Genomic DNA, 56478 nt, shown 5'->3' on the forward strand with positions numbered 1-56478 from the left:
GGCAATGCCGGAAAGCACGGCGACCATGGCCGCCAGCTACACCACGCGGTGGGACACGATCGCCGCGGCATGCGCTCGTTTCCGCCGCGTCTGCCCGACCAGCCGATTTTCCATCCCGTGCTGTTGGAAGACTATGCGGTCAGGATCGCTCGCGACTGCCGTAGTCGAAAGGCGGGACGACGGAGAAAGGCTGCGACGTCGGGGAACACTCCTGCGCCATCACGCCCGACGGCATCCGCCGAGGCATGGATCCCGGATACGTCGTCCTTCGCTTCGCTCGGACGTCGTTCCGGGATTGTGAAAGTGGGAGGCACCGCTGCTTCTTGGCGGCGAGGGACTGCGGCCAGCCCGCGGTGCGGTCCCTCAGAACCGGAACACGCCATATCCCGGTTCGCCCAGCGGGGCGTTCAGCGAGGCGGAAATCGCGATGCCCAGCGCGTTGCGCGTGTCGACGGGGTCGATGATGCCGTCGTCCCAGAGCTCCGAGGTGGAGTGATAGGCCGACAGCTGCTCCTGATAGGCAGCGCGGGTCTCCTCCCACAACTGGCGCACCACGGCCTCGTCGACGTCTCCGCCGTTTCTCTTCATCTGGTTGATCTTCACCTCCGCCAGCGTGTTGGCCGCCTGGTCGCCGCCCATGACGCCGATCTGGTGGTTGGGCCAGGTGAACAGGAAGCGCCCGTCGAAGGCCCGGCCACACATGCCGTAATTGCCGGCGCCGAAGGAGCCGTTGCACATGACGGTGAACTTGGGAACGTGGCTGCAGCTCTGGGCCATGATCATCTTGGCGCCGTCCTTGGTGATGCCGCGCCGCTCGTACTCCTTGCCGATCATGTAGCCGGTGATGTTCTGCAGGAAGACCAGCGGCGTGTTGTTCTGGTTGCAAAGCTCGATGAAATGGCCGCCCTTCAGCGAACTGTCGTTGAACAGCACGCCGTTGTTGGCGAGGATACCGACCTTGTAGCCCCAGATGTTGGCATAGCCGCAGATCAGCGTCGTGCCGTAGTTCGGCTGGTATTCGTGGAACCGGCTGCCGTCGACCATGCGGGCGATGATCTCGCGCATGTCGAACTGCTTCTTGATGTCGTCGGGAACGATGCCGTAGATCTCCTCGGGGTCGTAGGCCGGATCTTCCGGCGCTTCCCGCTGGCAGTCCCACTTCTTCGCCCGATCCCACTGCGCCACGATTTCGCGGCCGATGTGGATCGCCTCCTCCTCGGTGGCGGCCGGGTAGTCGCAGGTGCCCGACACGCTGGTGTGCATGTCGGCGCCGCCGAGATCCTCGACCGACACCTCTTCGCCGGTCGCCGCCTTGACGAGGGGCGGACCGCCGAGGAACACCGCACCGGTGCCCTGGACGATCACGCTGTAGTCGGACAGGCCGGGAATGTAGGCGCCGCCGGCCGTGCAGTGGCCGAACACCAGTGCCAGTTGCTTGACGCCCATCTTCGACAGGATCGACTGATTGCGGAAGATGCGCCCCGCCATGTACTTGTCGGGAAAGACCTCCGACTGGAGCTGCAGGAAGCCGCCGGCTGAATCGCACAGATGGATGACCGGCAGCCGGTTCTCCATGGCGATGTCGAGCGCCCGAACGATCTTCTTGGCGGTCAGCGGATACCAGGCGCCGCCCTTGACGGTCGGATCGTCGGCGCGGATGACGACCTCGCGACCCGACACGATGCCGATGCCGACGATGGAACTGGCCGAGGGAGAATCGCCGCCATAGGCCATGTTGGCTGCGAGCGAAGACAGTTCCAGGAACGGCGTTCCGGGGTCGAGCAGCTTCTCGATGCGCTCGCGCGGCCGCATCTTGCCCTGACTGGCCAACCGGTCGAGATCGCGCGTCGGGCGCTGGTGGCGCGCCGCCTCCTGCCGGGCGCGAAAGGCGGCGACGATGCCGCGGTTGTGGGTGTCGAAGCGGCGGAACTCCGCCGACGACGTCGAGATCATGGACTGGATCTTGCGCATGCGGGTCAGCCTTCGTCGACCTGTGGCTCGAGCGTCGCGATGACCTCGTCCTTCTCGAATGTCTCGCCCGCGGACCGGTGAACGGCCGCGACGATGCCGTCGCGGGGCGAGGGCAGGGCGGTCTGGAGCTTCATGCTCTCGATGGTCACCAGAACCTCGCCACGCGCCACACGGTCGCCGGCATTCCGGTGGACCGAGATGACGGCGCCCGGCATCGGCGCCTTCACGACGTCCAGGCTGGCGCCGCCCGCGCCGCTTCGGGAAAACGGATCGACGACGCCGACGTCGAAGGTGCGGCCGGCAAGCCGCAGCATCTGGCGATCGGCTACGCTGGCGCGGGCGAAGGTCACGGCATGTCCGCCGATTGCCATTGTCGTGCTTCCCCGACCAGCGGCGGGCAGTTCGGTCAGCTCGTGGTCCACGCCGTCGATACGCAGCGTCAGGTGCGGACGCCGGCGGGTGATCGAGACCTCGTGGACCTTTCCGTCGAGCGCGAGCTTGAGGCTCATCGTCAGTTCCTCCAGCCGCCGATGGCGGCATGCGGCTCGGGCGTGCCCAGCGCCAGTTCGCGAAAGTCGCGCAAGCCCAGCGCCGCGGCGGCCAGCACCTGCGCCAGGACCTGCTCCGGCACCGGGGGCGGCGCGAGCGCCTCGCGGTGCTCGGTGACGAAACCGGTGTGCAGGTGACCGTCGCGGAACGCGGCGTTGTCGAGGACGCGGGCCAGATAGTCGATGTTGGTCGTGACGCCGAGCAGCGCCAATCCCTCCAGGGCCGCGATGGCGCGATCGATCGCTTCGGCGCGATCGCCCCCGTGGGCGACCAGCTTGGCCAGCATCGGATCGAAGTCGGCGGTGATCTTCTGGCCGGGGTCGAGAGCGTTCTCGAACCGCAGCCAGGGCTCTTCCGGTACCCCGAGATAGGCGAGCACGCCGGTCTCGGGCAGGAAGTCGCGCTCCGGGTCTTCCGCGCAGATGCGGCATTCCATGGCATGGCCGGACAGGGTGACGTCGGCCTGCGCCGCCGGGAGACCCTTGCCGGCCGCGATCTCGATCTGGGCGCGCACGAGGTCGATGCCGGTGACCATCTCGGTGACCGGATGCTCCACCTGCAGGCGCGTGTTCATCTCCAGGAAGAAGAAGCGGCCGTCGGCGCCAAGGATGTATTCGACCGTTCCTGCGTTCTTGTAGCGGGCGGCGGCGGCCAACAGCACGGCCGAGCCGCAGATGGCGTCGCGCAGCGCCGGATCGAGACGGGCCGCCGGCGCCTCCTCGATGATCTTCTGGAAGCGACGCTGCACGGAGCATTCGCGCTCGAACAGATGGATCGCGCCGCCTTCGCCGTCGCCCAGAACCTGCACCTCGATGTGGCGCGGGCGCTCGACATAGGTCTCGGCATACACACGACCGTCGCCGAAGTAGCGCTGCGCTTCGCCCGCGGCGATGCGGGCTGCTTCGCGCAGTTCCTCGGCGGAGCGGACGATCGACATGCCCTTGCCGCCGCCGCCGGCCGCCGCCTTGATGAGCAGCGGAAAGCCGATCGTTTCGGCGCGGGCGATGAAGTCGTCGAGATCGCCGGTCGGCATGACGGACGGCGCCACGGGCACGCCCTGCGCCTCCGCGAAGGCGCGGGCGGAGATCTTGTCGCCCATCAGCGCGATGGTGTCGGGTGAGGGGCCGATGAAGGCGAGGCCGGCCTTCTCGACAGCCGCCGCGAAGCGGGCGTTCTCCGACAGGAAGCCGTAGCCGGGATGGATGGCGTCGGCGCCGGTGGCGAGGGCCGCCGCCACGATCGCCTCGATGTCGAGATGCGCTGCGACGGGTGTTTCGCCCGCGATTTCGACCGCTTCACCTGCCATCCGCACGTGCCTGGCGCGGGTCTCGAGCCGGTGATGGATCGCCACCGAAGCGATGCCGAGTTCATCGAGCGTGCGGATGACGCGGCAGGCGATTTCGCCGCGATTGGCGATCAGGATCTTGCCGAACAAGGGGGCAGTCATGCGGTCTCGTCCTTGTTCCAGTCTTCGAGAGGGCCGCCCGCGTCCAGCCAGTGGGCCGGGACCTGCACGGGGAAATCCATCATGATCTGCGCCAGTGCCTTGCCTTGCGGATCGTGCCGCAGAGAGGCGATGCCGCCGCCGCCAAGGCCCTGGTGCAGCAGGAAGTTGAAGCCTTCGAGCCCGGGCCATTCGAAGCGCTCGACCTCGCCCCTGACGAAATGCGCGAAGTAGCGCGCGACGGCCTGCGGGGTTGTCGCACGGCGGATCCAGGGCAGGTATTGCGGCTTGCGCGCCAGGATGCCGATGTTGCCGATGTCGCCCTTGTCGCCGCTGCGGCCATGCGCGATCGCGATGAGCGGCACGGTCGCGAGCGGGTCGTGGGGCGGCGCAACTGAACCCCCACCCTCTATCCCTCCCCACAAGGGGGAGGGGGGCGCCGACGCTTGAGCTTCATCTTCCGTCGAGGTGAAGAGCCGCGACGTCTCAGAACCCCCCTCCCCCTTGTGGGGAGGGGTACGGGGCGGGGGTGTCGCCACGCCGACTTCGATCGTCCGCCCGTCAACCTCCACCTCCGCGGGAATTTCGATCTTGGGTGCCAGGAAGGAGAAGAGCCTGATCACCGGCTGCGGCTCCGGGCGGCCTCCCGCGAAGCCGGTGAGACCTTGCGCCATCGACGTCGCGGCGGGGAAGATCTCGCGGCCGAAGACCTGCAGCGCGTCCTTCGAGGCATGCCGGACGGCGATCTTCAACACCACTTCGCGCGTGTCGCCCGCCCTGGCATTCTCGCCGTAATTGGTCTCGCTGCCGAGGACTTCGATCGATCGATCACTGTAGCCCTCGAAACCGGCAGCCTTCATCAGGCGCTCGGAGCGGGCAAGGATCGCCTCGGCCGTCGCCCTGGCCTTTGCCGCCGCCTCGCGTCCGGCGATCATCATGGTGACGGCGGCGCGGTAGCCGTCGGGATAGGTCAGGCTCACCTTGTAGCTGTCGGTCGGCGCCGCGCCGCGGGCGCCGGTGACCTTCACACGGTCGGACCCGACCTGTTCGAGCCTGACCGCGCTCCAGTCGGCCGTGACGTCGGGCAGGACGTAGCGCGTCGGGTCGCCGACCTCGTAGACGATCTGTTCGGCGACGGTCTTGGTGGAAACGAGCCCGCCGGTTCCTGCGGGCTTGGTGACGACGAAGCTGCCGTCGGCGCTGCATTCGGCGATGGGAAAGCCCATGTCGTCCCAGCCGGAAACCTCGCGCCAATCGGTGAAGATGCCACCGGTGACCTGGGTGCCGCATTCCAGCACATGGCCGCAGAGGCTGCCGGCCGACAGGAGGTCATGCTGGCTTGGTCCCCAGCCGAACTCGTGGATCAACGGGCCGAGCACGACGGCTGAATCCACCACGCGACCCGTGATCACGACGTCCGCGCCGGCGTCGAGCGCTGCGGCGATCGGGAAGGCGCCGAGATAGGCGTTCACGCTGGCGACGTTCGCCGGCATTGCTGCGCCGGAAAACATTTCCCGCACGTCCTGCTCGCGGTAGCGTTCGACCTGTCCGGACAGGTCGTCGCCGCGCACGACCGCGACCTTCAGGTCGACGCCGACGTCGCGGAAGACAGCCAGCAGGGCGTCGCGGCAGGCGTCGGGGTTGACGCCGCCGGCATTGGTGACGACGCGGATGCGTTTGTCGGCGATCTCGCGCGCCAGCGGTTTCATCACCATGGTGACGAAGTCGGTGGCGTAGCCCAGATCGGCGCGCTTGGCCTTCATCCGCGCCAGGATCGACATGGTGATCTCGGCCAGGTAATCCATCACTAGATAGTCGATGCCGCCGGCGCGCACGAGTTGGGCTGGTCCCTCCGGCGTGTCGCCCCAGAAACCGGCGCCGCAGCCGATCCGGACTGTCCTGGTCATGCCCGCTACTCCCCAGACCAGTTCGGCTTGCGCTTTTCGTTGAAGGCCGCAAATCCTTCGCGCGCGTCCTGCGTGCGCGCCATGTTGGCCAGCATGAACTGGGCGTATTCCAGCGCCGCGTCCGTCGACATCTCGCGGATCTTGGAGAGCGCCTGCTTGCCAAGCCTGATTCCGGTCGGCGACTTGTCGGTGATGCGCCCGAGCAGCCACTCGAGCTTGGTGTCGAGTTCACCGGCCGGAACGGCGTAGTTGACGATCCGCTCGCCTTCAGCCTCGCGTGCCAGCATCGGCTCGCCCGAAAGGCAAAGTTCCATCATCCGCCTGTAGCTGATGACGCGCAGCAGGAAGGGAAGGATCATCATCGGGAAGATGCCGACCTTGACCTCCGAGACGCCCAACAGGGCGTCCTCGCGGGCGACGACCAGGTCGCAGGCGCAGACGAGGCCCAATCCGCCGGCGAGCGCGTGGCCGTTCACGCGTGCAACCAGCGGCAGGCGACAGGAATCCATTCGGCGCAGCAGGCGCGCGACGTAGTGGCGAGGGTCGGCGACGTCGATGGTGAACGGGGTTCCGTCCGCCTGGAGTTGCAGATCACCGCCCGCGCAGAAGGCCTTGTCGCCCGCTCCCGTCAGAACGATGGCGCGGACGGTCCGATCGGCTTCTGCCTCGTCGAGGCCCGAATGGATCAGTTCCGCGACCCTTTCGTTGAGGGCGTTGCGACGTTCCTCACGGCTGATGGTGATCCACTGCACCGGGCCACGGCGTTCGATCGTCACGGGTTGCGTCACTTTTCCCCCCTGTTTCGCACTCGGGTGTGAGCCTAAATGATTTCAATTCATCAGCGTTGTCAACCGACCCGAAAGGCTCGGCCGGCAGGGCGCTTCCTATACCGAACCGATCTGTGTATCTGCCGGGAACACTTGACAATCGAGTGCCGATCAGATGATGAAATCACTTCATTAGCGGCCGTAGCGGTCTGCCGAGGTGGTCGAGGGAGGACATGTTGGACATTGCAGGATCGAACGAGAAGCACGCCGTCTTCGATCTCGATGCGGAACAACAGATGGTCCTCGACAATGCGGATCGCTTCGCCCGCAACGAACTCTATCCGCTCGCGCCGCGCATGGACAACGAGGAATGGTGGCCGCAGGACGCCTTCCCCTTGATCGGTGACAACGGGCTGTTCGGCATCACCATTCCGGAGGAGTATGGCGGCACCGGGCTCGATCTTTTCGCGGCGGGGCTCGTGTTGCAGGGTTTCGCGCGCTGGAATCACGCCATGGCGCTGGCCTGGGTGGCACATGACAATCTCTGCGCGAACAACATCTACCGAAACGGCAACGAGGACCAGCGGCGGCGCTACCTTCCCGACCTGTGCTCCGGTCGCAAGATCGGCGCGCTCGGCCTGACCGAGCCTGGCGCGGGGTCCGACGCGCTGGGGTCGATGCGCACGACGGCGCGCCGCGACGGCGACCACTATGTCCTCAACGGCTCGAAGATCTACATCACCAACGGTCCCGTCGCGGACGTCCTTCTGGTCTATGCCAAGACGGATCGTGAGAAGGGCGCACACGGCATCTCGGCCTTCATCGTCGAGAAGGACATGCCCGGCTTCAAGGTGGCGCAGAAGCTCAACAAGATGGGCTATCGCGGCAGCCAGACCGGCGAGCTCCTGTTCGAGGAGTGCCGCGTGCCGGCCGAGAACCTCGTCGGCGGCGAAAACCGCGGCGTCTCGGTCGTCATGAGCGGCCTCGACCTCGAGCGTGCGATGATTTCGCCGATCTGCCTCGGCGTCGCCGAGCGCGCGCTCGAGCTTTCGATCGATTATGCCAGGACCCGCCAGCAGTTCGGCAAGCCGATCGGCTCGTTCCAGATGGTGCAGTCGATGATCGCCGACATGTATGTGCAGGTGGAGACGATCCGCACCTTCACCTATCGTGTGCTGGCTGCGGCGGCGCCGCTGGAGATCGGCGGCGGCGGGCGCGGCGACATCCACATGCTGACGGCGGCCTCGGTGATGTACGCCGCCGAGGCATCGCACAAGGTTCTCGATCTCGCCGTGCAGGTTCACGGCGGAACGGGCTACATCTGGGAATCGGAGATCAACCGGCTCTTCCGCTCGACCAAGCTGCTCGAGATCGGCGCCGGCACCACGGAAGTGCGAAAGATGATCATCGCCGGCGAACTGCTCAAGGGCATGGGCAAATGACGGGCGCGGAGAGCTTCGGCCTCACCGACGCCGATCTCGCCGTCAAGCCGACCGTCTATGCGCCGGGCATGTTCGACGGCAAGGTGGCGCTGGTCTCGGGCGGGGCCGGCGGGATCGGGCGGGCGACAGCCTGGCTCCTCGCGCGGCTTGGCGCCCATGTGATCATCAGCGGTCGCAGCGAAGCCAAGATCGCCGGCCTCATCGGCGCGATGCGAGAGACGGGCCTCGCTTGCTCTGGCCATGCCGTCGACATTCGCGAACCGGAGGGCGTCGCGGCTTTCTTCGACCGGATCTGGGACGAGCACGGACAGCTCGACCTTCTGGTCAACAGCGCCGGCGGCCAGTTTCCCCAGGCCGCCATCGATTTCAGCGTGAAGGGCTGGAACGCCGTCATCAACACCAATCTCAACGGCACCTGGTTCATGATGCAGGCTGCGGCGCGCAAGTGGCGCGACGCGGGCCAGCCGGGTAGCATCGTCAACGTCGTCGTCGTCACCACGCACGGCCTGCACGGCGTTGCGCACACGGTCGCCGCGCGGGCGGGGGTGATCGGCCTGTCGCGTTCGGTTGCGGTGGAATGGGCGCCGCTCGGCATCCGCGTCAACTGCGTCGCGCCGGGCGCCATCGAGACGGACGGCTGGAAGGTCTACACGCCGCAGGTCCGCGCCGCCTATCCGATGACCAACCCGATGATGCGGGCGGGCGACGCCTGGGACATCGCGGAAGCCAGCGTCTATCTCGGCGGTCCGGCGGGCAAGTTCATCACCGGCGAGCTCCTGACCGTCGACGGCGGTGGGCAATTGTGGGGTGAGACCTGGACGACCGGCAAGCCGGACTATTTCAAGGGCGCCGATTCCAGGGGCGCCGATCGGCCCGACGGAGACTAGCTGCTATGATCGAGCTTCGACCCGGCACGACCGTGACCACCCCCGGCCGGACCATGGGGGAGGGCGACATCTCGCTGTTTGCCGGGTTGGTCGGCGACTTCACGCCGATCCACGTCGACGAGGAGTTCGCCAGCGCCTCGCCGCACGGCGCCCGCATCGCGCATGGCCCGCTGACGCTGGCGACCGCGATCGGCATGGCGACGCAGACCGGGATGTTCGGCCCGCGGGTGATCGGCCTCGTCAACCTCAACTGGGACTTCATGGGCGTGGTGCGGATCGGCGACACGATCCGCTCGACGGTCACGGTGGAGACGCTGCGCCCGACCTCGAAGCCCGGCCGCAGCCTCGGCACGTTCCGCTTCGAGGTGTTCAACCAGGACAAGGCGGTGGTGCAGCGCGGCACGATGACGGTGGTGCTGCGCGATGACGAGGCCGCCGAAGTCCTGTCCTGACCAGGGTCCCCTGTCCGGCCCTCGACTTCACCCCGGCGTCAGCCGCGCCTCCATCTCGTGGCGCAGGATCTTGCCGGTCGTGCTGCGCGGGAACGCCTCGAACGGGATGAAATGCACCGCCTTGGGGCGCTTGTAGCCGGCAAGGCCGGCGCGGCAGAGCGCCTCGACATCCTGGGCCGTGAGGGTCTCGTCGTTGCGCGCGATGAAGGCGACCGGCACTTCGCCCCAGCGGTCGTCGCGCTGGCGGACCACGATGGCGTCCCGAACGCGCGGATCCGACAGCAGCACGCGCTCGACCTCGGCCGGATAGATGTTCTCGCCACCGGACTTGATCATGTACTTGGCGCGGTCGACGAAATCGTAGGTACCGTCGGGGTTGCGGCGGAAGAGGTCTCCCATGCGGAACCAGCCGCCCTCGAAGTCGCGCGCATTGGTCTCGTCGGCGTTCCAGTAGCCGCTGAACACGGTCGGCCCGCGCACGGCCGCCTCGCCCGGCTCGCCTTCGGGCACCTCGTTGCCGTCGACGTCGAGGAGGCGCAGGTCGCACATCGCGCTCTTGCGCTTGGAAAGGCCGTCGGGAACCGCCCCCGGCGCGATCAGGCACGACGAGGCGGGCGGCAGCCCGGTCTCGGTCGATCCGAAGCTGTTGAGATAGGGCGCGTTCGTCAGCCGCGAGAGCGCGGCGATCAGGTGCTTTGGCACGAGATCGGCCATGGCGCCCACCGCGCGGATGCTCTTTGGCCGCCTGCTCGTGCGCTGGAGCAGGTCGACGACGGGTTCGATCGAGCCCGGCATCAGCAGCATCCAGCCCAGTTCGTGCCGTTCCATCGCGTCGACGATCGCCTCGGCGTCGAAGCCATCGACGATGATCGCCGTCGCGCCCGACATCAGCGCACCCAGCACCTGGTCGGTCGAGCCCATGTGGAACATCGGTGCCCAGGCAATGAAGCCGTCGCTCTCGCGCGCATGCATGTCGATGCGCAGGACCGCGTTGCGCGCGATCTCGGCGCGGTGGCTGATCAGCGCGCCCTTCGGCATGCCGGTCGTGCCGCTGGTGTAGAGGATGACGAGGCCGTCCTCCGGGTCGACGTGCGGAAGCTGTTCGAGGGGCTGCGCCGCCTGGACAAGCGCCTCGTAGTCGTGCTCCAGGACGAGGCGCGTCCGCGTCCCCATGTCGAGCGCTGCGAGCGTTGTCGCAAAGCGCTCCGACACGACGAGCAGCGACGGGTCGACCAGGTCGATGCAGTGCTGCAGCTCGGCCGGCGCCAGGCGCCAGTTCTGGCAGGCGACGATCGCGCCCAGCGCCGCGCACGCAAGCTCGATCTCGGCATATTCCTGTCGGTTCTCCGACAGCAGCGCCAGCCGGTCTCCCCGGCGCAGGCCGAGCCCATGCAGGGCGCCCGCGAGCGCCAGCACGCGCTGGTCCAGCTCGCGATAGGTGATCTTGCTCTGCTTCGTCTCCAGCGCGACGGCATCGGGGTCGCGCCGCACGCAGGCGCTGAAAAGCCCGTGGACGGTCAGGCGGCCGGCGGCTGCGACGTCGAGGCGCCACGCGGCGGCGTCGATGTCCATGTTGCGCGGTGGCGTCGTCGTAGATGACTGCATCAGCATTCCTCCCTGCCGAATCGTCGCCGGTGTGGACCGTTGCAGGCTATGGCGCTGCGGAGCCGGTCATCGTCTCCAGCCTTGCGACCGCCCGCTCCAGCCGCTCCGCCAGATCAGGCGTGGCGGGCTGTTGGGGCTTGCGTCGCTCGAGCCCGCTGAGCACCAGGTCCACGATCATGTCGGCCGTCGCATCGGGGTCGAAGTCGCCTTCGCCACGCAGATAGGCCCAGGTTCGATGCTCGGTGCAGCCGTAGATCATGTCGCGGACCAGCCGCAGCGGAACGTCTTCGCGCAGCTCGCCGGCCTCGATGCCTTCCTTGATGATGTCGAGCGTCCGGCGCGTATACTCGCGGTTCAGTTCATGCACCGCCGTGTGGCTGTAGTCTCCTCCGGTGCGCAGGTGCTGGAACATCAGGTTGCACAGCGCTGGCTCCTCGTGGATCGTCGAGAGGTGGCGCCAGATCATGAAGCGCAGCCGGTTGCGCGTTCCGCGGATGCCGGCGAGTTGCAGGTCGTAATCGGCCAGCATGCCCTCGTACCAGTCCTCGATCACCTTCACGAGGAGATCGCGCTTGTTTTCGAAGTAGCGATAGATGCTGCCCTCGACCACCTTGGCGCGCTCGGCGATGTCCGAAAGGGGGGCGTCTTCGTATCCCTTCTCCCGGAAGACCTCGCGCGCCGCCGACATGATCTCGGCGACGCGCTGCTCCCGGGAAAGACGGAAGACCTGTCGGCGGGGCGTGGGGCTGTTCATGGGGCCTCTCTTCGAAAGGACGGCGATCGCTTGTCGGTGAAGGCGGACATGCCTTCCTGCCACTCCGGCCCGGACGCCACCGCCGCGACGGCGTCGAGCGCGATCCTGTCGGCTTCCTCGGCTGTCGCGGCTTCGCAGCGGTACAGCGCGCGTTTCGTCTCCGCAATGGCAATCGGGCTGCATCGCAGGAAGCGTCGGGCGAAGGAGAGAGATGCGTCCGGCAGTTCGGTCTGGACGTGGATGGCCGTCACGAGCCCGATCGAGCAGGCGGCTTCGGCCGTCCATTGCTCGCCGGGGAGGATGAACTCGAGCGCCTTCGCGCGTCCGACGATGCGTGACAGGAGCTGCACGCCGCCGCCGCCCGCGACCGCGCCCAGCGTCGTCTCCGTCAGCCCGATTCGCGCATCGCGCGACATCAGGCGGAAGTCGCAGGCCAGCGCCAGTTCGCAGCCGCCGCCGAGGGCATGCCCGCCGATCGCCGCCACCGTCACGAAGGGGCCGTTTCGCAGTCTCGCGAAGACGTCGAGGATCCGGTGCACGTAACTGCGGATCCCCAGCGGGTTCGAATGCAGCGGCGAGGCCGGATCGGTGAAGTAGCGGATGTGGGCGCCGCCGCAGAAGGTCTTTCCCGAGCCGGTGAGGATCAGGACGCGTGCCTGGGCGGCCTCCACCTCGGACAGAAGGCTTTCCAGCGACGCCAGCAGTTCGGTCGTGATCGTGTTGTGGGTCTCGCCCCGGGAAAGCGTGATCCGCGCGATCCCGCTCTCCGGCCAATCGAGCGTCGCCGGCGGGTTCGTCTCGGTCGAGGTCATTTCGCAGCTCCGCAACGCAGCATCGGAATCCGGGTTGACAAATCGTAGGCTTCACCCGCTAATGAATACAATTCATCATCTGGCGGCAATAGGCAAGAGGTGGATCAAGAGCGCGATCGAGCGTCCTGGGAGGGGCCATGTCGTACAAATCAACCGATTCATCCAATCCTGCGCGTCTCGCGGCGTCGTTCGATGGCCCACTCGTTTCCATTTCTGTCGCCGACAGATAAGCGCCATTCATTACCAGGCGACGGCAGGTCCATGCTCGCTTTGAACAACATCCAGATTCTCTACGACCGCGCCATCGAGGCCGTGCGCGACGTGTCGCTCGAGGTCGCGCAGGGCACGATCGTCGCCCTGCTCGGGTCCAACGGGGCCGGCAAGTCGACCATCCTCAAGGCGATCTCGGGCGTCCTCTACCAGGAGGATGGGGAGATCATGAGTGGGTCGATCCTCCTCGATGGTGAGCGGATATCGGGTGCCGCGCCGCGCGACATCGTTTGCAAGGGCCTGCTCCAGGTGCCGGAAGGCCGCGCCCTCTTCGCCACGTTGACCGTCGAGGAGAACCTGCTGATGGGAGGCTTCACGCGCAGCCGGTCCGAAGCCGCGGACGGGCTCGACACGGTCTACGGGCTGTTTCCGCGCATCAAGGAGCGCCGCACGCAGGTTGCCGGGTACCTGTCCGGTGGCGAGCAGCAGATGGTGGCTGTCGGCCGAGCCCTGATGGGCCGCCCGCGCCTCCTCATGCTGGACGAACCATCGCTCGGGCTAGCGCCCCAGATCGTCGATACGATCTTCGAGGCGATCATCAAGCTCAATGCCGAAAGTGCGATGACGGTCCTGCTGGTCGAGCAGAATGCGCAGCTGGCGCTGCAGACGGCGTCCTACGGCTATATCATCGAGAATGGTCGCATCGTGCTCGACGGCCCGGCCGAGAAGCTGCGTTCGAACAACGACGTCCAGGAATTCTATCTCGGCTTCTCTGGCGGCGAGCGCAGGAGCATGCGCGACGTCAAGCACTACAAGCGTCGCAAGAGGTGGCTGTCATGAAGGCCCTTCTCGAGCTTCATGGCGTCACCAAGCGCTTCGGGGGCCTCGTGGCGGTGAACGATGTCGGCCTGAGCGTCGAGCAGGGGCAGATCTACAGCCTGATCGGGCCGAACGGCGCCGGCAAGACGACGCTGTTCAATCTGATCAGCGCCGTCTTCGCGCCAACCGAGGGACGGATACTCTTCGAGGGGCATGATCTGACGCGCCTTCCGACGCATGCGCTGGCGCGCCTCGGCATCGCGCGAACCTTCCAGAACCTGGCGGTCTTCAAGCACGAGACCGTGGTGAACAACCTGCTCGTCGGCATGCATTCGCATCTCCAGTCGGGTCCGATTGCGTCGGCCTTCTTCTGGGGTCGGACCCGACGCGAGGAAATCGCCGCCCGAGAGCGCGTCGAGGAGATCATCGACTTCCTGGAGATCGAGGACATCCGCGATCATCCCGTCGGCACCCTCTCCTATGGCCAGCAGAAGCGGGTCGAGCTCGGCCGGGCACTGGCGATCTCGCCGAAGCTCCTGCTGCTCGACGAGATGGTGTCGGGCATGAACCAGGAAGAGCGGGAGGACATCGCCCGCTTCATTCTCGATCTGAAGGACGAACTGGGCATGACGGTGTTCATGGTCGAGCACGACATGGGGATCGTCATGGACATCTCCGACCATGTCTGCGTCATGAATTACGGGCGCAAGATCGCGGAGGGGACACCGGCCGAAGTGGCCGCGAACCCGGCGGTGATCGACGCCTATCTCGGCAGCAGCCGGAGCGCGGCATGAGCGGGCGGTTCGAACCAACCCGCATGACGATGCCGCAGGTGCTGAAGCATCACGCGGTCACGCAGGGCACCGCTCTGGCGCTGCGCGAAAAGCAGAAAGGGCTCTGGCGGCGCTACAGCTGGCAGGACTACTTCGAGACCGCCCGTCTCGCCGCCATCGGTTTTTGCGCGCTCGGCTTTCGTCCCGGCGACCGGATTGCGGTGGCCGGCGACGACAGTCCTCAGTGGCTGTTCGCCGATCTCGGCGCGCAGATGGCCGGCGGCGCCTGCCTCGGCATCTATCCGACCAATCCCTGGCCGGAACTGCAATACATCGTGCGCCATTCGCGGGCACGGATCGTCGTGTGTGGCGACCAGGAACAGACCGACAAGGTGCTGGAGGCGCGGCGGCAGGACGGGGGTTTGCCCGATCTGGAGCACATCATCTGCGTCGACATGAAGGGCATGCGTCATTATCGCGAGCCGGGCCTGATGTCGTTCGACGACCTCGTGGCACTCGGCCGCGCGAACGAGGCCGCGCTCGGCCCGGTCGTCGATGGCAGGATAGACGGCGGTGATCCCGACGACGTGGCCATCGTCGTCTACACGTCCGGCACCACGGGCATGCCCAAGGGGGCGATGCTGAGCCACCGCAACATGCTCTACTCGGCCGCCGAGGTGGCCCGCATTCATGGATTGTCGCGCGAGACCTATTCGGTGCTCTGCTATCTGCCGCTCTGCCACGTGGCCGAACGCAGCTTCTCCACCGTCCTGCAACTCGTGACCGGCTGCACCGTCTCCTTCGCCGAATCCGTGGACACGGTCGTGGTCAACCTGCGCGAGATCGCGCCGAAAGGCTTTCTCGGCGTGCCGCGCATCTGGGAAAAGATGCAGCAAAGCGTCGCCTACCGCGTCAAGGACACGACGCCCTTCCAGCGCCGCATCTACGAGGCCTGCATGGCGCGCGGCCGGCCCATCGCCGAGCGGCGCCTGACCAATGGCGGCGCCTTCGCCAGCCTCTCCGACCGGCTCACCTTCCAGCTCCTGTCGCTGGTCTGCTTCCGCAGCCTGCGCAACTTCCTCGGCCTCAACAGGGTCCGGGCCGGCTTCTGCGGCGGGGCGACGGTCTCCCCCGAGGTGCTGCTGTTCTTCTGGATCCTCGGCGTACCGGTCTATCAGATCTACGGCATGACCGAGAGCGCCGGCGTCTCGCACAGCCAGCGGCTCGGCGCCACGACGCTTGGCCGATCCGGCCCGCTGATCGACGGGCTTGACCAGAAGACGGCGGCGGACGGCGAGTTGCTGCTGCGCGGGCCAAGCCTCTTCAAGGGCTATCTCTTCGACGACGACGCGACGGCACGCGCCTTCTCCGACGGCTGGCTGCACACCGGCGACATTGTCGAGGTGGAGGCCAGCGGCGAGGCGCATGTCCTCGACCGAAAGAAGGACATCCTGATCACCTCCGGCGGCAAGAACATCACGCCCTCCTTGATCGAGAACGCCCTGAAGGATTCGCCCTACATCCGCGAGGCGATCCTGCTCGGCGACGGCCGCAACTTCCTCGCCGCGCTGATCCAGATCGACCTGGAGACCACGGGCAAGTGGGCGCAGGAACAGAACATCCAGTACACGACCTACCGCACGCTCGCCCAGAACGAGAAGGTCGTGGAACTCATCGACGCGGAAGTAACGCGGGTGAACGAGCGCTTCGCCCGCGTCGAGAACGTCCGCAAGTTCCTGATCCTGGCCAAGGAGCTCGACCATGACGACGGCGAGCTGACCGCCACGATGAAGGTTCGCCGGCGGATCATCGAGGAGAAGTTCGGGACCGAGATACGGTCGATCTACGGAGATGCCGCCTGATGGATTTCCTGCTTCTCCTTCTCGCCAGCGGCCTGGTCTCGGGCGCGGCCTACGGGCTGATCGCCATGGGCTTCGCGCTGATCTTCAAGTCGACCGGCGTCGTCAATTTCGCTCAGGGCGAACTGGTGATGCTGACGGCCTACATCTCCTTCACGCTCTATTCGACCTTCGATCTGTCGTTCTTCCCGCTGATGCTGGTGACGATCCCCATCTCGATGGCGATCGGCCTCGTGCTCGAGCGGCTGTTTATCCGGCCGATGCTGGGGGAGCCGATCTTTGCCATCGTCATGGTGACCGTCGGCCTGGCGGTCGTCCTGCGCGGCATCACCATCATGGCGTGGGGACCGGATCCGTTCAACTTCAACGCCGGCATACCGACTCGCGTCGTCACGCTCGGCGGGGTGCCGTTCTATCCGGCGCAACTCTATCTGATCGGCGCTCTGGGGGTGCTGACGGCGGCGGGCTGGGCCTTCCTGCGCTTCTCGCGCATGGGTATCGCCATGCGGGCGGTGGCGGCCAACGAGACGGCCGCCCTGCTCGTCGGCATCAGCGTCAGCCGCATTCACGCCATCGCCTGGATGCTGTCGGCAGCGATCGCCTCGATCGCTGGCGTCCTGTTCGCGGCCAACTTCAAGCTGGCGCCCGATCTCTGGTTCCAGGGGCTGCGCGCCTTTCCCGCGGTCATCCTCGGCGGCATGGACTCGGTCATCGGTTCGGCCGTCGCCGGCCTCGTGATCGGCGTGATCGAGAACCTCTTCCAGGGCTATGTCGGGCAGGGGCTGCGCGAGATCTCGGGCTTCATCGTCATCATCATCGTGCTGATGGTCCGGCCGTTCGGCCTCTTCGGCTCCAAAGACATCGAGCGGGTCTGATGCGCACAGGTCATTTCAAGGAACGCACCGCCCAGCTCGTCGCGCTCAGCGACAGCAAGGTCGTGTGGTCGTTCGCCGGACTGCTGCTGGCGCTGGTGCTGGCCGCGCCGTTCCTGATCGGGAACTACCAGGTCACGCTGCTGGTCTCGGCCATGATCGCGATCGTCGGTGCCGTCGGCCTCAACATGCTGACGGGGACGACCGGGCTCATCTCGCTCGGCCAGGCCGGGTTCCTCGCCGTCGGGGCCTATACGAACGCCATCCTGATGATGGACTACGGCTGGCCGGTGTGGCTGTCGATGCCGGCGGCCGGCGTGGTCTCGGCCCTCGTCAGCCTTCTGGTCGGCGTGCCGTCTCTGCGGCTGAAAGGGCTCTATCTCGCCATCACGACGCTCGCCTTCGCCTTCATCATCAACCACGTCATTCTCTACGCGGAATGGCTGACCCACGGCCCGAACGGCATCTTCGTGTCGGGCGCCAAGGTGTTCGGCGTCGACCTGCAGCGCGGCAAGGCGCTCTACTACATGACCTTCGGCATCACGGTGGTGGTGGTCTTCGCGGCGCTCAACATCCAGCGCTCGCGGGTCGGCCGCGCCTGGATGGCGATCCGCGACCACGACATCGCGGCGCGGGTGATGGGCGTCGACCTTTTGCGCTACAAGCTCTACGCCTTCATGGTCAGCTCCTTCATCGTCGGCATCGCGGGCGCGCTGATCTCGCTGCAGATCCGCTTCGTCAACATCGACGTCTTCGCGCTGATCCTGTCGATCGAGGCGCTGGCGATCATCATTCTCGGCGGGCTCGGCTCGATCGCCGGCGCCATCCTCGGCGCGATTTTCCTGTCGCTGCTGCCCGAGGCGATCCGGCTCTTCTTCGACGCCTTCGCCGACACAAATTCGAGCTTCTACACCACCTACGTCTACGAAATCCGCGGCATCACCTACGGCATCGTCATCATCGCCTTCCTCCGGCTGAAGCCGGAAGGCCTGATCGGGCTGTGGCGTGACGTGCGGAAGTACTGGAGCAACTGGCCGCTCGCCTACTAGCCGCAAAAACGGCAGGGGAGCAAAACAAGTGGAGGAAACAATGAAAAACGGACTTCTGGCACTCAGCGCGTTCCTGCTCGCCTCGACCGCCTCTTACGCGGCCGATCCCGGCGTTTCGGACACCGAGATCAAGATCGGTGACGTCAACATCATGACCGGCCCGGCCTCCTTCATCGGTCGCGCCGTCTCGGTCGGATCCAAGATCGCCGCCGCAGAAATCAACGAGGCCGGCGGCGTCAACGGCCGCAAGATCACCATCATCACCGAGGACGACGGCTACGTGCCGGCGCGCTCGTTCCAGGCGCTGACCAAGCTGATCGAGGTCGACGAGATTTTCGCCCTCAACGGCACATCGGGCACGGCCAACGTGCTGGCGATGATGCCGCTGATCGAGGAAAACAACCTGCCGACCGTCGTGACGACGGCGCCGAACGAACTGGTCTACCAGCCCGTGCGCCCCTCGGTCTTCACCGTCGGCGCCAGCTATTCGGACGCCTTCTACGCCCAGCTTAAATACATTCACGAGAACACCGAGCCGGAGAATGCGGTCTACGGCCTGATCCGGCAGGACGATGATTTCGGCGGCGCCGTGGAGGCCGGCTACGATCGCGCGGTGAAGGAGTTCGGCGTCAAGGACGGCCTGCGGATCCGCTTCAAGAAGGGCACGGCCAACTTTGCGGCCGAAGTGGCGCAGATGCGGCAGGCGGGCGTCAACGTCCTGGCCAATGGCGGCATCATCGCCGGTGCGGCCAACATCCTCAGCGAAGCGCGCAAGCTCTCGATGGACCTGCAGGTCGCTTCGGTGTGGAGCGAGGACATGCCGCCCTCGGTCAATCTCTCGGCCCCTGCCGGCTACGATTATCTCGTGGCGGACTATGTCGCGCTCAGCGGTCCGGCGATCGACGCTTTCCTGGAGAAGGCGAAGAAGTATGCCAGCGACGAGGAGGTCGCGGCGATCAACCGCTACACCTACGTCACCTATGTGGGTCTGAAGGCGCTTGCCGAGGCGATGGGCCAGTGCGGCCAGGATCTCACCCGCGCCTGCACGGTCGAGAAGCTGCGCGAGCTCAAGGATTTCGACACGCAGGGCATCAGCGCGCCGCTCAGCTTCGACAATCCCGAGCAGCTTTCGGGCACGGCTGTCGCGGTCTACCAGCTGAACGCGGCCGAAAAGACCTTCACGGCGCTGACCGACTTCGCCGACTACTGAGACCAGTCTTCGGGCCCGCCGCAGTCCGGCGGGCCCGCCTTCCTCCGGGAGAGTTGATGGCCATTCCCCACGCATGGCGCGGGCGCCTGCGCCTGCCGGTGCTGTCGGCGCCGATGTTCCTGATTTCCGGCCCGGACCTCGTGGTCGGCGCCTGCAATGCGGGCGTGGTCGGCTGCTTCCCGGCGTTGAACCAGCGCAGCAGCGACGGCTATCGCGACTGGCTCGACGACATCCTCGCGCGCCTCCATGCCGATGCCGCCCCCTACGGGGTCAACCTCGTCGTCCATCGCACCAATCCGAGGCTCGAGGCCGACCTCGCCATCACGGTCGAGAAGCGGGTGCCGCTGGTCATCACGTCGCTGGGGCTCAACCGCGACCTCATCGCCGCCGTGCATGGCTATGGCGGCCTCGTCTTCCACGACGTGACGAACCTGAAGTTCGCCGCCAAGGCCGCCGAAGCCGGAGTCGACGGGTTGATCGCCGTGGCTCACGGCGCCGGCGGACATGGCGGCACGATCAATCCCTTCGCCGCCGTTCATGAGATCCGCCGGATCTTCGATGGAACCCTGCTCGTGGCCGGCGGCCTTTCGACCGGCCGTCACGTCGCGGCGGCACTGATGATGGGCGCCGACATGGCCTACATGGGCACGCGCTTCATGGCGACCGCCGAGAGCATGGCCGTGCCGCGCCAGCGCGAGATGCTGATCGAAGCACGCGCGGCCGATGTCGTGCTCACGCCGGCTGTCAGCGGCGTGCCCGGCAATTTCCTGCGGGCGAGCCTCGTGGCGGCCGGGCGCGATCCCGACGATCTGACACCGCCGGACAAGCTGAACTTCGGCACCACGGATGCCAGGGCCTGGCGGGACCTCTGGGCCGCGGGGCAGGGCGTGGGCGCCATCGAGGACATGCCTGCGGTGGCCGCGCTCGTCGAGACGCTGCATCGCGACTATGTCGATGCCCTTGCGGGCAGTGCCGGCCTTCGTTTCCCCTGAACAGTGTCGACCGGCAGCCAGCGCCCATGAAGGCGCGAGGTATTCATGTGCCTGCGTCGAGGTATTTCGACTATTCATTCGACTGATGCTTCTGCGGGCGGCTAATGTCGCGCCCAGCGTGGAGGAGCATGCAGGATGGCCAGGACAATCATCGACCTTGCGGTCGCCCTGACGGCTGGGATCAAGTCCGATCCGCCGGGTCTGGGGCCCGAGATCGACTACATGGACCACGCCGAGGGCGGCCGCGAGTTCCAGGCCATGTTCGGCGTTCCGGCCGGCGCGCTGCGCGATGGCGCCGGTGCTGCGGCCGAACGCTGCCGTATCACCACGCACAACGGCACGCACATGGATGCGCCCTGGCATTATCACCCGACCATGGATGGCGGAAAGCCGGCGATGACGATCGACCAGGTGCCCCTCGACTGGTGCTTCGGGCCGGGGGTGAAGCTCGATTTCCGTCATTTGCCGAACGGACACACCGTCACGGCCGCCGAGGTGGAAGCGGAACTGGCGCGCATCGGCCATACGCTCGTTCGCGGCGACATCGTGCTCGTCAACACGGCGGCCGGCGCCCGCTACGGGCAGGACGATTACGTCGGGACCGGCTGCGGCATGGGGCGCGAGGCCACGCTCTATCTGACCTCCCGCGGTGTGCGCGTCTGCGGCACCGATGCATGGAGCTGGGACCCGCCGCTCGCCGTCCAGGCTGCACGGGCGCGCGAGACCGGCGACTGGTCGGTCTTCTGGGAAGGACACAAGGCCGGCGCCGACACCGTCTACTGCCACATGGAGAAACTGGCGAACCTGCATCTTCTGCCGCCGACCGGCTTCGAGGTCATCGCGTTGCCCGTCAAGGTCGAGCGCGCGTCGGCCGGCTGGTGCCGGCCCGTCGCCTTGATCGAGGGCTGATGCCAGGACGCGAGGCAACTCGCGGCTGCGGCAGCAGCGCGTGAACGGACCCAAGGGGCGGAAATCATGAAACCAGCGTCGTCGGCCAGCGGTTTCGGACATGGCGAGAGCCCTTGGTCGCGCTGGGCCTCGGCGGGTACGGGTGTCATCTCCGTCGTCGCGGTCGCGGGAATTCTCACCGGTGCGATCGTCATCTGCATCGACGTCTTGGGCCGCTGGCTGTTCGGGTCGGCTGTCGTCGCGCTCAACGAAATCATGTCGAACGTCTTTGCCGTGGCGATCGCCGCGACCCTGCCGGCCGGCGCCGCGCGGCGCGTGAATCTCAGCATCGACCTGCTCGGCCACATGACCGGTCCGCGTCTGTCGGCCTGGCTGAAGGCTGCCGGCTCGATCCTGCTGATCCTGTTCTTCGCGCTGCTCGCCTGGCGGGTCTTCGGTCTGGCCCTTCGCTACCAGTCGCAGGGGCGGGCGACCTCGATCCTGCGATGGCCGCTCGCGCCGACCTATTTCGCCGTGTCCGTCTCGATGGGGCTGGCGGCGCTGGTGCAGGTCGCGAACGCCGTCGACGACGTGCGCCAGGCTCTGGCCGTGCGTGCCGGGTGGCGGTCGAGCCCCGTGGCGCTGTGGCTGGTCGGCACACTGGTCGCCTTCGCGACCGCCGCCACGTTCTGGATCGTCACGGATTTCGCTGGATTTTCGGGCTTCGTGAGGGGAAATCCAGCCTTTGCGGTGATCCTGGCATTCCTTCTCCTGTGGGTCGGCGTGCTTGCGCAATTGCCGCTCGCCACGGTCACGGCCTTGATCGGTCTCGTCGGTACGCTCGCCTATGTCGGGGCGCCCGCTGCCGCCAACACATTCGCGTCCGATGCGCTGGAATTTCTTCGCAACGACCAGGTCGCGACTCTGCCCATGTTCCTGATCATGGGCGCCTTCGCGGTCGTCGCCGGTGTATCCGACGATCTCTTTCGCGTCGGCAATGCCGTGCTGGGGCGGTTTCGCGGCGGGCTCGCCTATGCGACGGTCGCCGGCTGTGCCGGTTTCGGGGCCGTTTCGGGCAATTCGATCGCCACGTCGGCGACCTTCGGGCGCATGGCGCTGCCGCAGATGAAGCAGCGTGGATATGCGCCGACGCTGTCGAGCGCCACCGTCGCGGCCGGCGGCACGCTCGGCGCACTGGTGCCGCCCTCAGGCGTCATCATTCTCTTTGCGCTGCTCACCGAACAGTCGATCGGCGCCTTGTTCGTCGCAGCCATGGTGCCCGCCGTCCTGGCGCTGCTGCTCTATTTCGGCGTGATCTTCGTCGTGCTTCGCCTCGATCCAGAAGCCGCGCCCGCAGCCGAACCGCAGTCCCTTGGAGAACTGCTCGCAGCGCTGCGCGGGGCGCTGCCGGTCGCGATCCTGTTTGCGGTGGTGATCGGCGGCCTCTACGGCGGTGTCTTCACTGCGACCGAAAGCGCGGCGGCCGGGGCGGTGGGCTCCTTCCTTCTTGCCCTGGCGCGCGGGCGGCTGAACCGGCAAAGCCTGCTGGCCGTGTTCTCGGAAATCACGGCATCGACGGCCATGATCTACGCGCTGATCTTCGGTGCGCTGGCGTTCTCCTTCTTCGTCAATCTCGGTCAGACACCGATGATGGCGGCGGACTGGATCGCGTCCCTCGACGCTCGGCCGGTCATCATTCTCGCCGCCCTCATCGTGCTCTACCTGCTCCTCGGGTCCGTCATGGACAGCTTCGCCGTGATGGTCATCACGGTGCCGGTCGTGACGCCTCTGGTGCTGGGTCTCGGCTACGACATGCTGTTCTGGGGCGTGCTGATGCTGATGGTGGTCGAGACCGGCATGATCACGCCGCCCTTCGGGATGAATCTCTTCATCATCAAGAGCCTGCAGCCCGACGTGCCGCTGTCTGTGGTCATGCGCGGCGTCGTTCCCTTCGTCGTGGCCGATCTCTTGAAGATCGTCCTGCTCGTGGCGTTCCCGGCGCTGGCGCTCTGGTTGCCGTCGACGATGAACTGATCGCGCCGCCATCTCGGCACGCATGCGGGCGGGATCGATGACCCGCCGGCTTCATGCATGGTTCCGGTCGGAACCAGCGCTTCCAGGACAATTCCAACATGATCGCGAAACGAGAAAGGCCGGCAGCCTTTGAAGCTGCCGGCCGCGAGACCGTTCGAGACGGTCGGGCGGAACCTATTCCTTCGCCGCCGCAAGCTCCTCGCGGAACGTGGCGATCAGGTCGGCGCCGCCGGGAACGCGCTCGGCAAACCCTGCCTCGACGCGGGCGCCGACTCGCTGGGCCAGTTCGGAGACCTGCTCGGCTGTTCCCGCCGTGAAGGTGTGCTTGCCGTTTGCCGCCACGAAGCCCTTTGCCTCGTCCTCCCACTGGTCGACCGTGGCGCCTGCCGTGCGGGAGGCGTCGCAACCGGAGTGCTTCGACAGGACCGCACGGGCGTCATCTGACAAGGCATCCCAGCGGTCCCTGGCCATGAAGACCAGACCGAGCGCGCCACCGAGCGGGAGGTCGAGATGGTTCGTCGTCACTTCATTGAGGCGGAAGCCGGGGAAGGCCGTGTAGTTTATGATGGTACCGTCGGCCGTACCCCGCTGCAGGGCCTGGTACTGCTCGGTGATGGTGATGGACAGTGGCGTGCCGCCATAGGCCTGGATGATGCCTGCCGAGATGGGGCTTCCGGAGATGATCTTCTTGCCGGCGATCTGTTCCATCGAGGTGAGTTCCGACCCATTCAGGTGGGCGGCCGATTGCGGGAACTGCACGAACAGCAGCGGCACGACGTTTGCGGTTTCGTCGCCGAAGGCGCCTTTCTCATGCATCCGGCACAGCGCCAGCGACCCTTGCTCGGACGTGTCGATCATCAGCGGCAGGGTCGAGACCAGCATGCGCGGAAACCGGCCGGGGTCGAAGACGGTCATGCCCCAGACCACCTGCACGACGTCGTCCATGACCCGGTCGTAGTAGTTCTCGTGGTTCACCATGGTGGGGCCGTGGCGCATCTCGATCTGGATTGCGTCGCCGCCTTCGGCATTCACCGCATCGGCCCAGGGCTTCAGCACCTTCGTGACCACGGGGTGTTGTTCGGCGTTCGACGTGCCGAAGAGCAGCGTTTCCGCCGATGCGGCCGTGGATGTGGCCATTGAGGCGCTGCACAGCAGCGCCGCGAGCAGGTGACGTCTCATGATTTCCTCCCGTTTCAGAACGCTGGCCGATCAGCCGTCGACCCGCATGGGATGAAATCTACAGGGAAGCGACACCTTTGGAAATTTGATTGGTTGAATGTCAGCTATCGATCCCAATGATACATTCCACGTCACTCGGTTTCCTTCGCAATGCTTGCGTGCAGCTCCGCCCGCAGCCATTCGAGCGCCGGATCCTGCCCGCGGATCGTGTGCCATTGCACCCTCTGTTCCAGAGCCGGCAGCGTCAGCGGCGGGTCGAGGACGGCCAGTCCGCCCAGCCGCGCCATGCGCCTGGCCAGGCGGTCCTGCACCAGCGCGATCCGGCGGGTCGAGCGCACCAGGTCGGGCAGGGATGCGAAGGAGAAGCTGGTCACCGCGATCTGGACGCTCAGGCCGGCTTCGCGCATCACGCGCGCCGCGAAGCTCTCGCCGGTGTTGGGAGGCACCATCACCACATGCTGGGCTTCCAGGAAGGCTTCCATCGAAAGCCCGTCGCGCACGGCGGGATTGTCCGCGTCCAAGACGCACACCATCGGGTCCAGCAACAGCCGCTCCGACGGGTGGTCGGGCGATGAATAGAGGCCGGGCGCGATCAGGAGGTCGGTGTCGCCGCGCTCCAGTTGCAGCTGCGGCAGGTTCTGCTGCGGCTTGACGTCGACGCGCATGGAGGGCGCCTTGCTTGCGACGGCCGCCAGGAAGGGCGGCACGATCGTGTGCAGGCTGTAGTCCGACACCATCAGGCCGATCCGGCGGGTGGAGGTTTCCGGATCGAAACCGGGCGGGGTCGCGACCGCTGCATCGATCCTCACCAGAATGTCGCGGACGGGCTGCTCCAGCGCGATTGCCCGCGGCGTCAGTTCCATCCTGCGGCCGACCTGGACGAGAAGCGGATCGTCGAAATGCTGACGAAGGCGGTTCAGCGCGTTCGACATGGCCGACTGCGTGATCGACAGTTCCTCGGCCGCGCGGCTGACGCTGCGGAGGTGGATGAGTTTGTCGAGGGCGGCCAGCAGGTTGAGATCCAGATTCTTGAAGCGCACGGTCCACCCTCAAATTTCGTGAATACCTCGCATTCAAACTTACAATTTCATCAATGCCAAGAGGGTGGCTATCGTCCCCCCACAAGCCGCGACAGGAGGAGCCGCGCGTGTTTCGTTATTTTCCGACCAATTACGTCTGGGATCTTTCCGTGAACCTCTCGATCGAGATGGGCGCGCGGATGGGCGAGATCGCCGAGATGTGCCTGCCGCTCGCGGAAGCCGCCAAGGCGCCCGACGCGGAGGGCACGCGCGCCTTTCGCGAAGGCTGGGAACGCATGGCCGACCGGCTGTGCGGGCTGGCGCAGGACGACCTCGCGCGTGGCCGCACGCTGTCTGCCGCCGGCAAGCTGATGCGCGCGGCAAACTACATGATCATCGCCGAGCGAATGCAGGCCCACGGGGCGGAGGGACGCGTGGCGCTCTACCGCCGGCATCTCGCGACGTTCTACCAGGCGCTGGCGATGGGCGGCACCGGCGCGCACCGCGTCGAGATTCCCTATGCGGGCAAGCATCTGGCGGGCATCTTCGTGCCGGCCGCAGGCGTGACGGGGCCGCAGCCGCTGCTGGTGCAGGTCAACGGCTTCGACAGCACCAAGGAAATGCGGCTGATGGCGCAGCTTCCAGGCATCCTCGCCCGGCGCGGCGTCGCCTCGCTGGTGCTCGACCAGCCCGGAACGGGCGAGGCGTTGCGGCTGCAGGACATCGTCGCCCGCCACGACGCCGAGCACTGGGCGACGCCGGTCTATGAATGGCTGGCCGCGCGCGCCGACGTGGATGCCGCGCGCATCGGCATGGAGGGCGTCAGCCTCGGCGGCTACTATGCCCCCCGCGCCGTGGCCTTCGAGCCGCGCTTTGCCTGCGGGGTGAGCTGGGGCGCAAACCACGACTGGCGCGACGTGCAGAAACGCCGGCTGGAGCGCGAAGGCGACTTCCCGGTTCCGCACTACTGGGCGCATGCCTGCTGGGTGTTCGGCGCAACCGACGTCGACGACTTCATGCAGAAGGCCGAGCACATGCACCTCGACGGCGTGCTCGACCGCATCCGCGTGCCCTTCCTGGTCACCCACGGCAAGCACGACACCCAGATCCCGGTGAAATGGGCGCACCGCACCTACGAGCAGCTGGTCAACAGCCCGCGCCGCGAACTGGTGATCTTCGACGAGCGCACGGGCGGCGTCATGCATTCCAGCGTCGACAATTCGGGGCCGGCGCTCGACTGCATTTCCGACTTCGTCGCCGAATGCCTCGGCGGCCGTACGTCCTGACCCACGGAGACCGATCCATGCAGATCATTGGACCCGATTCCCTCGTCTTCGGCGTGGACGACGTGCCCGCCTGCCACGAGTTCCTCACCGCCTACGGCCTGGCGCCGCAGGACTACAGCCCGGAGAAGGGCGGTCACTTCGTGTCGCTGGACGGAACCGGACTGGAAATCCGCCGCCGCGACGACCCGTCGCTGCCTCCTGCGCTGAAGACCGGCAACATGCTGCGCATGCAGGTGCTCGGCGTCGTCGACCAGGCCGCGCTCGACGCGGTGGCAGCCGAGCTCGGCAAGGATCGGCAGGTGTTGCGGCTCGCCGACGGGTCGCTGCGCACGCAGGACGACCAGGGTTTCGAACTGTCGTTCCGCGTGACGACGCGCAGGCAGCTCGACCTGCCTGCCGAGAAGGTCAATGCGCCCGGCGACCTTGGCCGCAAGCCAAACCAGCTCGGCGTGTGGCAGGACATGCCGACCGACCCGAGGACACTCAGCCATGTGGTGCTGTTCGTGCCCGACATCGAGCCGGCGGTGGCCTTCTACCGTGACAGGCTCGGCTTCCGCATCACCGACACCTTCATCGGAACCGGGCCGTTCCTGCGTCCGCAGGCCAACCCGGACCACCACACCCACTTCTTCATCCGCACGCCGCCCTACATGCAGGGCTGCGAGCACCTGGCCTTTCACATGGGCGGCCCGACCGAGCTGATGCTGGCCGGCAGCAAGATGATCAAGGCCGGCTTCGAAAGCTTCTGGGGCCCGGGGCGCCACAAGTTCGGGTCGAACTGGTTCTGGTATTTCAAGAGCCCGCTCGGCTGCAACGTCGAGTTCGACGCCGACATGGACACCCATGACGACGACTGGATACCGCGCGAGACGCCGATGGGCGCCGAGGCGGCACAGGCATTCCTGTTCCAGCATCGCGACAAGTGGGCGCCGAGCGGAGGCCCCAAGCCCGGGCAATGACCGTGCTGTGCCGCCTCGACGACCTGCCCGACGGTGGCGCCCGGGGCTTCGAGGTGCCCGGACTGGACTGCAAGGTCATCGTGGTGCGGAAGGGCGAGCGCGTCCATGGCTGGCGTGACTTCTGCCCGCACTACAAGGGTGGCACGCCGATGGCCTGGAAGCGCGACGCCTATCTCAACGGTGCGCGGACCCACATTGCCTGCCACGCTCACGGCGCCTGGTTCGACATCGAAACGGGCGCCTGCGTGCAGGGTCCCTGTCTGGGACGGCGCCTTATCCGCGTGCCATTGACGATCGACGCGGCCGGTGCGGTATGCATGCGGCCAAGGGAGGAGAGGACATGAACGAAACTGTGCGACGCGCGCTGGTCATCGGCGGCGGATTTTCAGGCATGGCGGCGGCCATCCAGCTCAAGCGGGGCGGGATCGAGGTCGATCTGGTGGAGATCGACCCGGGTTGGCGTAGCTACGGCGCCGGCATCAGCCTCAATGGCGGGACGTTCCGCGCTTTCAGAACGCTCGGCATCCTCGACGGCTTCCGCGCCGAGGGCGCGATGAGCGACGGCGTCGACATCCGCGGCCCGCAGGATCAGATCTTCGCCAGCCTCCCCACGCCCTCCGTGGTCGATGGGATGCCCGGCAACGGGGGTGCCATGCGCCCGCTTCTGGCGCGCCTTCTGGCCGAGACAGTCAGGGCCGAGGGTGTCGACGTCCGGCTCGGGACGAGCTTTACCGGGATCGAGGACGGGGCGGATGCCTGCCGCGTCGGCTTCACCGATGGAACGACGGCCGGCTACGATCTGGTCGTCGGGGCCGATGGACTGAACTCGGCCGTGCGAAGCGCGCTCTGGCCGGAGGCTGCGAAGCCGCGCTACATCGGTCAGGCGGTCTGGCGGGCGGTCATCCCGCGCCCGGCGAACCTGCCCACCACCGCCATGTGGATGGGGCCGAAGCTGAAGGCCGGCATCAACCACGTGTCGGCTGCCCAGTCCTATCTGTTCATGACCGAGGATCGGCCGACCAACGATCACGTGCCGCCCGAGACCCATGTGGCCACGCTCAAGGCGCTGCTCTCGCGGTTTCCGTCGCCGACCCTCCAGGCGGTGGCCGATGGCCTCGGCGATGACAGCCAGATCGTCTATCGCCCGCTGGAACAGCTTCTGTTGCCGGCGCCCTGGTACAAGGGGCGCGTGGTGCTGATCGGCGACGCCGCGCACGCCACCACGCCGCACATGGCGGCGGGCGCCATGATCGGGCTCGAGGACGCGATCGTGCTGGCCGAGGAACTGGCGCGCGAAACGAGCCTGCCGGCCGCACTGGCCGCGTTCCAGGACCGGCGCTGGGAGCGCTGCCGCATGGTGGTGGAGAATTCCGGGCGCCTGGCCGAGATCGAGCAGGGGCACGGCACCCAGGAAGAGCACTCGAAGCTGATGGGCATGACGCTCGGCGCGCTGGCCCGGCCGATCTGAGACGAAGCGTCTGGCCAACCGTCGCCGCTTCGCGGGCCTGTCGGGCGCCAGGCAACTGCCGTAGGAAGTGTTCAGCCGGCGTCCGCCGGACCACGAACAGGCTCGAAAGCCGGGAGGAACATTGCATGAAACTCGCCACCTATGCCGATGGCAGCCGGGACGGACAGCTCTGGATCGTCAGCCGCGACCTGCGCCTGGCGGCGCCGGCTCGCGACATCGCGCCCACAATGCGCGCCGCGCTGGAAACCTGGGACGATCTGGCGCCGGCCTTGCGGGCGCTCGCCGAGGATCTCGACGGCGGCCGCGTGCCGCACGCCGAACCCTTCGATCCCGCCCGCTGCATGGCGCCGCTGCCGCGGGCCTCGGCCTGGCTCGACGGGTCGTCGTTCCTGCACCACGGTCGCCTGATGGAGAAGGCCTTCAACGCTCCGCCGATCCCCGACTTCGGCACGGTGCCGGTGGTCTATCAGGGCGGCAGCGACGACCTGCGCGGCCCGTGCGAGCCGATGCCCTTCGTCTCCGAGGAACACCAGATCGACATGGAGGGCGAGTTCGGCGTGATCGTCGGCGACGTGCCGATGGGCACGGAGACGGAGGCGGCGCTCGACCATGTCCGCCTGCTCGTCCAACTGAACGACTGGTCGCTGCGCAAGCTCGCACCCTATGAAATGAGTCGCGGCTTCGGCTGGATCCAGGCCAAGCCCTCGACGTCCTTCGCGCCGGTGGCCATCACGCCGGACGAACTCGGCGACGCCTGGCGCGATGGCCGCATCCAGCTTCGACTTCACGTCGCCATCAATGGCCGCGAGGTCGGGCGCGCGCATGGCGGCGCGTCGGCCTTCTCCTTCGCCCGGCTGATCTCCCATTGCGCGGCGACGCGCCGGCTGTCGGCCGGCACCATCATCGGCACCGGCACGGTTTCCAACGACGACCCGCAAGCCGGATCGTCTTGCCTGTCGGAGGTGCGCGTGCTGGAAATCCTGCGCGACGGCGTGCCCAAGACCCCATTCCTGTCCTTCGGCGACCGCGTGCGCATGGAAGCTCGGACCGACGACGGCAGCACGCCCTTCGGTGCGCTCGACCAGGAGGTCGTGAAGGCCTGAGGGCCAGCCCCTACCTCTGACCGGCGCAGACCACGAGGATTCGGGCGTCGGTCTCGCCGCTCGAAGCGTAGAGATGGCCGCGCGAACTGTCGAAATAGATCGAATCGCCCTGTTGCAGGACGACGGGATCGCGTCCCTCCAGATGGACGGTCACCGCGCCTTCCAGCACGACCAGGAATTCCTGGCCCGGGTGACGGACGAATTCTTCGAAGTCCAGGATGTCATGGGCCTTCAGCGTGCCCATCACCGGGATCATGGCTTTCTGCCGCAACTCCGGGAAGAGCATTTCATAGACGTGGTTGTTCGTTTCCTGGCGGCTGAACTCGGCCTTGCGGGCGACCGCGAAAGCGCCGTCCTCGAACCGGGTTCCCCGGGCGTCGAAGAAGGCGGCCATATCGGCGCCCAGCCCGTTCGCCAGTTGCGCCAGCCGGTCGTAGGTCAGCGCGATGATGCCGCGCTCGGCCTTCGAGATGGTGGAGACCGCCAGTCCGGATAGCTGCGCGACTTGCGCAAGGGTCCAGCCCTTGTCACGTCGCAACTTGCGAATCCGTTTCCCGAATTCCACCCGCTGGCTGTCGGTCTTGCCGGTCTGCAACATGAAACGGTTTTAGGGTCCACCAATCGATCCGGAAAGCAGTTTTCGTATTGGAAAACCGTCTTTTCCAATCGGAAAGTCGATGCTAGCTTTCGTCGAAGAGGGGATACGGATGGTCAAGTCAGACGATTTTTACGACATCATCGTCATTGGCGCCGGCATGGCGGGCGCGTCGGTGGCGGCCGAACTCGCCGGCGAGCGGCGTGTCCTGCTCCTCGAGGCCGAAGGCCGTCCCGGCTATCACACGACCGGCCGATCGGCGGCTTTGTTCACCGTCGCCTACGGTCCCCCCGTGATCCGCGCGCTCTCGCGCGCCTCGCTTCCCATCTATCTCAATCCCGAAAGCCCGTTCGTTTCCCATCCTTTGCTGAAACAGCGCAGCGTTCTGTTCATCGCCCGTGCGGACCAGGCCGGCGCCCTCGCGGATCTCTCGGATGAACTCGGCGATGCGGTGCGCCCGATCGATCCCGAAAGGGCGCGCGCGGGCATGCCGCTTCTCCGCGCCGGCCATGTCGCCGGTGCGCTACTGGACGAGACGGCGGCCGACATCGACGTGAACGCGCTGCACCAGCACTATCTCAAGATGCTGACCGCGCGCGGCGGGATCGTGCGGACCGATTCCGGTGTCGTCGGGCTCGGTCGCGGCGGCGACGACTGGCGGGTCGAGACGCGCAATGGTGGCTTCCGAGCGCCCATCGTCGTCAACGCGGCGGGCGCCTGGGCCGACGAGATCGCCGCGATGGCGGGCGTGTCCCGGATCGGTCTCGTTCCGAAGCGCCGCACCGCGCTCCTCATCGATCCGCCCGAAGGCGTGGTGCCCGACCATCCCGGCGTCTGGCCGGCTGTCGTGGACGTCGACGAGCAGTTCTACATCAAGCCCGATGCCGGCAAGCTCCTGATCTCGCCGGCCGACGAGACGCCGTCCGTGCCTTGCGACGCGCAGCCGGAGGAGATCGACGTCGCCATCTGCATCGACCGTATCGAGACCGCCTTCGACATCTCGGTGCGGCGGATCGAGCACAAATGGGCGGGCTTGCGTTCTTTCGTCGCCGACAAGGCGCCGGTCGCGGGATATGCGCCCGACGCGCCGGGGTTTTTCTGGCTGGCGGGGCAGGGGGGCTACGGCATCCAGAGCGCCCCGGCCCTTTCCCGCGTCGCTGCCGCGCTGGTGCTTCGACGCCCGCTCCCCGACGAAATCGCGGCGGAAGGCGTGGAGCCCTGGATGCTCGGGGCCGAACGGCTGGGAGGCGGCGCATGATCTGGCTGGTCCCGATCATCGGCCTTCTGCTGCTCGGGTCGGGACTGGCGATCGCCTACGTCATCAGCGCTGCCGCCGTTATCGCCTTAGGCCCTGGCCCGGTCGCCGCGTGGCCTGCCGGACTCTGCCGACCCGGGCAAATGCGCTGGATCGTGCAAAGAGCGATTGCAGGTGGCGTCCGTCTCTGATTCCTTGGACGCAGGGGGCTGATTCGAACCAGCCGTCGGCGGCTTCGGCTTCCGACGAGCGCCCCGACCCACGGGCATTTGCCGGAAGAGAAAAGCCATGGCCGACCACAACAAGCCCATCGCCGAGATGCGCCCGAAGATCACCATCATCGGTGTCGGCGGCGGCGGCGGAAACGCGGTCAACAACATGATCGCCGAGAACTTGCAGGGGGCGGAGTTCATCGTCGCCAACACGGATGCCCAGGCGCTCGCCATGTCGAAGGCGCCGAAGCTGATCCAGCTCGGCGCCCAGGTCACGCAGGGGCTTGGCGCCGGCTCGCTTCCGGAGGTGGGGCAGGCCGCCGCAGAGGAATCGATCGACGAGATCATGGATCATCTGTCGGGCACGCACATGTGCTTCGTCACGGCGGGCATGGGCGGCGGCACCGGCACGGGTGCGGCGCCCGTCATCGCCGAAGCGGCGCGCCGCGCCGGCATCCTCACGGTCGCGGTCGTCACCAAGCCCTTCGCGTTCGAGGGGCGGCGGCGCATGCAGATGGCCGAAGCGGGCATCGAGCGGCTCCGCCAGGTGGCCGACACCGTCATCGTTATCCCCAATCAGAACCTCTTTCGGGTCGCGGACGCCAAGACCACGTTCGCCGACGCCTTCGTCATTGCCGATCGCGTTCTCTATTCGGGCGTCGGCTGCATCACCGACCTGATCGTCAAGGAAGGCCTGATCAACCTGGATTTCGCCGACGTGCGCTCCGTCATGCGCGACATGGGCCGGGCGATGATGGGAACCGGAGAGGCCAAGGGCGACGGCCGCGCCCGGAACGCCGCCGAGGCGGCGATCGCCAATCCGCTTCTCGACGAATCGTCGATCGCCGGCGCCAAGGGCGTGCTGGTCTCGATCTCGGGTGGCATGGACATGACGCTGTTCGAGGTCGACGAGGCCGCCTCGCGCGTTCGTGCCGAAGTGCCCGACGACGCCGACATCATCGTCGGCGCCATTTTCGACAAGAGCCTCGAAGGCAATTTCAGGGTGTCGATCGTGGCCGCCGGGCTGCAGGGACCCGAGGCTGCGGAGGCCCAGCATCAGCCGCAGTCGCTCGGCCAGCACATGCAGTCATCGGGCGGCAGGGTCCTGCAGTAGCGCCGGGATTCGCGATGATCCTTCAGCGGGCGACGTGGGTGTCGTCCGTTGTTCCGATCGTGTGGCAGAGCCGACATCGACGTCTCTGCCCGTGAAGCCAGACGGCATTCAGCGGGCTGGCTTCTCTGGAAATGTTCCGGTTCAGCCGTTTCGCGTCCCGCGACCCACGGCATAGAGCGTGATTCCGTGACGCTTCGCCGCCGCGGGGTCGTAGACGTTGCGGCCGTCGAAAATCACCGGCTGCTTCAGGGTTGCCTTCATGTCGTCGAAGTCGATGATGTTGTAGGCCTTCCACTCGGTGACGAGGATCAGCGCGTCGGCGCCCTGAAGCGCTTCGTCGCGAGTGTCGCAAAGCACGAGGTCGGGCCGGTCGCCGTAGATGCGCTGGCATTCTTCCATCGCCTTGGGGTCGTGGGCCCGAACGGTGGCGCCGGCTGCCCACAACGCCTCCATGATGACGCGCGACGGGGCCTCACGCATGTCGTCAGTGTTGGGCTTGAAGGCCAGCCCCCAGAGCGCGAACGTCCGGCCGCCCAGGTCCGGGCCGAAATGGGCGTGGATCTTGTCGACGATGTAGCTTTTCTGGCGGTTGTTGCGCTCCTCGACCGATTTCAGCAGAGCAGCGTCGAAGCCGATCTGGTCGGCCGTGCGGATCAGCGCCTGGACGTCCTTCGGGAAGCACGAGCCGCCATAGCCGACGCCCGGATAGATGAAGTTGTATCCGATGCGGGGGTCGGAGCCGATGCCGTGGCGGACGTGTTCGATGTCGGCGCCCAGCCGGTCGGCGAGATTGGCGATCTCGTTCATGAAGCTGATCTTGGTGGCGAGCATGCAGTTGGCGGCATACTTGGTCAGTTCGGCGCTTCTGATGTCCATCGCGATGATCTTCTCGCGATTGCGGTTGAAGGGCGCATAGAGCTCGCGCAGGCGTTCCTCGGCGCGCCGCGAGGCAACGCCGATGATGATGCGGTCGGGGCGCGTGCAATCGGCCACCGCCGAACCTTCCTTCAGGAATTCCGGATTGGAAGCCACGTCGAACTGCAGGTCGCTGCGGCCGCGCGCGGCCAGCCGCTCGACGATCTTGGCGCGCACCTTGTCGGACGTGCCGACGGGCACGGTGGACTTCACGACCACCAGTGTTTCGGTGTCCATATGGGTGGCGATCGTGTCGGCCACGGCCAGCACGTAGGTGAGATCCGCCGAGCCGTCCTCGTCCGGCGGGGTGCCGACGGCGATGAACTGGATGTCGCCATGCGCCACGCCGCGGGCCGCGTCGGTGGTGAAGCGCAGCCGTCCCGCCGCGCCGTTCTCGACCACGGGGTGCTGCAGATCGGGCTCGTAGATGGGCACCTCGCCGCGCGCGAGCCGCGCCACCTTGTCGGCGTCGACATCGACGCACAGCACCTGGTAGCCCGCTTCGGCAAAGACCGCCGCCTGCACCAGGCCGACATAGCCCGTTCCGAAGATTGTGATCCGCACGCGTTCCGTTCCCTGTGGCTTCGATGCGACCGGGCGTATCCCACGCCGCGCCGCGAAGCGCAACGCCCTGCGCGCCGCCAGGTCGGCTCCGCGCCCGGATGACGCCTTCGGGCAACCCCACATTATCGCCGATCGGACGTGACAATGGTCGCGGCTCCTGCCATCACCGGCCGGCGTCGGCGAGGCGACGGTTGGGCCAACGGGCAGGGTAGGACGGCATGGCGACGGTTCTGGTCGTGGGCGGCGCAGGCTACATCGGGGCGCATTGCTGCCTCGACCTCGCCGGCAAGGGGCACGTCCCGGTCGTCTACGACAATCTGTCCAGCGGCCACGAGACGTTCGTGCAATGGGGGCCGCTCGAAATCGGCGACCTGCACGACCGCGACCGCCTGCGCGACGTCATCGCCCGACACCGGCCGGAAGCGATCATCCATTTCGCGGCGCTGAGCGAGGTCGGAGTGTCGTTGCTCGACCCGCTCGCCTTCTACGACAACAATGTCGGCGGGACGATCAGCCTCCTGTCGGCGGCGACCGAGGCCGGCATCGACAAGCTCGTCTTCTCGTCGACCTGCGCCACCTACGGCGTTCCGGAGACGTCGCCGATGGCGGAGGACCACCGGCAGGCGCCGATCAATCCCTATGGCCACGGCAAGCTGATGGTCGAGACGATCCTGGCCGACCTCGACCGGCTCCGCGGGTTCAGGTCGGCGGTGCTGCGCTACTTCAACGCCGCCGGTGCCGACGAGGACGGGCGCATCGGCGAGTGGCACGAGCCGGAGACGCATGCGATCCCGATCGCGATCGAGGCGGCGATGGGGCGCCGCGCCGGTTTCACGGTGAACGGGACGGACTACGACACCCGCGACGGCACCTGCGTTCGCGACTTCGTCCACGTCATGGACCTCGCCGACGCGCACACGCGCGCCCTCGAGCATCTGCTTGGTGGCGGGGCGAGCGCGGCCGTCAATCTCGGCACCGGCACCGGCACGTCGCTCAATGAGCTGCTGGCCGTGGTCAGGGCGGTCAGCGGACGCGACTTTCCGGTCTCCTTCGGGCCGCGGCGCGCAGGAGACGCGCCATCGCTGGTGGCCGACAACCGCAAGGCCAGGGCTTTGCTCGGCTGGGCGCCCGGCCGTTCGCTGGAGGACATCGTGGCGAGCGCATGGCGCTGGCATTCCGGCCGAAACGCAGGCTGAAGCGCCTCACCGGGACAGCTCAGCCCTTCGCGCCTTGCCCCCGCGCATAGATGTCGTCGTAGCGGACGATGTCGTCTTCCCCGAGATAGCTGCCGGTCTGAACCTCGACCAGCACCATCGGCACCTTGCCGGGGTTCTCCATCCGGTGGACGGCGCCGAGCGGGATGTAGACCGACTGGTTCTCGGCCAGGAGTTGCTGTTCTCCGCCGATCGTCACCTTCGCGGTGCCCTGGACGACGATCCAGTGTTCCGAGCGATGGTGATGGCTCTGCAGGCTCAGCGCCGCGCCGGGATGGACGTGGATGCGCTTGACCTGGAACCGGTCGCCGACGGCGAGCGACTCGAACCAGCCCCATGGCCTGTGGTCCTTCGGCAACTGCGTCGCCTGCGCCGCCTTCTTTGCCCGAAGCGCCTCGACGGCCAGCTTGACGTCCTGGGCGCGGCTCATGTCGGCGACGAGCACGGCGTCGTTCATCGCAACGGCGATCACGTTGCTGAGGCCGATCCCAACCAGTTCCACGCCCTCGCTTTCGGACCGGAGCAGGCTGGAGCGGCAGTCGATCGCCGTGACGGCGCCGGACGCGGCGACGCCCGCCTCGTCGCGCGCGGCCTCGCTCCACACGGCGTCCCAGCCGCCGAGGTCCGACCAGGCGCCATCATAGGGGACGACGGCGAGGTTGGTCGCCCGTTCCATGACGGCGTAGTCGATCGAGATGTCGCGGGCGTCGGCCCAGGGCTCGGGTGCAAGGCGCAGGAAGCCGAGATCGACCCGAGCCTCGTCGAGCGCGGCGCGCACGGCGGCGAGCACGTCCGGCGCGTGGAGTTCGAAAGCTGCGATCATGTCGGCGGCGGAAAACAGGAAGATGCCGGCATTCCAGAGATAGTTGCCGGCGGCAAGCATGGAGGCGGCGCGCTCGGCGTCGGGCTTCTCCACGAACCGCGACAGGGCGACGGGATTGCCGCTCTCGTCCGGCCGTTCGGCGAGTTCGAGATAGCCGTACCCGGTTTCCGGCCGGGTGGGCTGGATGCCGAAGGTGACGATCTGGCCCCGTGCGACGGCGGAGAGGCCTCGCACGACCGCGGCGCGGAAGCCGGTTGCATCGGGAATGACATGGTCGGAGGGCGACACGAGAAGGATGCCGTCGGGATCCCGTTCCTGCACGAACAGCGCGGCCGCCAGGACGGCGGGGGCGGTGTTGCGTCCCTGGGGCTCGATGATCACGGCGAGGGGGTCGAGACCGGCCCCGGCAAGCTGTTCGGTGACGATGAAGCGGAAATCCGAATTGGTCAGGACCACCGGCGCGGCATAGCCGTCGCCGACGAGCCTGCCGGCGGACGCCTGGAACAGCGTCTCCTCGCCGACCAGCGGAACGAACTGCTTGGGATAGCTCTTGCGCGACAGCGGCCACAGCCGTGTGCCAGAGCCGCCACACAGGATTGTCGGGTAAATCATGTCGTCTGCAAGGTCCCGCGAATGTGCATCGGATAGAAACCAGATTTGCCGCACCGCCGCAACGACGGTGACGGCCCCTCACAGCGCGCGGCGAACCCTGTCCATGAAGGTGCTCAGCAGATGTTCGGCCTCCCGAGGGGAGCCGGCTTCGGCGTAGACGCGGAACTCCGGCGCATTGCCGGATGGGCGAAGATGCACGATCGCGCCATTTCCAAACCGCACCCGCAGCCCGTCCGTGCGGTCGAGCGAGGTTTCCTCGCCGGCAGCCTCGAAAAAGGCGGCGCGGGCAGCGGGATCCGACAGCCGGTCGAGCAAGCGAAGCGCTGCGTGCGTCGGGGTTTCGGTCAATCTGTCCGTCGCGGTGAAGCGGGCCGGCAGGTCGGCGACGAGCTCGGCCAGCGTCACGCCCGCCGCCTTCGCGTCGGCCAGCGGCGCCAGCATCGGCAAAAGCGAATCGCGCGTCATCAGCGGCGCCAGTTCGCCGGCCGCCGCCTTCGCGGGGAAACCGAGCAGAAAGCCGCCATTGGCCTCGAAGCCGACGACGCGGATGGACGGATCCGCTGCGAGCAGTGCCTCCATCTCGGCGATCACGTAGGGCGAGCCGATGCGGGTCAGTCGAACGGTGGTGAAGTTCGGCATCGAACTGACCATCGAGTTCGACGACACCGGCGTGCAGACCGCTTCCGCGCCAAGCGTCCGCGCCGTCAGCACGCCAAGCACGTCGCCGGGCACGACCCGCCCCGTCGCGTCCGTCAGCATCGGGCGGTCGGCGTCGCCGTCGGTGGACAGGATGGCGTCGAGGCCTTCGGCCGCGCACCAGCCCGCAAGCATCTCGCGCGTCGCGGCATCGACGGCCTCGGTGTCGACCGGAATGAAATGGTCCGCGCGTGCGAGCGCCAGCGTCGACGCGCCGAGCGCCGCGCAAACCGCCTTCATGGCGTCGCGGGCAACGGAGGAATGCTGGTAGATGCCGAGGCGCAGCCCAGCCAGAGCGTCCGGGCCGAACGCCGTGACATAGCGCGCGACATAGTCCCGGCCTGCTTCGGCGCAGGGGCGTATGGTTCGGGCAAGCGCTGTTGGCGGCCGTCGTCCGGCCTCGTAGGCCGCGGCGATCGCTTCTTCCTCCCGTTTGGAAATCTCGCCGGTCGGCAGGTAGAACTTCAGGCCGTTGCGGTCGGCCGGGATGTGGCTGCCCGTCACCATGATGGCGGCGGCACCCGCCGACATCGCCGCCAGCGCCAGGGCCGGGGTCGGCAGTTCACCGCAGTCACGCACGTCGAGGCCGGCACGCCTGGCCGATGCCATCACGTCGTCCGCGATCCGGGGCGAGGAGGGGCGGAGGTCGCGGCCGACGAAGAGACCCGAACCGATCGGGCACACAGCGAGAAAGGCCTCCGTGTAGGCAGCGACTAATTCCGGGGTCAGTTCAACGACGAGGCCGCGCAGGCCGCTCGTACCGAATTTTGGAGCCAGGTCGCCCTCCCATGCCGAAACCATGCGGTCCCGGTTCCGTCGGTGGTATCGGCCGCGCCTCGAAACTTGATCCGCCGGTCCGTGCAAGGGCACGGCACGTCGAGGGCGACACGGTTTAGGGCCGGCGCGCTGTTGCGAGATAGACGACATGCGCGCCAAAGGACAAGCCCAAAGCGGCGGCGACCGCAAGGGCCGGCGCGTCGGCGAGCGCAAGGCCGAGGGCGGAGAGGATGAGAATGCCCGCGAGGCCGTTGGCGGCAAAGGCCAGGCGCCCGGGCATGCGCTTGAACCAGACGACGGTCATTTCCACGGCGATGATCGCGATGGCGATCAGGGCGATGGCGCCGCTTTCGACGAGCTCCGTCAGCATGCGGTGGTTCTTCCGTCGTCAGGTTCTCTGGACGGCGAGCCGCACCATCTGGCCGACATCCTTGAAGAAGACGCGAACATGGGCCAACGGGTCGCGGTGCTGGATCCGCTTGTCCAGGTAGGACGACCATGTGAGGCGCTGAACGTCGGGATCGCTGCAGATCGCCACGAAGCGTTCGCGGCGCTTGTCGCTTCGGTACCAGAAGGATTGCATGAAGCCGAGCACCATGAAGATGCGGCCATGGTCGGCCATGAACCGGCGCCTTGCCTGGGCCAGCGCGCGCGCGTCCCCCGTCGCCAGAAACGATTCTCCGGCTTCCGCCGCAAGCCTGCCCGACGTCATGGCGTACCAGATGCCTTCGCCCGAGGCCGGCGCGACGATGCCCGCCGCATCGCCCGCCAGAAGCACACTGTGGCCGTCGTCCCAGCGCGACATGGGCTTGAGCGGCAAGGGTGCTCCCTCCCGGCGAATGGTCTCCGCATCTTCCAGCCCGCACGAGCGGCGCAGCGTGCGCGTCGCGGCCTTGAGGTCGAAGCCCTTCACCGCCGATCCGACCCCGATGCTGGTGGCGTCGCCATGCGGGAAGACCCATCCGTAGAAGTCGGGCGACACGCGGGCGTCGTAGTGAACCTGGCAGACGGCCGGATCGAAATCGGCGGTGCCGGCCCCCGGCGAACGGACGATCTCGTGATAGGCAAAGACGTATGGCGGCCGACGATCGGGTCCGAATGCCTCCCGGCGCACGAGCGAATTGGCGCCGTCCGCACCGATCAGGAGCCGTGTGCGATAGGTCACGCTCCGTTCGCTGCCGGCGGGCCGCATCCTCACGACCGCGCCACCCGCGGGATCGCGCACCACGTCGATGACGCGGCCGATGGCGAGTTCCGCGCCTTCTCCGACCGCGCGCTCCCTCAGCCATGGATCGAACAGATCGCGGTCGACCATGCCGACATAGCCGCCCTGAACCCGCATGTCGACGCGCCTGCCCGACGGCGCGACGATGTCGGCCGCCGAGATGCGCGCGGTGAGCAGGCTGTCGGGCACGTCGAAGTCGGCCAGCAATCTTGGCGGAATCGCACCGCCGCAGGGCTTGATCCTGTCGGCGCGGTCGATCAGCAGGACGCGGCGGCCGGAGGAGGCGAGGTCGGCCGCCGCCGTCGCCCCGGAGGGGCCGCCGCCGACCACGATGGCTTCGAAGTCGTAGGGTCTGGCTTCGGAAATCATTGCGCGGGCACCATTTCGGGTTGGTGGACGGGACGGGCGGCGGCGACGCGCGCGGCCAGCAGGGCGGCGGCGAGGAAGGCTGCGGCCTCCAGCACAAACACGGTCGCGTAGGCGAGGGCGACATTTTCGGTGGCGAGCCGGGCGAGATCCACCGCGACGGTTCCGACAAACCCGCCGAGACCGAACGCAATGGCCTGGGCCGCGCCCCAAAGTCCCATCCGCATGCCCGTGCGCCGCGGCCCGGCGGCGCCCGCCAGCGCCATCATCGATCCGATCGCCGCAACCGCGAAGACGCCATTGGCAAATCCAAGCGCGACCACGTTCGGGACCAGCGGCCAGTCGAGCGGCGCCGAGGCGGCGAAGACCAGACCGGAGATCATCAGGGCCGAGCCGACGCAGCCCACGATGGTGAAGCTGCGCAGCACCCCGGGAAAGCGGCGGGACAAAAGTGTGCCGGCCGCTCCCGTCAGCACCATTCCGGCAAAGACGCCGCCATGCTGGAGGCCCGAGAGCTTGGTCGTCTCGCCCGGCGACATGCCGAAGACGAGGCCGGCGAAGGGCTCTAGGATGAGGTCCTGCGCCGAATAGGCCAGCATGGACACGAACACGAAAAGGGTGAAGATTCGCGCCTGCGGGTCGGCCCAGGCGTCCGCGAGGCTGACGCGAAACGGCACGGGCGCCGTGGCATCGACGGTGGCGGCGAGCGCGACGAGGCTGTTTTCCACGCGCCAGAGCGCGGCTGCGGCCAGCGTGAGCGCCAGGATCGCGACGCCCGAGGTGACGGCGATGAGGCGTTCGGCCGAATAGGGGTCGAGCTGGCTCCCGGCCAGGATCGCGGTCACGGCCATCCCGGCGATCATCATCAGCCAGACGATGGTGGCGGCGGCCGGGCGCCGCCCTGACGGAACGGAGGTGGCGAGGAGCGCCAGAAGCGATGTTCCCGCCGCTCCGACGCCGACGCCGATCAGAAGAAAAGCCAGCACCGAGAGCGCAAGTCCGGCCGCGAAGCTCTGTGCGACGAGCGCCACGGCAATCGACGCCAGCACGGCTCCGAGACCGAGCGTGGCGATGCCGCCCAGGATCCAGGGCGTGCGGCGGCGACCGCGATCCGAGCGATGCCCCCAGACGGGCCGCAGGATTTGGACGGCGTAGTGGAGGCCCACCAGCGCGCCGGGAATCGTCGCGGCGAGCGCAAGCTCGACCACCATCACGCGGTTGAGCGTCGACGTGGTGAGCACAACGATGGCGCCCAGCGCCACCTGGACGAGACCGAGCCTGACGATGCCTCCCCAGCCCAGTGTCTCGCGCATGGCGTCTACCCCGCCGCCGAGAGGGCGAGCGCGGCCGCCAGCATGCCGAGAACATAGAACGTCGTGCCGGTCGCGTTGTACCACGAGGCATGGCGCTTGGGGTCGGCGAGCAGCCGGGTCATGCAGGCGAACTGGGCGACGAGCAGCAGCGCGACGGCGCCGGCGTGCCAGGCGAAGCCCCAGTGGACGAGCAGCGCGATCACGACGACCTGCGGCGCGGCCATGACCAGGCATGCCACCCGCGCCGCGCGCGCTTCGCCGAGCAGAACCGGTAGGCTGTCGACGCCGGACAGGCGGTCGCCACCGACCGACTTGAAGTCGTTGAGGGTCATGATCCCGTGCGCGCCGATGCTGTAGAGGAGCGCCATCGTGATGACGGCGGCGGACGGCATGCCGCCGATGACGGCGGCGGCGGCGGTGAACCAGGGCAATCCTTCGTAGCAGAGCCCGACGGCCGCGTTGCCCATCCAGCCGTTGCGCTTCAGCCTGAAGGGCGGGGCGCTGTAGGCCCAGGCGAGCACGAGGCCGACGATCGTCGCGGCGAAGACGACCGCTCCCAGTAGCGCGCCGACGACGAGCGACAGCACGGTGCCGGCGATCGCGACGCCGAGCCCCCAGCGTCCGGGCATGCGGCCCGACGGGATGACGCGGTTCGGCTCGTTGATGGCGTCGACGTCGCGGTCGTACCAGTCGTTGACCGCCTGGCTCGTGCCGCAGACGAGCGGGCCGGCCAGCAGTACGCCGCCGATGATGTAGGGCCAGCGGTCGAGACCGTCGACGCCGACCGACACGAGGCCGCAGCCGAAGGCCCACATGGGCGCGAACCAGGTGATCGGCTTGAGGAGTTCGACCGTCGCGAGCAGCGTCGGCGTTCGATGCAGTCCCGGCGTGGTGGTGATCGAGGAAGCCATGCGGGCAGACTAGGCCGCCGGCCTCCGAACGTCAATCTGAATTGACACTCGCTGGTGTCAATTCGTCTCTTCTTCGCTGTCGGAGATGCCGTAGCGGCGCAGCTTGATGTAGAGGCTCTGGCGCGACAGGCCGAGCATGTCGGCCGCCGAGGCGCGATTGTTGTCGGTGAGCTTCAGCGCCGCCTCGATGCAGAGCTTCTCGATGATGTCGGCGGTATCGCGCACGAGATCCTTCAGCGGCACGCGGCCGACGAGCTCGGTCAGGTGGCTGGCCGACTGGCCGTTGACGGTGCCGAGCGGCGACAGCCCCGCATCCGAGCGCTGGCTCTCGCGCACCGACAGCCCGTAGCGCGGTCCGCCCGCGCCGTTGATGCGCGCGGCGGACAGCTCGACCGTCTCGCTGCCGCCGAGATCGTCGCGGATGATGGTGGAGAAGCGCCGCACGGTTCCGTGCTCGCGCAGGTTCGCCATCAGCACCTGCAGGTCGACGCCCGAGCCGCCGACCCAGGTGTCGACGCTCTTGCCCTCGATGCGGTCGAAGCCGACCACGCGGATCATGTCGAGGAAGGCCATGTTGGCCTCGAGGATGCGGCCGTCCGCGTCGACGACGACCAACCCGTCCGGCAGGCTCTCGACCATCGACAGCATGGACGAGACCGTGGAGACGCCGCCGCCGAGGTCGCGGTCGGCCAGGAAGCAGACCAGGAGGTTGGTGCGGCCGAACTCGCGGAACGGCGTGACGCGGATCGACAGCGGCTCGTCGAGCGTGGCGATCCGGGCGGTGATGACGTCCTCGCGCCCACGCGCGGCGATGGCGGCCAGCGCTTCGGCGACCTGCTGCTGCTCGCCCTTGGCGAAGGCGGCGGCCACCGATCCGCCGGCCAGCTTCTTGGCGGGCTTGGCAAACAGCCGCGCGGCGCCCTCGTTGGCGTCGAGAACCTTCAGCGACAGGGAATCGACCACGAGCAGGGGCTCGTAGGCGAGGTGGAAGATGATGCGGTAGCGCGCCTCGATGTCGCGGACGCGGCGATAGTCGCGTTCCATCTCGAACTGGGCCCGCAGCAGCCGTTGCTGCATGTCGGCCATGGCGCGACCGTCAGCCCCCAGCGCGAGCCGCTTGCCGCTGGCGGCCAGCGAGGCGACGCGGTAGGACACGGGCAGGTCGCGCGTGCCGTCGCCGGGATGGTTGACCTGGCGCGAGCGCGTCATCGTCATGCTCGACGCGTCCGACAGCAGGTCGCGCAGCTTCTCGCGGCTCTCCATCGTTACGGTCTCGTGCCAGCTTCGGCCGACCCAATCCTCGAGACCCCAGGCCTTCAGCTCTGCGTCGCGGTATGCAATGTCGAGAATGTCACCGTCTGGCGACAGGACGAGCGCGATGTCCGCGCCGGCCGTGACGATCTTCGAGACCGCCTCAGCGTCCAGTTCCGCCAAGAAGCGGCGGTTGTCTCCAAACGAGCGGCACACTTCTCGTGAGACCAGCTTGTCCATCTGAGGCTTTCGCGTTCCAGTTTCGTTCGGTGACGGACACCGGGCCATGCCCTGTCCCGCCGTCAGTTGCCGCTGCGGCTTTGACGACCGCGTCCCGAGCGCTCAGCGCTAGGGAATCGGCCCCCACCTCATTGGCCAATTCCGGCTTATCCACGAATATTGCCCCGCCGACAACAATGCTGGCCGATTTGTTGCGCATGCTTGCGCGAAGCCTGCGGATGACCCGGGCCAGATCGGGCAGAAAGCCGGTGCTCGAAAGCGACAGGCCGATCAGTGCGTAATGGCTGCTCTCGGCAAGACGGAGGAAGTCGGTTCCGTCGCCGCTGCCGCAGCAGTCCACGTGCCATCCATCGCGCCGGAAGGCGTCCTCCACCACGCTCAGGCCGAAAGCATGCTGTTCGCCGGGCGCCGGCGCCAGCAGCGCCGCCCGGCCGGCGCGGACGGGTCCGGCCGGCGGGTTTTCCGTCGCGATCCGCCAGAACAACCGCTGGATCCGCGTCATGACCACGGTGACCTGCATGAAATCGCAGATGTCCATCCGCCAGTATTCTCCCACGAGCCGGGCAGCGGGCGCCAGCAGCGCCTCGGCGGCTGCCTGCGGGTCGCCCGTCACTTCGACATAGGTTCTCAGCATGCTCTCGCACCGCTGGTCCGCTTCCGCCAGCAGCAGCCGCGTGAACTCGTCGACCTGCAACTTCTGTTCGTCGCGCTCCTGCCGTGCCGACGACCGCGACGCATTGCGTCCCACGAGCCGGGGCAGCACGTCGCAGCACACCGTCGTGGTCAGCTCCTCGGACTTGGCCTGCGATGGCGCGTTCACCCGCCAGCTTCCGGCCGGCCAGCTGCTGCCGTGCTCGTTCCTGTTGGTGCTCGCCTGGTCGCTCCTGTTCGCATGGTCGCTGCGCGCGCGGGACATCGCGCCAGCGCCGGAACCATTCGACATGCTGCGTAAATTCATGACTGGCGATCCCTCCGTTCGCCAGCGAAAAGGTCGCGCACATCCGTCCGTCGGCTGCGTCGCAACGGCTTGCGAGCGCCGAAAGGGCACGTTGCGTGGTCTTCGCGCTGAATCCTTTTTCTTCGTTTGACGATACTCGCTTCCCGCAGCTTGTCCAGCGGAATCTGTCCACGAAAAATGACAACGTAAAAACGGATAGACGTCAATCTAGGTTGACACTCTGGTTGAGGCGGGATTAATGTTGCCTCGACTGCAGAAGCAAACAGAACAAGGGAGGCGGTCGCGCAAGGCAATGAGTGAGGCTCGTCCAAACCGTTCCGATCGTCGGCCGCTTTACACGCCCGAGCAGAGGCTGCGCCGCGACCGGTCCGTGTGGACGCTGATCCAGGGCCTTCTCGCACCGCTCCAGTTCATCGTCTTCATCGTCAGCCTGGGGCTCATCCTGCGCTGGCTGGTCACGGGCGAGGGGCTCGCGGCTGCGAACGCGTCGATCGTCGTCAAGACCCTCGTTCTCTACACCATCATGATCACCGGCTCGATCTGGGAGAAGGTCGTCTTCGACCGCTGGCTCTTCGCACCGGCGTTCTTCTGGGAAGACGTTTTCTCGATGCTCGTCCTGGCGCTTCACACCGCCTATCTGGTCGCCCTCTATCGGGGTGCGCTCGATCCGGCGGGCCTCATGATCCTCGCGCTCGCCGCCTACGCGACCTACGTCATCAACGCCGCCCAGTTTCTCGTGAAGCTGCGCGCCGCCCGGCTCGACGCCGCCCGCGGCCAGTCCCCCCTGCCGGAGCCTGGCCGATGAACGCGATCACGCCGCCCCGCACCGCCCCCGCGGACCATTCGCCGGTCGCCCCGCTGCGGCAGCGTGGCCAGCACGAGGTCTTCTGCGGTCTCACCTCCATCATCTGGCTGCATCGCAAGGTCCAGGACGCCTTCTTCCTGATCGTCGGGTCGCGCACCTGCGCGCACCTCATGCAGTCGGCCGCCGGCGTCATGATCTTTGCCGAGCCGCGTTTCGGCACCGCCATCATCGAGGAGCGAGACCTCGCCGGCATGGCCGACCTGCACGAGGAACTCGACCGTGTCGTGGCCCGCCTGCTGGCCCGTCGGCCCGAGATCCGCATGCTGGTGCTCGTCGGTTCCTGCCCGTCCGAAGTCATCAAGCTCGATCTGGGAAAGGCCGCCGAGCGCCTGGCCCGCCTGCACGCGCCCGCAACCCGGGTGATGCACTTCTCTGGAAGCGGCATCGAGACGACCTTCACCCAGGGCGAAGACAACTTCCTGGCCTCCCTGGCGCGCGAACTGCCGGCGACCGATGCCAGTGCCGGGCCCTCGCTCATGGTCGCCGGGGCCTTGCCGGACGTGGTGGAAGATCAGTTCCGTCGCATCTTCGACGCCTTGGGCATCGGTCCGGTGTCCTTTCTTCCGTCGCGCGCGTCGACGGGCCTTCCGCCCATTGGTCCGGGCACACGCGTCCTCCTGGCTCAGCCCTATCTCGGCGAAGCTGCCCGTGCGCTCGAAGCGCGGGGCGCGACCGTGCTTTCTGCCCCGTTTCCGCTTGGGGAGGAGGGAACCACCGCATGGCTCGGTGCCGCGGCCGCCGCGTTCGGCGTCGAGCCCGGGCGCTTCGATGCCATCACCAAGGCCGGCCGGCGCCGGGCGCGCGAGGCGGTCGCCCGTCACCGCGCCGAGCTCGAAGGGCGTCGCGTCTTCCTGTTCCCCGATTCGCAGCTCGAGCCGTCGATCGCGCGCTTCCTGTCGCGCGAAGCAGGTGCGGAGATCGTCGAAATCGGCTCGCCCTACCTCCACCGCCAGCACCTGGCGGGCGAACTGGCGCTGCTTTCGCCCGGCATTCCGTTTTCCGAGGGGCAGGATGTCGACCGCCAGCTCGACCGCTGCCGCGCGGCGCGGCCCGACCTCGCCGTCTGCGGCATGGGCCTTGCCAATCCGCTCGAAGCGGAAGGCATCGCCACCAAGTGGTCGATCGAACTCGTCTTCACGCCGGTGCAGGGCTACGAGCAGGCCGGCGATCTCGCCGAACTGTTCGTTCGCCCTCTCGCGCGGCGCGCCGCGCTGAAGTTGGGGGCCTGACCATGCAGCTCACCGTCTGGACCTATGAAGGACCGCCCCACGTGGGAGCCATGCGGATCGCCGCATCGATGCGGGGCCTCCACTACGTGCTGCATGCCCCTCAGGGCGACACCTATGCCGATCTGCTGTTCACGATGATCGAACGGCGCGACACGCGCCCGCCGGTCACCTACACGACCTTCAAGGCCCAGGATCTCGGCGCCGATACGGCCGAGATCTTCAAGATCGCCTGTCGCGACGCGGTCGAGCGGTTCCAGCCGGAAGCCATCATCGTCGGGGCGTCGTGCACGGCGGAACTGATCCAGGACGATCCGGCCGGGCTCGCCGCCGCGCTCGCGCTTCCGATCCCCGTCATTCCGCTCGAGCTTCCTTCCTATTCCAAGAAGGAGAACTGGGGCGCTGCCGAGACCTTCTATCGTCTCGTCAGGACGTTCGCCGCCGCCGCGCAGCCGAAGACCGTCCGCTCCATGCGCCCCGCTGGCGAGCGGAGCTGCAACCTGCTCGGCCCGACTTCGCTGGGTTTTCGTCATCGCGACGACATCGTCGAGGTCCGCAAGCTGGTCGAGGGACTGGGCGTCGCCGTCAATCTCGTCGCGCCGCTCGGCGCCAGCCCCTCCGATCTCGCGCGTCTGCCCGAGGCGGATTTCAATGTCGTGCTCTACCCCGAGATCGCCAGCACGGCGGCGGACTGGCTGAAGCGCAATCATGGCCAGCCTTTCGTCTCGATCCCGCCCATCGGCGTGGGTGCGACCGCGGAGTTTCTCACCGCCGTCGCGGAACTGGCAGGCGTCCCGCCCCCGGCCGCTGCGCCGACCAACCTGCGCATGCCCTGGTACTCGCGCTCGATCGATTCGACCTACCTTACCGGCAAGCGCGTCTTCATCTTTGGCGACGCGACCCATGCCGTTGCCGCCGCCCGGATCGCCGCCGACGAACTCGGCTTCGTCGTCTGCGGGCTTGGAACCTACAGCCGGGAGTTTGCTCGTGACGTACGGGCGGCTGCGGCGCATCACGGTGTCGAACCGCTGATCAGCGACGATCATCTCGCGGTCGAGGACGCCATCATCGCCGCCCAACCCGAACTCATCCTGGGCACGCAGATGGAGCGGCACGTCGCCAAGCGGCTGCGCATTCCCTGCGCCGTCATCTCCGCGCCCGTCCACGTGCAGGACTTTCCCGCCCGCTACTCGCCGCAGATGGGGCACGAGGGCGCGAACGTGCTGTTCGACAGCTGGGTCCATCCGCTGATGATGGGCCTCGAGGAGCATCTGCTTGGGATGTTTCGCGACGATTTCGAATTCAACGACACGGTTGCGCCGTCGCATCTTGGCCACTCGACAGCTCCGGCTGGCGTGGCGCCGGACGAATCCACCCTCGTCGTTCTGGACCGCCCCGTGGCCTGGAGTGGGGATGCCGAAAAGGAACTGAGGAAAATTCCGTTCTTCGTGCGTGGAAAGGCACGGAGGAACACCGAGCGCTTTGCCGCCGAACGTGGACTGCACACCATCACAATAGAGACATTGTACGATGCCAAGGCCCACTACAGCCGCTGATGCGACCCCGATCACGATTTCGATCGTGACGCTCGACAGCCACATGGCAAGCGCCGTCGAGCGCGCGGCCATGACGCTCCGGCCGGAATTGCCTGGATTGCGCCTGACGCTGCATTCGGTCGCCGAATGGGGCTCCGATCCGGCCGCCGAGGAGCGTTGCCGTCGGGATGTGGAGAGCGCCGACATCGTCGTCGCCAACATGATCTTCCTCGAAGACCACATCCGCAAGGTCCAGCCCTGGCTGGAAGCGCGGCGCGACGCCTGCGACTGCATGGTTGGCTGTCTCTCCGCCGGAGAGATCGTTCGCACGACCAGGCTGGGTGGGTTCTCGATGTCGTCGGCGCCGGGCGGGGCGCTCGGGCTGCTGAAGCGGCTGCGCGGTGCCGGCAAGCCCGGGCAGCCGGGCGGCGGCAAGCAGCAGATGAAGATGCTGCGGCAGATTCCGCGCCTGCTGCGCTTCATTCCCGGCAAGGCGCAGGACGTGCGCGCCTACTTCCTGACCTTGCAATACATGCTCGCCGGCTCGGACGAGAACGTCGCGAACCTCGTGCGCCACCTGGTCTCGCGCTATGCCGCCGGCCCGCGCCTGGCGCTGCGAAAGGCCGTGTCGGTTCGCCCGCCGCTCGAATATCCCGACGCGGGGCTCTATCATCCGCGGCTGAAGAACCGTATCGGCGAAACGCTGCGCGACATGCCCGGCAACGGCGCGGCCGGCACCGTCGGCCTGCTCATCATGCGGTCCTACGTGCTGGCTGGAAACACCGCGCATTACGACCTCGTGATCGGGGCGCTGGAGGCCAAGGGGCTGAAGGTGGTGCCGGCCTTCGCCGCGGGTCTGGACGCCACGCCGGCGGTGGAAAACTTCTTCATGGCCGACGGGCGCGCGACGGTGGACGCCGTCGTGTCGCTCACCGGTTTCTCGCTGGTCGGCGGTCCGGCCTACAATGACAGCCGCGCGGCCGAGGAAATGCTCGCGCGCCTCGACGTGCCCTATCTCTCCGCCTTCGCGGTCGAATTCCAGACGCTGGAGGAATGGCGCGCCGGCGACCAGGGTCTCACGCCCGTCGAGACGACGATGATGGTGGCGCTGCCCGAGATCGACGGCGCGACGGGACCGATGCTGTTTGGCGGCCGCACCGCCGCCAGCGGCGCCGACCGGAGCGGCTCGCGCCGCGACATGGCGGGCGAGCCCGAGCGGGCGGCCATGCTGGCTTCCCGTGTGGAGAAGCTGGTTCGCCTGCGTCGCACCGCGCGCGCCGAGCGCAAGGTCGCCGTCGTGCTCTTCAACTTCCCGCCCAATGGCGGCGCAACCGGCACGGCGGCCTATCTGTCGGTCTTCCGCTCGCTGTGGAACACGCTCGGCGCCATGAAGACAGCCGGGTATTCGGTCGATCTTCCCGCGGATGTGGACGCGCTCCGGGCGCGGATCCTCGAAGGGAATGCGGCGCGCTACGGCCAGGAGGCCAACGTCGCGGCCCGCATCCCCGCAGAGCGCCATGTGCAGCGCGAGACGCATCTCGCCGAGATCGAGGCGCAGTGGGGCGCCGCGCCCGGTCGCCACCAGACCGACGGGTCCTCGATCCTGGTTCTCGGCGAGCGCTTCGGCAACGTCTTCGTCGGCATCCAGCCGGGCTTTGGCTACGAAGGCGATCCCATGCGCCTGCTTTTCGAGAAGAGCTTTGCGCCCACGCACGCCTTCGCCGCCTTCTATCGCTGGCTGCGTGACGATTTCGGCGCGGACGCGGTGCTGCACTACGGCACGCACGGGGCGCTCGAGTTCATGCCGGGCAAGCAGGTCGGGCTGTCGCGCGAATGCTGGCCCGACCGGCTGATCGGCGACCTGCCGAACCTTTACCTCTATGCCGCCAACAACCCGTCCGAGGGGGCGATCGCCAAGCGACGCGGCAACGCGACGCTGATCAGCTACCTCACCCCGCCGGTCGCCGCCGCGGGCCTCTACAAGGGCCTCGTCGACCTGAAGGCCTCGCTCGACCGGTGGCGCGGCCTACCGCCCTCCGACGCGCATGAACGCACCTTGCTCGAGGAGATCATCGCGGCCCAGGCCGGCGCGCTGGACCTCGAGACGCCGCTGCTGCGCGATGGCCGGCCCGACGTTCCGACGCTGGTCGACGCCGTAGCGGAGCTGGAAGCGACGCTGATCCCGCACGGCCTGCATGTCGTCGGCGAGGCCGCGAGCACCGCGGAGCGCGCCGATCTGCTGCAGGCGGTGGCCGAGGTTGCGCACGGTGTCGATCTGCCGCGTGACCTCGCGCAGCGCCTCGCGGCGGGCGAAGCTCCCATACTGGCGCTTGAGGCGTTGAAGCTCGCAGGCGACGAGCGCTTGCGCACGGCCGCGCCGATGCTGGCCGAGATGGCCGAGCAGCTGTCGCGCGACCACGAACTTCCGGCGCTGATCGCGGCACTCAACGGGCGCTACATCCGCCCCGTCTCCGGCGGCGACCTCATCCGCTCACCGCAAATCCTGCCGACCGGGCGGAACCTGCATGGCTTCGATCCCTTCCGTCTGCCATCAGCGTTCGCGTTGGCCGATGGCGCACTCCAGGCAGCGCGACTGGTCGAACGGCATGTCAAGGACAAGGGTGTCCTGCCTGAATGCGTTGCGCTGGTACTCTGGGGTACTGATACAATGAAGACCGAGGGCGCGCCGATCGGCCAGGCGCTGGCGCTGCTCGGTGCCAAGCCGCGCTTCGACAGCTATGGCCGGCTTGCTGGCGCAGATCTCGTCCCGCTTTCGGAACTGATGCGGCCGCGCATCGACGTCATGATGACGCTCTCGGGCATCTTCCGTGACCTGATGCCCCTGCAGACGAAGCTGCTGGCCGAGGCAAGCCTGCTTGCGGCGGAAGCCGACGAGCCGGCGGACCGCAACTTCGTTCGCAAGCACGCGCTAGCTTACGTCGCCGAAAAGGGCTGCACGATCGAGGAAGCCTCGCTGCGCGTCTTCTCGAACGCGGCCGGCGCCTACGGCTCCAACGTCAACATGATGGTGGAGTCGGGCTGCTGGGACAACGAGGATGAACTGGCGGAGGCCTACACGCGCCGCAAGTGCTTCGCCTACGGACGCGACGGAAAGCCGGTGAAGCAGCCCGAACTGATGGGCGCGATCCTTAAGAACGTCGACGCCGCCTACCAGAACCTGGAGTCGGTGGAACTCGGAATCACCACCATCGATCACTACTTTGACACGCTCGGCGGCATTAGCCGCGCCGTCCGCCGAGCCTCTGGCGACGAGGTGCCGGTTTACGTCGGCGACCAGACGCGCGGCCAGGGCAAGGTGCGCACGCTGTCCGAACAGGTTGCGCTCGAAACCCGGACCCGCACGCTAAACCCGAAATGGTACGAGGGCCTGCTCGCCCATGGCTATGAAGGCGTGCGCCAGATTGAGGCGCATGTGACCAACACCTTCGGCTGGTCCGCCACGACCGGCCAGGTGGCGCCTTGGGTCTACCAGAACATGGCCGAGACCTTCGTGCTCGACGACAAGATGCGTCGGCGCATGGCCGATCTCAACCCGCGGGCCGCCTCCAAACTCGCCGGCCGCCTGCTCGAGGCGACCGACCGTGCCTACTGGACACCTGATGCCGCGACGCTCGATGCGCTGCGGGCAGCCGGGGACGAACTCGAAGACCGCGTCGAAGGCGTGGGCGTGGAGGCTGCAGCATGAACGTATTTACACACCCAAGGGACCTGAAGGCCGCCGCCGCTCGCGAGGATGGCGAAGGCAGCGTGCAGGTCCAGCTGGACCCGACGCTGGAGATCGGCACTGCCAAGGTGTTTGCCATCTACGGCAAGGGCGGCATCGGCAAGTCGACGACCTCGTCCAACCTGTCGGTCGCTTTTTCCAAGCTCGGCAAGCGGGTCTTGCAGATCGGCTGCGATCCCAAGCACGACTCGACCTTCACGCTCACCAAGTCGCTGATCCCGACCGTTATCGACATCCTTGCGCAGGTCGATTTCCACACCGAGGAGCTGCGCGCCGAGGACTTCGTCTTCGAAGGCTACAACGGGGTGCGCTGCGTGGAGGCGGGTGGTCCGCCGGCCGGCACCGGCTGCGGGGGCTATGTCGTCGGCCAGACGGTCAAGCTGCTCAAGGAGCACCACCTGCTGGAAGACACAGACGTGGTGATCTTCGACGTGCTTGGCGATGTGGTCTGCGGTGGCTTCGCATCGCCGCTGCAACACGCCGAGCGGGCCCTGATCGTCGCCGCCAACGACTTCGATTCGATCTTTGCCATGAACCGCATCGTGGCGGCCATCAAGGCGAAGTCGAAGAACTACCAGGTTCGCCTCGGCGGGGTTATCGCCAACCGCTCGCGCGAGACCGACCAGATCGACCGTTTCAATGAAGCGATCGGCCTGAAGCGGATTGCCCATATCCGCGATCTCGATGCCGTTCGGCTGAGCCGGCTGAAGAAGCGGACCCTGTTCGAAATGGACCCGACACCCGAAGTCCTGATGGTGCAGCAGGAATACATGCAACTCGCCGAGATGCTGTGGGCCGGGTCGGATGAACTCGACGCCAACCCGATGCCTGATCGCGAAATCTTCGATTTCCTGGGGTACGACTGATGGATGGCGCGGCCTACATCGAGAGGCGGGACAAGATCCGCACCTATTTCGACCGCACCGCCGTGGATGCGTGGAAGCGGCTGGCCACGGAAGCGCCGCTTGGCCGTATCCGGGCCTCCGTCCGAGAGGGCAGGGGGCGCATGCGCGCCGCGATGCTGGCGATGCTGCCGCTCGACCTGTCCGGCTGGCGCGTGCTCGACGCCGGTTGCGGCGCCGGCATGTTCTCGGTGGAACTCGCGCGGCGCGGCGCCGAGGTCACGGCCATCGACCTCTCGCCCGAGATGGTCGCTTTCGCCGCCGACACCGTGCCCGCTGACCTCGGAACGGGGCGCATCCACTTCCTTTCCGGCGACATGCTGTCCGACAAGCTTGGTCGTTTCGACGCGATCGTGGCGATGGACTCGCTGATCCACTATACGCTCGCCGATGCCGCCGAAGCGCTCGTGCGCCTCGCCGCCCGCACCGAGCGCAGCATCGTCTTCACCTTCGCGCCGCGAACACCCGCGCTTGCGGCCATGCACGCACTGGGCCGGCTGTTTCCCCGTGGAGACCGTTCCCCGGCGATCGAACCCGTTCGTCCTGAAGCCATCGCGGCCCGCATCGACGGAATGCCGGGTTGGCAGGTCGGCCGCACGGCCCGCATCGGCCACGGCTTCTACACCTCGCAGGCACTGGAGATCGTCCGGTCATGACGAAGAGTTCCGGCATCGCGATGTCCTCGGCCTGGGTGCGGCTTGGAAGCCGTTTCCTGCCGTTCGCCGATGCCGCTACCGAGGGCCTGCCGCTGCCGCGGCTCCTGCGTCTGTCGCTGTTCCAGGTCTCCGTCGGTCTGGCGATGGTGCTTCTGACTGGAACGCTCAATCGCGTGATGATCGTCGAACTTGGCGTACCGGCTACAGTCGTCGCCATCATGGTAGCCCTACCGATCCTCGTCGCTCCCGCACGCGCCCTGATCGGTCATCGATCCGATACCTACCGCTCCTATCTAGGCTGGCGGCGCGTCCCCTTCATCTGGCTGGGCACGCTGCTGCAATTCGGCGGCTTCGCCATCATGCCGTTTGCGCTCCTCGTTTTGTCCGGCGGCGGCGAGGCGACCGTGCCCTATGCCGGTGAAATCGGCGCTGCGCTGGCCTTCCTGCTCGTCGGCGCGGGCATGCACACAGTCCAGACCGCCGGGCTGGCGCTTGCCTGCGACCTCGCGCCAGAAGACAGCCGGCCGCGGATCGTCGCTCTGCTCTACCTCGTGTTGTTGCTGGGAATGTTCGTGTCCGCTGTCGCATTGTCCCTGCTGCTCGCCGATTTCGGCCATGTCCTTCTCATCCAAGTGGTCCAGGGAGCCGCCGCGGTGACGATGGTTCTCAATCTCGTCGCGCTCTGGAAACAGGAAGGCAGAGACCCTCGCCTGACCGCGCATGAGCGCGTCCGCCAGTCCTTTGCCGACGCTTGGGCGGGCTTCGCGAAGGCTCCCGGCGCGAGGCGTCTTCTGGTCGCTGTCGCGCTTGGCTCGGCCGGTTTCGCCATGCAGGACGTACTGCTCGAGCCCTATGGCGGGGAGGTGCTGGGGCTTGGCGTCGGGCAGACGACTTTACTGACCGCGCTGCTTGCAGGAGGCACGATCCTGGGGCTTTTCCTTGCGGCGCGGGTGCTCGACCGGGGCTTCAATCCTTTCCGCCTATCGGGCTTCGGGGCGCTTGTCGGAATTGGTGCTTTCACGCTCGTCATCATCTCCGCACCGCTCCAGTCCGTCGTTCTGTTCCGCAGCGGAACGGCGCTGATCGGCTTCGGCGCAGGGCTCTACACGGTCGGCCTTTTGACCGCGGCCATGAACCTCGGCCGGATCACGGGCAGCGGCATCGCGCTCGGTGCCTGGGGCGCGGCGCAGGCGACCGCCGCGGGCTTGGCGATTGCAGTAGGCGGCGCCGTGCGGGACATCGTCGCGGCCCTGGCGGCAAACGGAACGTTGGGATCGGTCTTCGCAAGTCCCGGCGCAGGATACGGGGTGGTATATCACATTGAAATTGCGTTGCTTTTTGCGGCGCTCGTCGCCGTCGGTCCGCTGGCTCGCTATGCCGGGCCCGAGGTCAGGCGGCGAGACGGCGACACTTTCGGACTAGCGGCATTTCCCGGCTGAGGCCGGCAAAGGGGAGAAAGAGCATGTATCCCAACGAGTTCACCAGCTACATCGACGCCGCTCAGGTGGCGCTCTACGTCTTCTGGGTGTTCTTCTTCGGCCTTGTCTTCTGGCTGCGCAGAGAGGACCGGCGCGAAGGCTACCCGCTGGAGTCCGATCCGACCGGAACGGTCAAGGATCGCGGCTTCCTACTTCTGCCGGAGCCCAAGACCTTCCTTTTGCGTGACGGAACCTCGGTGTCCGTCCCCAACCTGAAGCGCGACCAGCGTCCCATCGCGGCGGTTCGGGCCGGGGCATGGCCAGGTGCTCCCCTGGTTCCCACCGGCGATCCGCTGGTCGACGGCGTGGGACCGGCTGCCTGGGCCGAGCGTCGCGACATTCCGGACCAGACCTGGGATGGTCGCAACAAGATCGTGCCGACGCGTGTCGATGCGCATTACGGCGTCGCGCCCGGTGATCCGGATCCGCGCGGCATGAGGGTCATTGCCGCTGATCGTAAGGTGGCCGGCACCGTGACCGATATCTGGGTCGATCATGCCGAGCACGCGATCCGTTACCTCGAAGTCGACATCGACCAGCCCGGACTCGGCAACGTGCTCGTTCCCATGACGCTGGCGCGGATCGTGGGAACCGATCTGTCCGGACGCAGCGTGCAGGTGAAATCATTGCTGGCTGGCCAGTTCGCCAATGCGCCGCGCACACGTTCGCGGGACTCGGTGACCTTCCTCGAGGAGGACCGCATCTGTGCCTATTTCACTG

The 56478-nt window shown here is 67.2% G+C and carries 49 protein-coding genes and 1 pseudogene (1 of these 50 only partly in view); 30 read left to right on the plus strand and 20 right to left on the minus strand.

Features of this window, described 5'->3' with window-relative positions; translation table 11 throughout:
* Nucleotides 1-69: 69 nt before the first annotated feature.
* A pseudogene (locus EJC49_RS26065) lies at nucleotides 70-156 on the plus strand (ADP-ribosylation/crystallin J1); the annotation flags it as partial.
* Between the two features lie 207 nt (nucleotides 157-363).
* Here the strand turns inward: EJC49_RS26065 and EJC49_RS11550 are convergent.
* Genes EJC49_RS11550 through EJC49_RS11570 form a run of 5 tightly spaced genes read right to left on the minus strand, consistent with a single transcriptional unit; the run spans nucleotide 364 to nucleotide 6659 of the window.
* Entirely contained in the window at nucleotides 364-1971 is a 1608-nt protein-coding gene (locus tag EJC49_RS11550; protein ID WP_126700085.1) for an acyl-CoA carboxylase subunit beta, read from the minus strand.
* Between the two features lie 5 nt (nucleotides 1972-1976).
* Nucleotides 1977-2480, minus strand: a complete 504-nt coding sequence (locus EJC49_RS11555; RefSeq protein ID WP_126700086.1) for an acyl-CoA carboxylase biotin carboxyl carrier protein subunit — start codon at nucleotides 2478-2480, stop codon at nucleotides 1977-1979.
* 2 nt (nucleotides 2481-2482) lie between these two features.
* On the minus strand, nucleotides 2483-3967 hold the full coding sequence (locus EJC49_RS11560; protein WP_170314687.1) for an acetyl-CoA carboxylase biotin carboxylase subunit: 1485 nt from the start codon (nucleotides 3965-3967) through the stop codon (nucleotides 2483-2485).
* Nucleotides 3964-5871 carry an acyclic terpene utilization AtuA family protein gene (locus EJC49_RS11565; protein WP_126700087.1) on the minus strand — a complete coding sequence of 636 codons (1908 nt, stop codon included), beginning with the start codon at nucleotides 5869-5871 and terminating at the stop codon, nucleotides 3964-3966. The genes EJC49_RS11560 and EJC49_RS11565 overlap by 4 nt, the downstream gene beginning before the upstream one ends.
* A 5-nt stretch (nucleotides 5872-5876) precedes the next feature.
* Complete coding sequence (locus EJC49_RS11570) at nucleotides 5877-6659, minus strand: enoyl-CoA hydratase-related protein (protein WP_126700088.1); 783 nt, start codon at nucleotides 6657-6659, stop codon at nucleotides 5877-5879.
* A gap of 212 nt (nucleotides 6660-6871) precedes the next feature.
* On the opposite strand from EJC49_RS11570, the gene EJC49_RS11575 reads away from it, so the two are divergent.
* The 3 genes from EJC49_RS11575 to EJC49_RS11585 are packed head-to-tail and all read left to right on the plus strand — an operon-like array spanning nucleotide 6872 to nucleotide 9419.
* Nucleotides 6872-8080, plus strand: a complete 1209-nt coding sequence (locus EJC49_RS11575) for an acyl-CoA dehydrogenase family protein (protein ID WP_126700089.1) — start codon at nucleotides 6872-6874, stop codon at nucleotides 8078-8080.
* A complete protein-coding gene (locus EJC49_RS11580) occupies nucleotides 8077-8967 on the plus strand; it encodes an SDR family oxidoreductase (protein WP_126700090.1) in 891 nt (296 codons plus the stop codon). The genes EJC49_RS11575 and EJC49_RS11580 overlap by 4 nt, the downstream gene beginning before the upstream one ends.
* Nucleotides 8968-8972: 5 nt before the next feature.
* Nucleotides 8973-9419, plus strand: coding sequence for a MaoC family dehydratase (locus tag EJC49_RS11585; RefSeq protein WP_126700091.1), 447 nt, complete (start codon nucleotides 8973-8975; stop codon nucleotides 9417-9419).
* Nucleotides 9420-9446: 27 nt separating this feature from the next.
* On the opposite strand, the gene EJC49_RS11590 is transcribed toward EJC49_RS11585, so the two are convergent.
* From EJC49_RS11590 to EJC49_RS11600, 3 genes are read right to left on the minus strand one after another with little or no spacing between them, the layout of a single operon-like run.
* On the minus strand, nucleotides 9447-11024 hold the full coding sequence (locus tag EJC49_RS11590; protein ID WP_210211793.1) for a class I adenylate-forming enzyme family protein: 1578 nt from the start codon (nucleotides 11022-11024) through the stop codon (nucleotides 9447-9449).
* A gap of 46 nt (nucleotides 11025-11070) precedes the next feature.
* Complete coding sequence (locus EJC49_RS11595; protein ID WP_126700092.1) at nucleotides 11071-11778, minus strand: TetR family transcriptional regulator; 708 nt, start codon at nucleotides 11776-11778, stop codon at nucleotides 11071-11073.
* On the minus strand, nucleotides 11775-12590 hold the full coding sequence (locus EJC49_RS11600; protein WP_126700093.1) for an enoyl-CoA hydratase/isomerase family protein: 816 nt from the start codon (nucleotides 12588-12590) through the stop codon (nucleotides 11775-11777). The genes EJC49_RS11595 and EJC49_RS11600 overlap by 4 nt, the downstream gene beginning before the upstream one ends.
* A gap of 261 nt (nucleotides 12591-12851) precedes the next feature.
* Here EJC49_RS11600 and EJC49_RS11605 point away from each other — a divergent pair, with 261 nt between their 5' ends.
* From EJC49_RS11605 to EJC49_RS11645, 9 genes are all read left to right on the plus strand, one after another.
* Nucleotides 12852-13640, plus strand: coding sequence for an ABC transporter ATP-binding protein (locus EJC49_RS11605; protein ID WP_126700094.1), 789 nt, complete (start codon nucleotides 12852-12854; stop codon nucleotides 13638-13640).
* On the plus strand, nucleotides 13637-14413 hold the full coding sequence (locus EJC49_RS11610) for an ABC transporter ATP-binding protein (protein WP_126700095.1): 777 nt from the start codon (nucleotides 13637-13639) through the stop codon (nucleotides 14411-14413). Before EJC49_RS11605 ends, EJC49_RS11610 begins: the two co-directional genes overlap by 4 nt.
* On the plus strand, nucleotides 14410-16254 hold the full coding sequence (locus EJC49_RS11615) for an AMP-dependent synthetase/ligase (protein ID WP_126700096.1): 1845 nt from the start codon (nucleotides 14410-14412) through the stop codon (nucleotides 16252-16254). Before EJC49_RS11610 ends, EJC49_RS11615 begins: the two co-directional genes overlap by 4 nt.
* Entirely contained in the window at nucleotides 16254-17126 is an 873-nt protein-coding gene (locus EJC49_RS11620; protein ID WP_126700097.1) for a branched-chain amino acid ABC transporter permease, read from the plus strand. The genes EJC49_RS11615 and EJC49_RS11620 overlap by 1 nt, the downstream gene beginning before the upstream one ends.
* On the plus strand, nucleotides 17126-18172 hold the full coding sequence (locus EJC49_RS11625; protein WP_126700098.1) for a branched-chain amino acid ABC transporter permease: 1047 nt from the start codon (nucleotides 17126-17128) through the stop codon (nucleotides 18170-18172). The genes EJC49_RS11620 and EJC49_RS11625 overlap by 1 nt, the downstream gene beginning before the upstream one ends.
* 40 nt (nucleotides 18173-18212) lie before the next feature.
* Nucleotides 18213-19382, plus strand: coding sequence for an ABC transporter substrate-binding protein (locus EJC49_RS11630; RefSeq protein ID WP_126700099.1), 1170 nt, complete (start codon nucleotides 18213-18215; stop codon nucleotides 19380-19382).
* A 56-nt stretch (nucleotides 19383-19438) separates the two neighbouring features.
* Complete coding sequence (locus EJC49_RS11635; protein ID WP_126700100.1) at nucleotides 19439-20374, plus strand: NAD(P)H-dependent flavin oxidoreductase; 936 nt, start codon at nucleotides 19439-19441, stop codon at nucleotides 20372-20374.
* Nucleotides 20375-20509: 135 nt separating this feature from the next.
* On the plus strand, nucleotides 20510-21283 hold the full coding sequence (locus EJC49_RS11640; RefSeq protein ID WP_126700101.1) for a cyclase family protein: 774 nt from the start codon (nucleotides 20510-20512) through the stop codon (nucleotides 21281-21283).
* A gap of 66 nt (nucleotides 21284-21349) precedes the next feature.
* Nucleotides 21350-23296 (plus strand): TRAP transporter large permease, encoded by a 1947-nt coding sequence (locus tag EJC49_RS11645; protein WP_126700102.1) that lies wholly within the window; start codon nucleotides 21350-21352, stop codon nucleotides 23294-23296.
* 174 nt (nucleotides 23297-23470) lie between these two features.
* Here the strand turns inward: EJC49_RS11645 and EJC49_RS11650 are convergent, their stop codons facing one another.
* Nucleotides 23471-24475, minus strand: coding sequence for a TRAP transporter substrate-binding protein (locus EJC49_RS11650; RefSeq protein WP_126700103.1), 1005 nt, complete (start codon nucleotides 24473-24475; stop codon nucleotides 23471-23473).
* A gap of 131 nt (nucleotides 24476-24606) precedes the next feature.
* A complete protein-coding gene (locus tag EJC49_RS11655) occupies nucleotides 24607-25515 on the minus strand; it encodes a LysR family transcriptional regulator (protein ID WP_126700104.1) in 909 nt (302 codons plus the stop codon).
* 107 nt (nucleotides 25516-25622) lie between these two features.
* Between EJC49_RS11655 and EJC49_RS11660 the strand changes: the two genes are divergently transcribed.
* From EJC49_RS11660 to EJC49_RS11680, 5 genes are all read left to right on the plus strand, one after another.
* A complete protein-coding gene (locus EJC49_RS11660) occupies nucleotides 25623-26780 on the plus strand; it encodes an alpha/beta hydrolase family protein (protein WP_126700105.1) in 1158 nt (385 codons plus the stop codon).
* Nucleotides 26781-26797: 17 nt separating this feature from the next.
* Entirely contained in the window at nucleotides 26798-27739 is a 942-nt protein-coding gene (locus EJC49_RS11665; protein ID WP_126700106.1) for a VOC family protein, read from the plus strand.
* On the plus strand, nucleotides 27736-28083 hold the full coding sequence (locus EJC49_RS11670) for a Rieske (2Fe-2S) protein (protein WP_126700107.1): 348 nt from the start codon (nucleotides 27736-27738) through the stop codon (nucleotides 28081-28083). The genes EJC49_RS11665 and EJC49_RS11670 overlap by 4 nt, the downstream gene beginning before the upstream one ends.
* Nucleotides 28080-29207: an FAD-dependent oxidoreductase gene (locus tag EJC49_RS11675; protein ID WP_126700108.1), complete on the plus strand. Its 1128-nt coding sequence runs from the start codon at nucleotides 28080-28082 to the stop codon at nucleotides 29205-29207. The genes EJC49_RS11670 and EJC49_RS11675 overlap by 4 nt, the downstream gene beginning before the upstream one ends.
* A 125-nt stretch (nucleotides 29208-29332) precedes the next feature.
* Nucleotides 29333-30310 (plus strand): fumarylacetoacetate hydrolase family protein, encoded by a 978-nt coding sequence (locus EJC49_RS11680; protein WP_126700109.1) that lies wholly within the window; start codon nucleotides 29333-29335, stop codon nucleotides 30308-30310.
* 10 nt (nucleotides 30311-30320) lie between these two features.
* Here the strand turns inward: EJC49_RS11680 and EJC49_RS11685 are convergent, their stop codons facing one another.
* Nucleotides 30321-30908, minus strand: a complete 588-nt coding sequence (locus EJC49_RS11685) for a helix-turn-helix domain-containing protein (protein ID WP_126700110.1) — start codon at nucleotides 30906-30908, stop codon at nucleotides 30321-30323.
* A 109-nt stretch (nucleotides 30909-31017) separates the two neighbouring features.
* Between EJC49_RS11685 and EJC49_RS11690 the strand changes: the two genes are divergently transcribed.
* From EJC49_RS11690 to ftsZ, 3 genes are all read left to right on the plus strand, one after another.
* Nucleotides 31018-32163 (plus strand): NAD(P)/FAD-dependent oxidoreductase, encoded by a 1146-nt coding sequence (locus EJC49_RS11690; protein WP_126700111.1) that lies wholly within the window; start codon nucleotides 31018-31020, stop codon nucleotides 32161-32163.
* A complete protein-coding gene (locus tag EJC49_RS11695) occupies nucleotides 32160-32351 on the plus strand; it encodes a hypothetical protein (RefSeq protein ID WP_126700112.1) in 192 nt (63 codons plus the stop codon). Before EJC49_RS11690 ends, EJC49_RS11695 begins: the two co-directional genes overlap by 4 nt.
* Before the next feature lie 97 nt (nucleotides 32352-32448).
* Complete coding sequence (gene ftsZ / locus EJC49_RS11700) at nucleotides 32449-33486, plus strand: cell division protein FtsZ (RefSeq protein ID WP_126700113.1); 1038 nt, start codon at nucleotides 32449-32451, stop codon at nucleotides 33484-33486.
* Between the two features lie 141 nt (nucleotides 33487-33627).
* Here ftsZ and EJC49_RS11705 read toward each other — a convergent pair whose 3' ends face one another.
* The gene (locus tag EJC49_RS11705) at nucleotides 33628-34965 is read right to left on the minus strand and encodes a UDP-glucose dehydrogenase family protein (protein WP_126700114.1); all 1338 of its coding nucleotides are present in this window, start codon (nucleotides 34963-34965) and stop codon (nucleotides 33628-33630) included.
* A 218-nt stretch (nucleotides 34966-35183) separates the two neighbouring features.
* Here EJC49_RS11705 and galE point away from each other — a divergent pair, with 218 nt between their 5' ends.
* Entirely contained in the window at nucleotides 35184-36161 is a 978-nt protein-coding gene (gene galE / locus EJC49_RS11710; protein WP_126700115.1) for a UDP-glucose 4-epimerase GalE, read from the plus strand.
* A 19-nt stretch (nucleotides 36162-36180) separates the two neighbouring features.
* Here the strand turns inward: galE and EJC49_RS11715 are convergent, their stop codons facing one another.
* From EJC49_RS11715 to EJC49_RS11750, 8 genes are all read right to left on the minus strand, one after another.
* The gene (locus EJC49_RS11715) at nucleotides 36181-37614 is read right to left on the minus strand and encodes a mannose-1-phosphate guanylyltransferase/mannose-6-phosphate isomerase (RefSeq protein ID WP_126700116.1); all 1434 of its coding nucleotides are present in this window, start codon (nucleotides 37612-37614) and stop codon (nucleotides 36181-36183) included.
* 78 nt (nucleotides 37615-37692) lie between these two features.
* Entirely contained in the window at nucleotides 37693-39111 is a 1419-nt protein-coding gene (locus tag EJC49_RS11720) for a phosphohexomutase domain-containing protein (protein WP_210211795.1), read from the minus strand.
* A gap of 91 nt (nucleotides 39112-39202) precedes the next feature.
* A complete protein-coding gene (locus tag EJC49_RS11725) occupies nucleotides 39203-39457 on the minus strand; it encodes a hypothetical protein (protein WP_126700117.1) in 255 nt (84 codons plus the stop codon).
* 18 nt (nucleotides 39458-39475) lie between these two features.
* Nucleotides 39476-40681, minus strand: a complete 1206-nt coding sequence (locus EJC49_RS11730; protein WP_126700118.1) for a geranylgeranyl diphosphate reductase — start codon at nucleotides 40679-40681, stop codon at nucleotides 39476-39478.
* Entirely contained in the window at nucleotides 40678-41991 is a 1314-nt protein-coding gene (locus EJC49_RS11735; RefSeq protein WP_126700119.1) for a BCD family MFS transporter, read from the minus strand. Before EJC49_RS11735 ends, EJC49_RS11730 begins: the two co-directional genes overlap by 4 nt.
* 5 nt (nucleotides 41992-41996) lie before the next feature.
* Nucleotides 41997-42902: a chlorophyll synthase ChlG gene (chlG, locus tag EJC49_RS11740; RefSeq protein WP_126700120.1), complete on the minus strand. Its 906-nt coding sequence runs from the start codon at nucleotides 42900-42902 to the stop codon at nucleotides 41997-41999.
* A gap of 57 nt (nucleotides 42903-42959) precedes the next feature.
* Nucleotides 42960-44336, minus strand: a complete 1377-nt coding sequence (gene ppsR / locus EJC49_RS11745; RefSeq protein ID WP_170314688.1) for a transcriptional regulator PpsR — start codon at nucleotides 44334-44336, stop codon at nucleotides 42960-42962.
* Complete coding sequence (locus EJC49_RS11750; protein ID WP_126700122.1) at nucleotides 44317-45351, minus strand: cobalamin B12-binding domain-containing protein; 1035 nt, start codon at nucleotides 45349-45351, stop codon at nucleotides 44317-44319. Before EJC49_RS11750 ends, ppsR begins: the two co-directional genes overlap by 20 nt.
* 292 nt (nucleotides 45352-45643) lie before the next feature.
* On the opposite strand from EJC49_RS11750, the gene bchF reads away from it, so the two are divergent.
* The 8 genes in view from bchF to puhA are tightly spaced (at most 23 nt apart) and all read left to right on the plus strand, a layout consistent with a single transcriptional unit that may run on beyond the window.
* Complete coding sequence (gene bchF / locus EJC49_RS11755; protein WP_126700123.1) at nucleotides 45644-46156, plus strand: 2-vinyl bacteriochlorophyllide hydratase; 513 nt, start codon at nucleotides 45644-45646, stop codon at nucleotides 46154-46156.
* Nucleotides 46153-47445: a ferredoxin:protochlorophyllide reductase (ATP-dependent) subunit N gene (locus tag EJC49_RS11760; RefSeq protein WP_126700124.1), complete on the plus strand. Its 1293-nt coding sequence runs from the start codon at nucleotides 46153-46155 to the stop codon at nucleotides 47443-47445. The genes bchF and EJC49_RS11760 overlap by 4 nt, the downstream gene beginning before the upstream one ends.
* Nucleotides 47446-47447: 2 nt before the next feature.
* Nucleotides 47448-48998: a ferredoxin:protochlorophyllide reductase (ATP-dependent) subunit B gene (bchB, locus tag EJC49_RS11765; protein WP_126700125.1), complete on the plus strand. Its 1551-nt coding sequence runs from the start codon at nucleotides 47448-47450 to the stop codon at nucleotides 48996-48998.
* The gene (locus EJC49_RS11770) at nucleotides 48973-52683 is read left to right on the plus strand and encodes a magnesium chelatase subunit H (protein WP_126700126.1); all 3711 of its coding nucleotides are present in this window, start codon (nucleotides 48973-48975) and stop codon (nucleotides 52681-52683) included. The genes bchB and EJC49_RS11770 overlap by 26 nt, the downstream gene beginning before the upstream one ends.
* Complete coding sequence (bchL, locus tag EJC49_RS11775; RefSeq protein WP_126700127.1) at nucleotides 52680-53588, plus strand: ferredoxin:protochlorophyllide reductase (ATP-dependent) iron-sulfur ATP-binding protein; 909 nt, start codon at nucleotides 52680-52682, stop codon at nucleotides 53586-53588. Before EJC49_RS11770 ends, bchL begins: the two co-directional genes overlap by 4 nt.
* Nucleotides 53588-54280: a magnesium protoporphyrin IX methyltransferase gene (gene bchM / locus EJC49_RS11780; protein ID WP_126700128.1), complete on the plus strand. Its 693-nt coding sequence runs from the start codon at nucleotides 53588-53590 to the stop codon at nucleotides 54278-54280. The genes bchL and bchM overlap by 1 nt, the downstream gene beginning before the upstream one ends.
* Nucleotides 54277-55719: an MFS transporter gene (locus tag EJC49_RS11785; protein ID WP_126700129.1), complete on the plus strand. Its 1443-nt coding sequence runs from the start codon at nucleotides 54277-54279 to the stop codon at nucleotides 55717-55719. The genes bchM and EJC49_RS11785 overlap by 4 nt, the downstream gene beginning before the upstream one ends.
* Before the next feature lie 23 nt (nucleotides 55720-55742).
* On the plus strand, nucleotides 55743-56478 hold the 5' portion of the coding sequence (gene puhA, locus EJC49_RS11790) for a photosynthetic reaction center subunit H (protein ID WP_126700130.1). It continues 47 nt past the right edge of the window; 736 of the gene's 783 nt are visible here — the first part of the coding sequence; it begins with the start codon at nucleotides 55743-55745; its stop codon lies beyond the right edge, outside the window.

Source organism: Aquibium carbonis (assembly GCF_003970795.1).
Lineage (GTDB): Bacteria > Pseudomonadota > Alphaproteobacteria > Rhizobiales > Rhizobiaceae > Aquibium > Aquibium carbonis.

What these genes read in the sequence shown, in the direction of transcription:
- EJC49_RS11550 (WP_126700085.1), bottom strand. Translation starts at nt 1,971, where the DNA reads ATGCGCAAGATCCAGTCCATGATCTCGACGTCGTCGGCGGAGTTCCGC.
- EJC49_RS11555 (WP_126700086.1), bottom strand. Translation starts at nt 2,480, where the DNA reads ATGAGCCTCAAGCTCGCGCTCGACGGAAAGGTCCACGAGGTCTCGATC.
- EJC49_RS11560 (WP_170314687.1), bottom strand. Translation starts at nt 3,967, where the DNA reads ATGACTGCCCCCTTGTTCGGCAAGATCCTGATCGCCAATCGCGGCGAA.
- EJC49_RS11565 (WP_126700087.1), bottom strand. Translation starts at nt 5,871, where the DNA reads ATGACCAGGACAGTCCGGATCGGCTGCGGCGCCGGTTTCTGGGGCGAC.
- EJC49_RS11575 (WP_126700089.1), top strand. Translation starts at nt 6,872, where the DNA reads ATGTTGGACATTGCAGGATCGAACGAGAAGCACGCCGTCTTCGATCTC.
- EJC49_RS11580 (WP_126700090.1), top strand. Translation starts at nt 8,077, where the DNA reads ATGACGGGCGCGGAGAGCTTCGGCCTCACCGACGCCGATCTCGCCGTC.
- EJC49_RS11585 (WP_126700091.1), top strand. Translation starts at nt 8,973, where the DNA reads ATGATCGAGCTTCGACCCGGCACGACCGTGACCACCCCCGGCCGGACC.
- EJC49_RS11590 (WP_210211793.1), bottom strand. Translation starts at nt 11,024, where the DNA reads ATGCAGTCATCTACGACGACGCCACCGCGCAACATGGACATCGACGCC.
- EJC49_RS11595 (WP_126700092.1), bottom strand. Translation starts at nt 11,778, where the DNA reads ATGAACAGCCCCACGCCCCGCCGACAGGTCTTCCGTCTTTCCCGGGAG.
- EJC49_RS11600 (WP_126700093.1), bottom strand. Translation starts at nt 12,590, where the DNA reads ATGACCTCGACCGAGACGAACCCGCCGGCGACGCTCGATTGGCCGGAG.
- EJC49_RS11605 (WP_126700094.1), top strand. Translation starts at nt 12,852, where the DNA reads ATGCTCGCTTTGAACAACATCCAGATTCTCTACGACCGCGCCATCGAG.
- EJC49_RS11610 (WP_126700095.1), top strand. Translation starts at nt 13,637, where the DNA reads ATGAAGGCCCTTCTCGAGCTTCATGGCGTCACCAAGCGCTTCGGGGGC.
- EJC49_RS11615 (WP_126700096.1), top strand. Translation starts at nt 14,410, where the DNA reads ATGAGCGGGCGGTTCGAACCAACCCGCATGACGATGCCGCAGGTGCTG.
- EJC49_RS11620 (WP_126700097.1), top strand. Translation starts at nt 16,254, where the DNA reads ATGGATTTCCTGCTTCTCCTTCTCGCCAGCGGCCTGGTCTCGGGCGCG.
- EJC49_RS11625 (WP_126700098.1), top strand. Translation starts at nt 17,126, where the DNA reads ATGCGCACAGGTCATTTCAAGGAACGCACCGCCCAGCTCGTCGCGCTC.
- EJC49_RS11630 (WP_126700099.1), top strand. Translation starts at nt 18,213, where the DNA reads ATGAAAAACGGACTTCTGGCACTCAGCGCGTTCCTGCTCGCCTCGACC.
- EJC49_RS11635 (WP_126700100.1), top strand. Translation starts at nt 19,439, where the DNA reads ATGGCCATTCCCCACGCATGGCGCGGGCGCCTGCGCCTGCCGGTGCTG.
- EJC49_RS11640 (WP_126700101.1), top strand. Translation starts at nt 20,510, where the DNA reads ATGGCCAGGACAATCATCGACCTTGCGGTCGCCCTGACGGCTGGGATC.
- EJC49_RS11645 (WP_126700102.1), top strand. Translation starts at nt 21,350, where the DNA reads ATGAAACCAGCGTCGTCGGCCAGCGGTTTCGGACATGGCGAGAGCCCT.
- EJC49_RS11650 (WP_126700103.1), bottom strand. Translation starts at nt 24,475, where the DNA reads ATGAGACGTCACCTGCTCGCGGCGCTGCTGTGCAGCGCCTCAATGGCC.
- EJC49_RS11665 (WP_126700106.1), top strand. Translation starts at nt 26,798, where the DNA reads ATGCAGATCATTGGACCCGATTCCCTCGTCTTCGGCGTGGACGACGTG.
- EJC49_RS11670 (WP_126700107.1), top strand. Translation starts at nt 27,736, where the DNA reads ATGACCGTGCTGTGCCGCCTCGACGACCTGCCCGACGGTGGCGCCCGG.
- EJC49_RS11675 (WP_126700108.1), top strand. Translation starts at nt 28,080, where the DNA reads ATGAACGAAACTGTGCGACGCGCGCTGGTCATCGGCGGCGGATTTTCA.
- EJC49_RS11680 (WP_126700109.1), top strand. Translation starts at nt 29,333, where the DNA reads ATGAAACTCGCCACCTATGCCGATGGCAGCCGGGACGGACAGCTCTGG.
- EJC49_RS11685 (WP_126700110.1), bottom strand. Translation starts at nt 30,908, where the DNA reads ATGTTGCAGACCGGCAAGACCGACAGCCAGCGGGTGGAATTCGGGAAA.
- EJC49_RS11690 (WP_126700111.1), top strand. Translation starts at nt 31,018, where the DNA reads ATGGTCAAGTCAGACGATTTTTACGACATCATCGTCATTGGCGCCGGC.
- EJC49_RS11695 (WP_126700112.1), top strand. Translation starts at nt 32,160, where the DNA reads ATGATCTGGCTGGTCCCGATCATCGGCCTTCTGCTGCTCGGGTCGGGA.
- ftsZ (WP_126700113.1), top strand. Translation starts at nt 32,449, where the DNA reads ATGGCCGACCACAACAAGCCCATCGCCGAGATGCGCCCGAAGATCACC.
- galE (WP_126700115.1), top strand. Translation starts at nt 35,184, where the DNA reads ATGGCGACGGTTCTGGTCGTGGGCGGCGCAGGCTACATCGGGGCGCAT.
- EJC49_RS11715 (WP_126700116.1), bottom strand. Translation starts at nt 37,614, where the DNA reads ATGATTTACCCGACAATCCTGTGTGGCGGCTCTGGCACACGGCTGTGG.
- EJC49_RS11720 (WP_210211795.1), bottom strand. Translation starts at nt 39,111, where the DNA reads ATGGTTTCGGCATGGGAGGGCGACCTGGCTCCAAAATTCGGTACGAGC.
- EJC49_RS11725 (WP_126700117.1), bottom strand. Translation starts at nt 39,457, where the DNA reads ATGCTGACGGAGCTCGTCGAAAGCGGCGCCATCGCCCTGATCGCCATC.
- EJC49_RS11730 (WP_126700118.1), bottom strand. Translation starts at nt 40,681, where the DNA reads ATGATTTCCGAAGCCAGACCCTACGACTTCGAAGCCATCGTGGTCGGC.
- EJC49_RS11735 (WP_126700119.1), bottom strand. Translation starts at nt 41,991, where the DNA reads ATGCGCGAGACACTGGGCTGGGGAGGCATCGTCAGGCTCGGTCTCGTC.
- chlG (WP_126700120.1), bottom strand. Translation starts at nt 42,902, where the DNA reads ATGGCTTCCTCGATCACCACCACGCCGGGACTGCATCGAACGCCGACG.
- EJC49_RS11750 (WP_126700122.1), bottom strand. Translation starts at nt 45,351, where the DNA reads ATGAATTTACGCAGCATGTCGAATGGTTCCGGCGCTGGCGCGATGTCC.
- bchF (WP_126700123.1), top strand. Translation starts at nt 45,644, where the DNA reads ATGAGTGAGGCTCGTCCAAACCGTTCCGATCGTCGGCCGCTTTACACG.
- EJC49_RS11760 (WP_126700124.1), top strand. Translation starts at nt 46,153, where the DNA reads ATGAACGCGATCACGCCGCCCCGCACCGCCCCCGCGGACCATTCGCCG.
- bchB (WP_126700125.1), top strand. Translation starts at nt 47,448, where the DNA reads ATGCAGCTCACCGTCTGGACCTATGAAGGACCGCCCCACGTGGGAGCC.
- EJC49_RS11770 (WP_126700126.1), top strand. Translation starts at nt 48,973, where the DNA reads ATGCCAAGGCCCACTACAGCCGCTGATGCGACCCCGATCACGATTTCG.
- bchL (WP_126700127.1), top strand. Translation starts at nt 52,680, where the DNA reads ATGAACGTATTTACACACCCAAGGGACCTGAAGGCCGCCGCCGCTCGC.
- bchM (WP_126700128.1), top strand. Translation starts at nt 53,588, where the DNA reads ATGGATGGCGCGGCCTACATCGAGAGGCGGGACAAGATCCGCACCTAT.
- EJC49_RS11785 (WP_126700129.1), top strand. Translation starts at nt 54,277, where the DNA reads ATGACGAAGAGTTCCGGCATCGCGATGTCCTCGGCCTGGGTGCGGCTT.